General features: G+C 59.9%; 53 protein-coding genes (1 of these 53 running past the window's edge). 37 read left to right on the top strand and 16 right to left on the bottom strand.

Annotation, left to right across the window (positions count from 1 at the left end; genetic code table 11):
• A protein-coding gene (gene hflX / locus VMN77_02715; GenBank protein ID HTN42689.1) for a GTPase HflX crosses the window boundary here: on the bottom strand, window positions 1-150 show its beginning. It extends 1,518 nt beyond the left edge of the window; only the first 150 of its 1,668 coding nucleotides appear in the window; it begins with the start codon at window positions 148-150; its stop codon lies off the left edge, out of view.
• A gap of 169 nt (window positions 151-319) precedes the next feature.
• Here hflX and VMN77_02710 point away from each other — a divergent pair, with 169 nt between their 5' ends.
• The 32 genes from VMN77_02710 to VMN77_02555 all read left to right on the top strand — a co-directional run bounded on the left by VMN77_02710 (window position 320) and on the right by VMN77_02555 (window position 35,373).
• Complete coding sequence (locus tag VMN77_02710) at window positions 320-688, top strand: response regulator (protein HTN42688.1); 369 nt, start codon at window positions 320-322, stop codon at window positions 686-688.
• A gap of 92 nt (window positions 689-780) precedes the next feature.
• Window positions 781-2,385 (top strand): PAS domain S-box protein, encoded by a 1,605-nt coding sequence (locus VMN77_02705; protein HTN42687.1) that lies wholly within the window; start codon window positions 781-783, stop codon window positions 2,383-2,385.
• Window positions 2,382-3,758 (top strand): sigma-54 dependent transcriptional regulator, encoded by a 1,377-nt coding sequence (locus VMN77_02700; GenBank protein ID HTN42686.1) that lies wholly within the window; start codon window positions 2,382-2,384, stop codon window positions 3,756-3,758. Before VMN77_02705 ends, VMN77_02700 begins: the two co-directional genes overlap by 4 nt.
• Window positions 3,759-4,052: 294 nt before the next feature.
• Window positions 4,053-4,490 (top strand): CBS domain-containing protein, encoded by a 438-nt coding sequence (locus VMN77_02695; GenBank protein HTN42685.1) that lies wholly within the window; start codon window positions 4,053-4,055, stop codon window positions 4,488-4,490.
• A gap of 47 nt (window positions 4,491-4,537) precedes the next feature.
• Window positions 4,538-5,122, top strand: coding sequence for a YbaK/EbsC family protein (locus VMN77_02690; GenBank protein ID HTN42684.1), 585 nt, complete (start codon window positions 4,538-4,540; stop codon window positions 5,120-5,122).
• Between the two features lie 15 nt (window positions 5,123-5,137).
• Window positions 5,138-5,626: a BCAM0308 family protein gene (locus VMN77_02685; protein ID HTN42683.1), complete on the top strand. Its 489-nt coding sequence runs from the start codon at window positions 5,138-5,140 to the stop codon at window positions 5,624-5,626.
• Between the two features lie 49 nt (window positions 5,627-5,675).
• Entirely contained in the window at window positions 5,676-6,164 is a 489-nt protein-coding gene (locus VMN77_02680) for an Hsp20/alpha crystallin family protein (GenBank protein ID HTN42682.1), read from the top strand.
• A 119-nt stretch (window positions 6,165-6,283) separates the two neighbouring features.
• Window positions 6,284-6,481 carry a hypothetical protein gene (locus VMN77_02675; GenBank protein ID HTN42681.1) on the top strand — a complete coding sequence of 66 codons (198 nt, stop codon included), beginning with the start codon at window positions 6,284-6,286 and terminating at the stop codon, window positions 6,479-6,481.
• Between the two features lie 3 nt (window positions 6,482-6,484).
• Window positions 6,485-9,193, top strand: coding sequence for a cation-translocating P-type ATPase (locus VMN77_02670; protein HTN42680.1), 2,709 nt, complete (start codon window positions 6,485-6,487; stop codon window positions 9,191-9,193).
• A 35-nt stretch (window positions 9,194-9,228) separates the two neighbouring features.
• A complete protein-coding gene (locus VMN77_02665) occupies window positions 9,229-9,711 on the top strand; it encodes a universal stress protein (protein ID HTN42679.1) in 483 nt (160 codons plus the stop codon).
• Window positions 9,712-9,741: 30 nt separating this feature from the next.
• Window positions 9,742-10,188 carry an OsmC family protein gene (locus tag VMN77_02660; GenBank protein HTN42678.1) on the top strand — a complete coding sequence of 149 codons (447 nt, stop codon included), beginning with the start codon at window positions 9,742-9,744 and terminating at the stop codon, window positions 10,186-10,188.
• Between the two features lie 11 nt (window positions 10,189-10,199).
• Entirely contained in the window at window positions 10,200-10,760 is a 561-nt protein-coding gene (locus VMN77_02655) for an HPF/RaiA family ribosome-associated protein (protein ID HTN42677.1), read from the top strand.
• A gap of 76 nt (window positions 10,761-10,836) precedes the next feature.
• On the top strand, window positions 10,837-11,211 hold the full coding sequence (locus tag VMN77_02650) for a cytochrome c (GenBank protein ID HTN42676.1): 375 nt from the start codon (window positions 10,837-10,839) through the stop codon (window positions 11,209-11,211).
• Window positions 11,212-11,849: 638 nt separating this feature from the next.
• On the top strand, window positions 11,850-14,303 hold the full coding sequence (locus VMN77_02645; GenBank protein HTN42675.1) for an ATP-binding protein: 2,454 nt from the start codon (window positions 11,850-11,852) through the stop codon (window positions 14,301-14,303).
• 103 nt (window positions 14,304-14,406) lie between these two features.
• Window positions 14,407-15,759 (top strand): nicotinate phosphoribosyltransferase, encoded by a 1,353-nt coding sequence (locus VMN77_02640; protein HTN42674.1) that lies wholly within the window; start codon window positions 14,407-14,409, stop codon window positions 15,757-15,759.
• The gene (locus VMN77_02635) at window positions 15,756-16,259 is read left to right on the top strand and encodes a HyaD/HybD family hydrogenase maturation endopeptidase (protein ID HTN42673.1); all 504 of its coding nucleotides are present in this window, start codon (window positions 15,756-15,758) and stop codon (window positions 16,257-16,259) included. The genes VMN77_02640 and VMN77_02635 overlap by 4 nt, the downstream gene beginning before the upstream one ends.
• Entirely contained in the window at window positions 16,252-16,605 is a 354-nt protein-coding gene (locus VMN77_02630; GenBank protein ID HTN42672.1) for a hydrogenase maturation nickel metallochaperone HypA, read from the top strand. Before VMN77_02635 ends, VMN77_02630 begins: the two co-directional genes overlap by 8 nt.
• The gene (hypF, locus tag VMN77_02625; protein ID HTN42671.1) at window positions 16,602-18,935 is read left to right on the top strand and encodes a carbamoyltransferase HypF; all 2,334 of its coding nucleotides are present in this window, start codon (window positions 16,602-16,604) and stop codon (window positions 18,933-18,935) included. Before VMN77_02630 ends, hypF begins: the two co-directional genes overlap by 4 nt.
• A gap of 38 nt (window positions 18,936-18,973) precedes the next feature.
• Window positions 18,974-19,285 carry a HypC/HybG/HupF family hydrogenase formation chaperone gene (locus VMN77_02620; GenBank protein HTN42670.1) on the top strand — a complete coding sequence of 104 codons (312 nt, stop codon included), beginning with the start codon at window positions 18,974-18,976 and terminating at the stop codon, window positions 19,283-19,285.
• Window positions 19,269-20,366 (top strand): hydrogenase formation protein HypD, encoded by a 1,098-nt coding sequence (gene hypD / locus VMN77_02615; GenBank protein HTN42669.1) that lies wholly within the window; start codon window positions 19,269-19,271, stop codon window positions 20,364-20,366. The genes VMN77_02620 and hypD overlap by 17 nt, the downstream gene beginning before the upstream one ends.
• A gap of 41 nt (window positions 20,367-20,407) precedes the next feature.
• Window positions 20,408-21,475 carry a hydrogenase expression/formation protein HypE gene (hypE, locus tag VMN77_02610; GenBank protein ID HTN42668.1) on the top strand — a complete coding sequence of 356 codons (1,068 nt, stop codon included), beginning with the start codon at window positions 20,408-20,410 and terminating at the stop codon, window positions 21,473-21,475.
• Between the two features lie 176 nt (window positions 21,476-21,651).
• Window positions 21,652-23,010, top strand: coding sequence for an MBL fold metallo-hydrolase (locus VMN77_02605; protein ID HTN42667.1), 1,359 nt, complete (start codon window positions 21,652-21,654; stop codon window positions 23,008-23,010).
• Between the two features lie 25 nt (window positions 23,011-23,035).
• Entirely contained in the window at window positions 23,036-24,565 is a 1,530-nt protein-coding gene (locus tag VMN77_02600) for a thymidine phosphorylase family protein (GenBank protein ID HTN42666.1), read from the top strand.
• Window positions 24,562-25,467 carry a ribose-phosphate pyrophosphokinase gene (locus VMN77_02595; GenBank protein ID HTN42665.1) on the top strand — a complete coding sequence of 302 codons (906 nt, stop codon included), beginning with the start codon at window positions 24,562-24,564 and terminating at the stop codon, window positions 25,465-25,467. Before VMN77_02600 ends, VMN77_02595 begins: the two co-directional genes overlap by 4 nt.
• Window positions 25,457-27,172: an AarF/ABC1/UbiB kinase family protein gene (locus VMN77_02590; protein HTN42664.1), complete on the top strand. Its 1,716-nt coding sequence runs from the start codon at window positions 25,457-25,459 to the stop codon at window positions 27,170-27,172. The genes VMN77_02595 and VMN77_02590 overlap by 11 nt, the downstream gene beginning before the upstream one ends.
• Before the next feature lie 36 nt (window positions 27,173-27,208).
• Window positions 27,209-27,832, top strand: coding sequence for a Spy/CpxP family protein refolding chaperone (locus VMN77_02585; GenBank protein HTN42663.1), 624 nt, complete (start codon window positions 27,209-27,211; stop codon window positions 27,830-27,832).
• A 3-nt stretch (window positions 27,833-27,835) separates the two neighbouring features.
• Window positions 27,836-28,960, top strand: a complete 1,125-nt coding sequence (locus VMN77_02580; GenBank protein HTN42662.1) for a 4Fe-4S dicluster domain-containing protein — start codon at window positions 27,836-27,838, stop codon at window positions 28,958-28,960.
• Window positions 28,957-29,793 (top strand): FAD/NAD(P)-binding protein, encoded by an 837-nt coding sequence (locus VMN77_02575; protein ID HTN42661.1) that lies wholly within the window; start codon window positions 28,957-28,959, stop codon window positions 29,791-29,793. Before VMN77_02580 ends, VMN77_02575 begins: the two co-directional genes overlap by 4 nt.
• Before the next feature lies 1 nt (window position 29,794).
• Complete coding sequence (locus tag VMN77_02570) at window positions 29,795-30,583, top strand: oxidoreductase (protein HTN42660.1); 789 nt, start codon at window positions 29,795-29,797, stop codon at window positions 30,581-30,583.
• The gene (locus VMN77_02565) at window positions 30,564-31,853 is read left to right on the top strand and encodes a Ni/Fe hydrogenase subunit alpha (protein ID HTN42659.1); all 1,290 of its coding nucleotides are present in this window, start codon (window positions 30,564-30,566) and stop codon (window positions 31,851-31,853) included. The genes VMN77_02570 and VMN77_02565 overlap by 20 nt, the downstream gene beginning before the upstream one ends.
• A gap of 197 nt (window positions 31,854-32,050) precedes the next feature.
• Entirely contained in the window at window positions 32,051-34,750 is a 2,700-nt protein-coding gene (locus VMN77_02560; protein HTN42658.1) for a cation-transporting P-type ATPase, read from the top strand.
• 74 nt (window positions 34,751-34,824) lie between these two features.
• Window positions 34,825-35,373 carry a universal stress protein gene (locus VMN77_02555; protein ID HTN42657.1) on the top strand — a complete coding sequence of 183 codons (549 nt, stop codon included), beginning with the start codon at window positions 34,825-34,827 and terminating at the stop codon, window positions 35,371-35,373.
• A 24-nt stretch (window positions 35,374-35,397) separates the two neighbouring features.
• On the opposite strand, the gene VMN77_02550 is transcribed toward VMN77_02555, so the two are convergent.
• The 10 genes from VMN77_02550 to VMN77_02505 form a co-directional block, all read right to left on the bottom strand.
• Window positions 35,398-36,864, bottom strand: coding sequence for a DUF4139 domain-containing protein (locus VMN77_02550; GenBank protein HTN42656.1), 1,467 nt, complete (start codon window positions 36,862-36,864; stop codon window positions 35,398-35,400).
• Window positions 36,865-36,988: 124 nt separating this feature from the next.
• Entirely contained in the window at window positions 36,989-37,924 is a 936-nt protein-coding gene (locus tag VMN77_02545) for a zf-HC2 domain-containing protein (GenBank protein ID HTN42655.1), read from the bottom strand.
• Window positions 37,921-38,526 (bottom strand): sigma-70 family RNA polymerase sigma factor, encoded by a 606-nt coding sequence (locus VMN77_02540; protein HTN42654.1) that lies wholly within the window; start codon window positions 38,524-38,526, stop codon window positions 37,921-37,923. Before VMN77_02540 ends, VMN77_02545 begins: the two co-directional genes overlap by 4 nt.
• A gap of 27 nt (window positions 38,527-38,553) precedes the next feature.
• Entirely contained in the window at window positions 38,554-39,405 is an 852-nt protein-coding gene (locus VMN77_02535) for a tetratricopeptide repeat protein (protein ID HTN42653.1), read from the bottom strand.
• 56 nt (window positions 39,406-39,461) lie between these two features.
• Entirely contained in the window at window positions 39,462-41,900 is a 2,439-nt protein-coding gene (locus VMN77_02530) for a protein kinase (protein HTN42652.1), read from the bottom strand.
• Window positions 41,897-43,276 (bottom strand): FHA domain-containing protein, encoded by a 1,380-nt coding sequence (locus VMN77_02525; protein ID HTN42651.1) that lies wholly within the window; start codon window positions 43,274-43,276, stop codon window positions 41,897-41,899. Before VMN77_02525 ends, VMN77_02530 begins: the two co-directional genes overlap by 4 nt.
• 89 nt (window positions 43,277-43,365) lie before the next feature.
• Window positions 43,366-43,797, bottom strand: a complete 432-nt coding sequence (locus VMN77_02520) for a hypothetical protein (GenBank protein ID HTN42650.1) — start codon at window positions 43,795-43,797, stop codon at window positions 43,366-43,368.
• 47 nt (window positions 43,798-43,844) lie between these two features.
• Window positions 43,845-44,273, bottom strand: a complete 429-nt coding sequence (locus tag VMN77_02515) for a TraR/DksA C4-type zinc finger protein (GenBank protein ID HTN42649.1) — start codon at window positions 44,271-44,273, stop codon at window positions 43,845-43,847.
• A gap of 7 nt (window positions 44,274-44,280) precedes the next feature.
• The gene (locus VMN77_02510; protein HTN42648.1) at window positions 44,281-45,324 is read right to left on the bottom strand and encodes an OmpA family protein; all 1,044 of its coding nucleotides are present in this window, start codon (window positions 45,322-45,324) and stop codon (window positions 44,281-44,283) included.
• 261 nt (window positions 45,325-45,585) lie between these two features.
• On the bottom strand, window positions 45,586-46,032 hold the full coding sequence (locus VMN77_02505) for an NUDIX hydrolase (GenBank protein ID HTN42647.1): 447 nt from the start codon (window positions 46,030-46,032) through the stop codon (window positions 45,586-45,588).
• A gap of 195 nt (window positions 46,033-46,227) precedes the next feature.
• Here VMN77_02505 and VMN77_02500 point away from each other — a divergent pair, with 195 nt between their 5' ends.
• The 5 genes from VMN77_02500 to VMN77_02480 all read left to right on the top strand — a co-directional run bounded on the left by VMN77_02500 (window position 46,228) and on the right by VMN77_02480 (window position 53,761).
• Window positions 46,228-47,688 carry an efflux transporter outer membrane subunit gene (locus VMN77_02500; GenBank protein HTN42646.1) on the top strand — a complete coding sequence of 487 codons (1,461 nt, stop codon included), beginning with the start codon at window positions 46,228-46,230 and terminating at the stop codon, window positions 47,686-47,688.
• 16 nt (window positions 47,689-47,704) lie between these two features.
• The gene (locus VMN77_02495) at window positions 47,705-48,835 is read left to right on the top strand and encodes an efflux RND transporter periplasmic adaptor subunit (protein ID HTN42645.1); all 1,131 of its coding nucleotides are present in this window, start codon (window positions 47,705-47,707) and stop codon (window positions 48,833-48,835) included.
• A gap of 16 nt (window positions 48,836-48,851) precedes the next feature.
• Entirely contained in the window at window positions 48,852-51,914 is a 3,063-nt protein-coding gene (locus VMN77_02490; GenBank protein ID HTN42644.1) for an efflux RND transporter permease subunit, read from the top strand.
• A 126-nt stretch (window positions 51,915-52,040) separates the two neighbouring features.
• Entirely contained in the window at window positions 52,041-52,466 is a 426-nt protein-coding gene (locus VMN77_02485; GenBank protein ID HTN42643.1) for a tetratricopeptide repeat protein, read from the top strand.
• A 167-nt stretch (window positions 52,467-52,633) separates the two neighbouring features.
• A complete protein-coding gene (locus tag VMN77_02480) occupies window positions 52,634-53,761 on the top strand; it encodes an HD domain-containing phosphohydrolase (GenBank protein HTN42642.1) in 1,128 nt (375 codons plus the stop codon).
• A gap of 204 nt (window positions 53,762-53,965) precedes the next feature.
• Here VMN77_02480 and VMN77_02475 read toward each other — a convergent pair whose 3' ends face one another.
• The 5 genes from VMN77_02475 to VMN77_02455 all read right to left on the bottom strand — a co-directional run.
• Complete coding sequence (locus VMN77_02475; protein ID HTN42641.1) at window positions 53,966-55,399, bottom strand: alkaline phosphatase family protein; 1,434 nt, start codon at window positions 55,397-55,399, stop codon at window positions 53,966-53,968.
• Window positions 55,400-55,402: 3 nt separating this feature from the next.
• Window positions 55,403-56,101 (bottom strand): hypothetical protein, encoded by a 699-nt coding sequence (locus VMN77_02470; GenBank protein ID HTN42640.1) that lies wholly within the window; start codon window positions 56,099-56,101, stop codon window positions 55,403-55,405.
• Between the two features lie 104 nt (window positions 56,102-56,205).
• Window positions 56,206-56,643: a hypothetical protein gene (locus VMN77_02465; protein ID HTN42639.1), complete on the bottom strand. Its 438-nt coding sequence runs from the start codon at window positions 56,641-56,643 to the stop codon at window positions 56,206-56,208.
• A gap of 24 nt (window positions 56,644-56,667) precedes the next feature.
• Window positions 56,668-57,108, bottom strand: coding sequence for a hypothetical protein (locus tag VMN77_02460; GenBank protein HTN42638.1), 441 nt, complete (start codon window positions 57,106-57,108; stop codon window positions 56,668-56,670).
• A gap of 158 nt (window positions 57,109-57,266) precedes the next feature.
• Window positions 57,267-57,671 (bottom strand): ATP-dependent helicase C-terminal domain-containing protein (locus tag VMN77_02455; protein HTN42637.1); only part of this gene is annotated, 405 nt, incomplete at its 5' end.

Genomic DNA, 57,671 nt, shown 5'->3' with positions numbered 1-57,671 from the left:
GGTCAGCGCGCGTGCGAGCTCCTGTGTCACAACCTTGTCGGGGGGGATTCGGCGGCGGTATAGATGCTCCAGGCGTCGGGTTTGTCCGGCCTTGAGTCCGGTGAGATGTCCGTGAAGTGTGGGAATCGATTTTCTCCGTGTCGTGCCCATTATAACAGTTGAACCGCCCGAACTCCAGCCCCTGTTCCACGGTCCTTCAAATTCAGATTAATATATCTTCGTCAAAAACGGAGTCCATGGCACGTGTCTTGCTTTCTTGTAAGTTATCAAAGAAATTTTGACAACTCAAAAGAAAAGGTCTCCGGAGGTAAACGGAACCATGGGTCATCCCAGAATCCTTGTCATTGACGATGAAGAGAATTTCCTGAACCTTCTGTCCAAAATCCTTGGGAAAGAAGGATACGAAGTCAGAGCGACGTTCGACGGGAAACAGGCCCTGGGGTGGTTTGAACAGGAGCCGTTCGATCTGGTGCTGGCGGACATCCGGATGCAACCGATGGACGGATTTTCGGTCCTGGAGCGGATTAAAAGTTTACGACCCGATACCAAGGTCATAATGATGACCGCTTATCCTTCCGAGTCAACCCGTACGCTTGCTTTTCTCAAAGGCGCAGCCGACTATATGGTTAAGCCCTTTAACATCAACGAACTAACGCTGTTGATTCGAAGGCAACTCCTGCCTCCGTAAGTCCATTCCCTTCACGACCATTCTATGCCGCTTGTCTTGACAATGGAATTCCCTGGGAATAGGATAAGGTAACAGAGTTAGAGGGTTTCTTCATGCCCAGTTCGAAACCGGATCATTTCGATCAGGGACCGGTTCAATCGATTGAACCGGTCGTTCTAAAGGACAGTCTTTTCGCGTCGCTCATGGCGGCGCTCCCGTACGCCGCCGTGATTGTCACCCCGGAGGGTCGCCTGGGATTCATCAGTGATCAGACCACGAAGATCTTCGGCTACCGCAGGGATGAACTGATCGGCAGGCCCATCGAAGTTCTGATCCCCCAGCGCTTCCGAGAAGCCCATACCGTTCATCGCGCCGAATACGCCGCGAAGCCCATGACGCGGCCGATGGGCATCGGACTTGAATTGTCCGGCCGTCGCAAGAACGGGGCCGAGTTTCCCGTCGAAATCAGCATAAGCCCCGTGCGCATCCAAGGGCAAGACTTCGTGATCGCCCTCATTCAGGACATCACCCACCGTAAGCGAACGGGGGATGCGCTGCGGGCGAGCGAGGAGCTCTTTCGTGCCATGACCAAAACATCCCCTGTGGGGATATTCCGAACGGACGTCCATGGAAATGGAATCTACCTGAACGAGAGGGGGTGTAATATCGTCGGATTGACCTCCGACGAGGCGAAGGGCACAGGTTGGATGAAGAACCTGCACCCCGACGATCGGGAGCGCGTCTTCGCCGAATGGTCCCGTACCGTCCATGATGGGAAATCCTTTCGGTCGGAGCATCGCTTTTGCCATGCCGACGGCAAGACGGTCTGGGTGTTTGCTCAAGTGGAACTGGAACTCGGTCCGAAGGGAGAAATATTGGGTTATGTGGGCACACTGACCGACATCACCGAGCACAAGCAGATGGAGGAGTCCCTCCGGAAGAGAGAGCGGCGATTCCGCGATCTGTCCATCAATCAGGAACGGCAACTGATTCTCTCCGACCGGCTGATCTCCTTCGGGGAGGTGACGGCCTCCCTCGCCCATGAATTCAACAATCCGCTGGGCATCGTGATCGGGTTTGCTCAGGACCTGCTGACGGAGCTGGATCCGGAGGATTCCCGGTATCAATCCGTGAAAATCATCGAGGAAGAGGCGCGACGCTGCAAGAAAATCATGCAGGATCTCCTGGATTTCGGCCGTCAGACCCCTCCGCAGCATACCCAGACGGATTTGGCGGAGATTGTCCGGAAAAATATCGAAATGATTTCCCCCCGGCTCTTCAAGGCCGGCATTCGATCCGTGTTCGAGGATCCGGGCGGGCTTCCCAAGATCTGGGCGGACCCCCAGCAGTTTGGCCAGGTGCTGGTCAATCTTTTTTTCAACGCCGTTGAGTCGATGCCGAACGGGGGAAAGTTGACCGTCGGGATCGCGGCCCGGCCGCACTCCATGGCCGGTGATCCGGTCAACGATCCGGCCCCGCCCGACGACGTCATCATCACCGTCTCGGACACGGGGCAGGGGATTCAGCCCGCTCATCTCTCCAAGATCTTTCTTCCCTTTTTCACGACCAAGAGCAAAAAAGGAATGGGGTTGGGCCTGTCCATCTGCAAAAGCATCGTGGAGGCCCATCACGGAAAAATTTCGGTCGAGAGCACGCCGGGCCGTGGGACCACGTTTTCATTGTATTTGCCGGCGGACCCGAGGAGGCAGGCGCGATGACTCCGTTTCCTCCCGATTCCCCGACGCCCGAGCGAATTCTGGTGGTCGATGACGAGCCCAACATGCTCGACCTCTTTAAAAAAATCCTGGGCAAAGAAGGTTACGAGGTCGTGACGGCCTCTTCCGGGGAGGAGGCGGTCGAGAAGCTGGAGACGGAACGGTTTGACCTTCTCATTTCGGACCTCAAGATGACCGGATTGGGGGGCCTGGAGCTGTTAAAGAAGGCGAGGAAGATCGCACCGGCTCTGCCCGGTATCATGCTCACGGCCCATGGAACGATCGATTCGGCCGTTTCCGCCATGAAGGAGGGAGCCTTTGACTATCTGACCAAGCCGGTCAACAATGATGAAATCACCCTGACGGTGAAAAAGGCCCTGGAACTGCATCGGCTGACCCGGGAGGTGGAGCGTTTGCGGGAAAAGGTCGGTGCCGAATCCGCCTTGGGCAGCATCATCGGCCGGAGCAAGCCGATGCGGGACCTCTTCCGCCTGATCGGCCGGGTCGCCGACAGCCCGACCACGGTATTAATTTACGGCGAGTCCGGGACCGGAAAGGAGCTGATCGCCCGCGCGATCCACCAGCAAAGTCCGAGACGCGATCGTCCCTTCGTGGCCATCGACTGCGGGGCCCTTCCGGAAACCCTTTTGGAGAGCGAGTTGTTCGGTCACGTGCGGGGTTCCTTTACCGGAGCCGTCAGCAATAAAAAGGGACTTTTCGAAGAGGCCGATGGGGGGACGCTGTTGCTGGATGAGATCGGCGATACCACCCCGGCCTTCCAATCGAAGTTGTTGCGGGTCCTTCAGGAGGGCGAGATCCGGCCGGTGGGGGGAAACAAGACCATCAAAGTGGATGTCCGCGTCATCGCCGCCACGAACAAGGATCTCAAGAAAAACGTCGAGAACAAGGCCTTTCGCGAAGATCTCTATTACCGTCTGGCCGTCGTTCCGATCGTGATTCCGGCCCTGCGACACCGGAGGGAGGATATCCCCCTTCTGGCCGACCATTTCATCATGAAGTATTGCGAGCGGAATCGGGTTGAAACGAAGCAAATCTCACCGAAGACCCTGAAGCTCCTGATCGAGTCACCCTGGCCGGGCAATGTGAGGGAGCTTGAAAATGTGATCGAGCGCGCCGTGTTGATGAGCCCCGGTCCGGAAATTACCCCCGAGGCCCTTTTTATGGAGCCCCCGGACGAACAAGCGGGGGATGCATTGCCGAAGGCGATCCGGATGGCCACCGAAAGCGTCGAAAAGGAAAAAATCGTGGAGGCCGTGCGTCATGCCAAGGGCAATCGATCCCGGGCGGCCAAACTTCTGGGGATCAGCCGGGCCACGCTCTACAACAAATTGAAACGGTATTACCTCATCGAGTAACCCCTGCCGCTGCATAGACAAATGTCCATTTCTATGGACATCAGAAGCCGTTTGAAAATCCGACGGAAAAAATCTTATAATCTTTTTTCTTGTCCAGCCCATTGGACACTCCGTTCCCCCCCGGATCCAAGACGATCGATGAAGGCTTCCGACAATAGAGTCGTTTCTCTTTATTTTCAAAGCAGTCCGCGGAGGTCCCCCCGACATTTTTCCCCCGATAAATGGCACGGCCTTTGCTTAAAAATATTGACAGGGGAGGAGAAATTTGAACGCTATACAAGAGGAGGGTTCGTCATGAGACGCACAGAATATTTGACCGAAAAGCGTGATTTTCATAAACTGCCGGCTTCGTTGCTGATGGAGCAGGACGTCAAGTTTTGCAGGCCCTCCGATTCGGCCCGGCACATCGCCTCCGAGCTGACCAAACATAACTTCGGCAGCCTTCCGGTTGTGGAGAACGGAGGAATGCTGGTGGGGCTGGTAAGCGAATTCGATCTGCTCGGCATCCTCATGAAGGACCGGGATCCCAAAGACGTACGGGCGGAGGAGATCATGACGCGGGACGTCAAATTTGTCCGTGAAGACACCTCGGTGGACGAGATCATCCGGCTGCTGGAGGCGGATCACCTGATCCGGGTGCCGGTCGTCCGGGACGGTAAACTGGTGGGGATCGTCGCGCGGCGGGACATCCTCTTCGGCTTCATCAAGTCCACCGCCCAATATTGGCCTTGAAGAATTCAAGAGGCGGTGGGAGAAGGGTTCCCGTCAGGAGGTGTGTCATGCTCCCATTTGAGATGAAAAGCGCGATGAAGCTGAGGGAATGGTGGAGAGGCTACAAGGGGATTGGGAAAAAAAGGGAGCGCTCCGGGTGGCCGACGGCTCCCGAACGGCTGAAGATGCTTTTCGAGACGGAGAAGGTTCCGTACCGGGTGATCCCACACGCCGAGGTTTATACGGCGCCCGAACTGGCGGCCTCGATCCATACCTCCGGACGGAAAGTGGCCAAGGCGGTGATGGTTTTGGCCGACGGCCGGTATGTCATGGCGGTCCTTCCGGCTCACCGTCAGCTTGATCTCGACCGGTTTTCGGAAGTGATCGGGGCGGCTCAAGTGTCTCTGGCAACGGAAGCGGTTTTGGAAAAACTTTTTCCGGACTGCGAGTTGGGGGCCATCCCGCCATTCGGCACCCTCTACGAGTTCCGGGTCTTTGTGGATGAATCTCTCGCCCTCGAACCGGAGATTTTCTTTCAATCGGGAACGCATCACGAGATGATTGCGATGCGGTATTCGGATTTTGAACGGCTTGTTCACCCGTTAAGGGATCGCTTCGCCATGGATCCGGCGAAAAGAGCCGGCGGGTTTTGATAAAGGGAGGGGGCCATGCCGATTCGAAAAAATCTTCCGGTCCATCGGGATCCCTACCTGCCGCTGATGGGACCGAAGGAAGCGGCCGTTTGCCGAAGCTGCGGGGCGGTGTTTCATCACAAGCGCTGGTCCATGCAAATTCTTCCGGCCACGACCAGAAATCGTAAGACCCGTTCCATTACGTGTCCGGCCTGTCAAAAGAAGCGGGATTCTTTTCCGGGCGGGATCATCACGTTGAGCGGAGAGTTCTTGGCCCCCAACCGGGAAGAGATTCTGAACCTGGTTCGGAACGAAGAAGCCCGGGCCAAAAGGGTCAATCCCCTCGAGCGTATTATTTCGATCAAGGATAATCTGAAATCCGTGGAGATCCAGACCACCAGCGAACGCTTTGCCCAACGGGTCAGTATGGAAATCCACCGGGCTTACAAAGGCGATGTCACGTACCATTGGTCCCGGGATGATAAATTCATCCGGGTGAAGTGGCATCGGGGACGTGAACGATAAGAGACCATTCATCCCTTGGATGGTTATCACAAAGGAAGGAGGTTCGGCCATGTCGAAGGAAAAAGAGAAAGAGACGCGGGAGGTGACACCCTGGAGACCTTTTACGGAGTTGAGCCGCATGGAGCGGGAGGCCGAGCGCATGTTCGGCGATTTCTTCCGGAGACCTTTTTGGGGCTTAAACTGGCCCGACCGCTTTCGGGAGATCGGGATCCGAGAACCGGCGATCGAGATATACGAAGAGAAGGACGACGTCGTGGTCAAGGCCGAGATACCCGGGATGAAAAAGGAGGAGTTGGATATCAATATTTCCGACACCCTTCTCACCATCAAGGGTGAGAAGAAACAGGAAGAAGAGGTTAAAAAGAAAGGGTATTATTATTCCGAACGCTCATACGGGAGTTTCGTGCGGACGATTGACCTGCCCAAAGAGGTGAAGGCCGATAAGGCCTATGCCAATTTCAAGGACGGGGTATTGGAGGTGCGCTTGCCCAAGACGGAGGAGGCCAAGCGGAAAGAAGTAAAGATCAAGGTGGAGTAAACGGGGGGGATATTACCAGCGAGCAATCCGCCGGAGGCGGAGAGCACGAGGGGAAGGCCGCCCCAGGCGGACGGAGGCGGCGAGATGAGCCCCCACAAAACAGGAAGGGGATGATCAAGATGAAATGTCCGAAATGCGGCGGGCAGATGAACTTTGAGGAGTTCGTCAATGTCGAGAGCGAAGGGGGGCCGTGGTCCTATGAGGGATGGCATTGCGTCTATTGCGGGGAAATCGTCGATCCCCTGATTCTTCTGAACCGCAAGGAGGCCAGGGACCTCGAGACGGTTTCCGTCGGGAAAACGAGAGGAAAACGCTGATTGATGGCCCGGCCGTGGTTCCAGATGGAGGCGGAGGAGGTTCTCCGGGTCTTGGACAGTTCCCGGGCGGGCTTATCCGTTGCCGAAGCGAAGCGGCGGCTGGGGGAGTACGGGTCCAATCAATTAAAGGAAGAGGACCGGAAGACCGTCTGGCCCATTCTCTCCAGGCAGTTGAAGGATGTGATGATCCTCATCCTTTTCGCCGCCGCCCTGATCGCCGTTTGGATGGGAGACATCTCCGATGCGGTGATGATTCTTGTCATTGTCGGGTTGAACGCCTCCCTGGGATTCGCTCAGGAGTACCGCGCCGAGCGGGCCCTGAATGTCTTAAAGAAGCTTGAGCGTCCCCAAGTGGTGGTCCGGCGCGGGGGAACCCTTCAAGAGATTTCATCCCGGGACCTGGTTCCGGGAGATCTCATCGCCTTGAACGAAGGCCAGAGGATTCCGGCCGACGGGAGGATTATCGAGGCGGTGCAATTGAGGTTGAACGAGTCGCATTTGACCGGGGAGTCCGTCGCCGTCGCCAAGCACCCCCGGGTCCTCCACAAGAAAGATCTTTCCGTGGGGGATCGGCTCAACTTGGTATTTATGGGTACATCGGTGGTCGCGGGCCATGCCTGGGCCGTCGTGACCGAAACGGGGATGGGAACCGAACTCGGGAAGATCGCCCGCCTTCTCCAGAGGGTGGAAGACCGCAAGACGCCGCTTCAACTCCGTTTGGCCCATCTCGGAAAATGGCTGGCCGGCGCGGCTGTGGCCATGACGGCGGTCATTTTCATCGCCGGTCTCCTTCGGGGAGAACCGACGGAGACGATGCTCTTGACCGCGATCAGTCTGGCCGTGGCGGTGATCCCGGAGGGGCTCCCGGCCGTCGTGACGATCGTTCTGGCGATCGGAGCGCAGGCCATGGCCCGCCGCAATGCGCTGATCCGGAAGCTGCCCGCCGTGGAAACGCTGGGCTCCGTCACCGCGATCTGCTCCGACAAGACCGGGACCTTGACCCAGAATGTCATGTCGGTCGAGATGGTTTATTTCGAAGGGCGCCTGGTGAACATCACCGGCACGGATTATGCCCCGGAGGGTAATTTTCAGGAAAAAGGACAGAGGCTGGACCCCGTAAACGAACCGGCGCTTCTTCAGCTGCTCCGGGCCGCCGCCCTTTGCAGCAACGCCCGTCTGGAGCGGCGGGAGAATCTCTGGATCATTTTGGGAGATCCGACGGAGGGGGCCCTGTTGGCGGCGGCCGCGAAGGCCGGTTTCTGGAAGGACCGGCTTGAGGCGGAATATCCGCGCATCGCCGAAAAACCCTTTGATTCAAATCGAAAGCTCATGACGACGGTCCACCGGGATCCATCCGGCCGCCTGTTCGCCTTCAGCAAAGGAGGCATCGAAGAAATTCTCCGGCGGGCCGTCTCGGTCACGGAAGGCGGGGTCCGCAGGCCTCTGACCCGTCGTCATCATGATCGAATCGTGCAGGTCCACCGTGAGCTGGCCGCGGACGGCGTCCGGATCCTCGCGTGCGCGATGCGCGGCTTGGAAACCGAGCCCTCCGAGGAGAATTTAAAGGATGTGGAGGAAGAGATGGTCTTCCTGGGTTTGGTCGGAATGATGGATCCCCCCCGGCCGGAGGTCCTGGCCGCCGTGGCGAATTGCCGCGAGGCCGGGATCCGGCCGATCATGATTACGGGGGATCATCGTGTGACGGCCGAAAGCGTCGCGAGGCATCTGAAAATCCAGGGTCCCAACGATCGTGTCCTGACCGGAGAGGACCTGGAGTCCATGTCCCCCGAAGACTTGGCGCCGTTGGTTTCCAATGTTTCCGTATACGCCCGGGTCTCGCCCGACCAGAAGGTAAAGATCCTCCAGGCCCTCAAGAGGAGGGGGGAAGTCGTGGCGATGACCGGCGACGGCGTGAACGACGCCCCGGCCCTGCGGATGGCCGATATCGGCGTGGCGATGGGGCGGGGGGGCACGGACGCCGCCCGCGAAGCCTCCGACATGGTGCTTTTGGATGACAATTTTGCTACAATTGTCTCCGCCGTCAAGGAGGGACGGATCATCTACGACAACATCCGGAAATTCACCCGGTATATATTGTCCACCAACAGCGGCGAGATCATGACGATGTTCTTCGCGATTCTGTTCGGCCTGCCGCTCCCGTTGCTTCCGGTCCAGATTCTCTGGATCAACCTCATGACGGACGGACTTCCGGCCCTGGCGCTGGGCGTGGAGCCGGCGGAGCGGGATGTCATGAAAAGACCGCCGAGGGATCCGGAGGAGGGCCTGTTCACCGGGGGTCTGGGTCCCCAGATTGTGTGGGTGGGTTTGATCACCGGGGCGGGGACCCTCGGCATATTGGCATGGGTTCAGGCCGGGCAGGGTCTCGGGCACGGGCGTACGGCCGCTTTTTTCGTCCTCACGATTTTTCAGATGTTCAGCGTGCTGGCCATGCGCTCGGAGCGGAACGCGCTGTGGACGATCGGTTTGTTTTCGAACCCGAAACTGGTCAGCGCGGTGGTCGTGATCGTCGTTCTTCAACTGGCCATCACCTACAGCCCCGCCCTGCAGCCGTTCTTTCACACCACGGCGTTGACGATGGGAGAACTGGCCCTGTGCCTGGGCGTGGCCCTGACCGTTTATCTGGTTTTGGAGGGAGAAAAATGGTATCGTTATCGGGGGCGGATCGGGCAACCCGCCCGAATCCGTCTTTAAATCGGACTTATTGAAAAAGCCTCGGGGGGAAAACCATGATCGAACTTCATCGGATCTTGATGGCGACCGATTTTTCGGATTATTCCAATGAGGCCTTGGAGTATGCCGTGCATCTGGCGCGGGGCTTCGGCGCGGATTTATATCTGCTTCATGTGTTCGAACCGCCTTTTTTCAGCCATACGGGCGTGTCTCCCGGTGTTCGGCCGGAAATCCATGAGTGGATCCAGGAGGTCAGGGAAGCGGAGCATGAAAATCTTAACAAACTGGCGGATCGGGTCCGGCATCAGGGGCCAAAAGTTCATGCCATCTTGAAGGAGGGTACTCCGTTTCTCGAGATTCTCCATACCGCGGGTGAGATTCCGGCCGATATGATCGTGCTCGGAACGCACGGGCGCACGGGACTGGGACATGTCCTGATGGGGAGCGTGGCGGAGCGGGTTGTGCGAAAGGCCGCCTGTCCCGTGTTTACGGTAAAGCCGAAGGCGCTGGCGGGCAAAAAAGAAGGGAAAGGCTCTTAACGGAAGTCCGTTCGCCGGGGGTGGAACACCATGTCAGGACCGGTCGATTTGAAGAAAGAGTCGTTGATCGTTTCCTGGGTCGGGGGTGTTCGGCTGACCGTGCAGGTTCGGAACCATACCCTCATGCTGGATCAGCCGAGGGAGGAAGGCGGGGAGGATCGTGGGGTCACGCCGGTTGAGATGTTCGTCGCCTCCCTGGGGGGCTGCATCGGGTATTTTGCCGTGCGTTTCTGCCAGCGCCACAAAATCCCGACGGACGGACTGAGGGTGAGGACGCAATGGGACTATGCCGAGGGTCCTCACCGCGTCGGGGCCATGATCGCGTATGTCGATCTCCCGGTTCCGCTGGAGGCGGCGATGAAGCTTCGCCTTCAAAAGGTCCTGGAGAGCTGCACCATCCATCGATCTTTGGCGGATCCTCCCAAGGTTTCGGTCGTGATCAACGAATCTTCGAAAACAAGGAAATGGGAAAATTAAGGGGGAGCGTGATGAAAATTCCACTTCAGATTACGGTACGCAACGCCTCGATATCCGAGTCGGTTAATAACGAAATCCGCGAGAAAGCGTCCAAGCTGGATCAATATTCCGATCACATCATCGGCTGTCGGGTGACGGTGGACAATCCCCACCGGCATCAACACCAAGGCATGCTTTATAAAGTGCAAATCGATCTGACCGTCCACGGCTCCGAACTGGTGGTCAAACACCATCCCCACGAGGATATCTACGTGGCGGTTCGAGACGCCTTCGACGCGGCTCGCCGAAAGCTGGAGGATTATGAGCGACGGCTTCGCGGGGACGTGAAAATCCACCAGTCCGCAACGCGCGCCCGCGTGAGCAAGCTGTTTCCGCAGGAGGGGTATGGGTTCCTCGAGGCGCCGGACGGCCAGGAAATCTATTTTCATCGAAACAGCGTCCTGAAAGATGCCTTCGACCGGATGAAGATCGGAATGGAAGTGCGGTTTGTTGAAGAGTTGGGAGAAAAAGGTCCCCAGGCGAGCACCGTCGAAATGATTCGGGCTCGTCGCGGTCGAGAAGCCCAGACCTGATCCCGAACGGATGGACCCGTATCGCGGTTGGGGCCAAGCGGGAGCTCGACTTCATACGCCAGGGAGGAAATAAATCATGTTGTCCAATATTCGCGGTATCTTGTTCGCCGTTCTGATCTTGGGGCTTGGAATTTGGATCCTTCCCGCATCCGGGATTGACGGCGATGCATCGAAGGGGAGACCGATCTATGAAAAGAACTGTCTGATCTGTCACGGTCCGCAGGGCCGTGGAGACGGACCGATGGGAAAGTCGCTGAACCCGCCCGCGCCGAACTTCGCCAGTCCGGAGAGCCGACGCAAACCCGACGCCGATCTGCTGAAGGCCATTCGCGAGGGCCATCCGGATACCGCGATGACGGCATGGAAAGGAACGCTCTCGGAACAGCAATTTCTTGATGTGTTGTCCTATGTGCGGGCGCTGAGCCAAGGCGTCGAGAAGGATAAGAGCTGATACCCCAGGGTTAATAATAAAAAAATGTTCATGAAAATTATTTGAGTATATTCATGTATTATCAATAGGTTGAAATATCGTGTGAGTTGACATTTGTTCCTTCATAGGCGTATTATATAGTTGGATAAAGGAGATGCTCTTTGAAAAAAAGAATAGGACTGCGGTGTTAGTGACGATTGGTTGACCTTTGGGAACAGTTGAAGAAGGGGAGCCTTCCCCCTTTCCTGTCGGAGACGGAGGGGGGCAAAAAAGAGCACCCACTTCGTAGAAACGCCTCAGGTTCAACAATCAGAAAACGGCATCGCGGTCAATGGCACCGCCCCGAAGAAAGCCTGTCGACGTTCGACGTGTCCGCAGCACCGTTGGGTGCGTAACGGGACCGGAGAAAACCGGGATGGGAATGCAGCGACAGCCCCCAAGGATCGCAGCAAACCGGCCGGTCGGTATTCGGGCCGACGGACGAAAGGTGAGCGTTTGGGACGATGCCTTCTTTTTATTGACCGAATTCCACGAGAGCCGGTGGGTTCGGTTTTTTTATTCCCGTGCCTCCCGCGTGGGACTTTTCGGACCCGGACATTGACATTGAACCGGCAAACCGGATAAAGTTCTCTTCCAACGGCCATCACGAGAGAGAAGCCATGACCTTGAACCGCCTGGAAATATCTTCCGAAGCCCTCCGCGCCCGCATGGATCCGGATCAATTCACCTTCACGACCACGGAAGAACTGGCCCCGCAAGACGCCGTGATCGGCCAGGAAAGGGCGGTTCGAGCGATCGACTTCGGTCTGCACATTGAGGACCGGGGCTACAACATATACGTTTCCGGGGTTCCGGGGACGGGAAAGAATACGATCGTAAGGTCCATGATCAAACGGGTGGCCGAAACGCAGCCCACCCCGGACGATTGGTGCTATGTCCATAACTTTCAGGATCCGGATCGTCCGAAAGTGTTGAGCCTGCCCGCGGGGAAAGGACGGGAGTTCCAGCGGGACATGGAACGCCTCATCGGGGCCCTCCAGGTTGAGATCTCACGGGTGTTCCAGAGCAAGGAGTACGAGGATCAACGGAGGCAATTGGAAGAAACGTTTTCCAAGGCCCGTGACAGCCTCACGAATCAATTGGAGGAACAGGCCCGGGAGTACGGCTTCATCATCAAGAGCACCCCGTTTGGGATGGCGGTGGTTCCGGTCGTCCGGGGGAAGCCGATAGAGCCCGAGCAACTCGAAGCGTTGGATGCCCGGACCCGGGACGAGATTGAACGGAAGCAGAAGGATCTTCACGAGCATATTCACACCTTCGTTCAACAACTCCGCGCGCTGCGGGAAGAGATGCACCGGAAGGTCGCGGAGCTGGATCGTCAGGCGGCGCACTTCACCTCCGAGCATGCCTTCGATAGCGTGCGAAAGAATTATCGGGCCTTTCCCAAGGTAATGGACTACATCCAGGCCGTCCAACAGGATGTCCTGGAAAACTTCAAGGATTTTCTTCCCGAGCAGGAGACGCCGATTCGGATTCCCGGCCTGGAGATCGAGTCCCCGCGGAAATCGATGACCCGTTACGCGGTCAACGTGGTGGTGGACAACGCCGGAACTCGGGGCGCGCCCCTGGTGGAGGAGGGGAATCCCACGTACAACAACCTGATCGGCCGCATCGAAAAGAAAGGCCGTTTGGGAACCCTTTACACGGATTTTACCCTCATTAAAGCCGGCTCTCTCCTTCAGGCCAACGGCGGGTTCCTTGTTCTGAACGTGTTGGATGTGCTCCGGAGCCCCTTTACCTGGGACGCGCTCAAGCGGGTGATCAAGAACCGGGAGGTCAAGATCGAGGATATTGCCGAACTCTACGGCGTCATCGCCTCTGCCGGCATCAAGCCGGAGCCGATCCCGGTGCATCTGCGGGTAGTCCTGATCGGAAACCCGTTGATCTATTACCTGCTCCATGCCTATGACGAGGATTTCGGAAAACTTTATAAGGTGAGGGTCGACTTCGAACAGGATCGGCCCCGCGACGCCGACGCCCCCCTCCAGTACGCTCATTTCGTCGGACGGATTTGCCGGGAAGAGGGGCTTCTCCATTTCGATCGAACCGCGGTGGGAGCCCTCCTGGAGCAGACCTCCCGCTGGGCAAATCATCAGAAAAAACTCTCCCTCCGTTTCAGCGAGCTCACGGATTTGATCCGGGAGTCGAGCCACTGGGCCCATTCGGAGGGCGCCGCCCGTGTTTCACGGCCACACGTTCAGAAAGCCGTGGAAGAAAAAATTTATCGATCCAATCTGCTGGAACAGCAGATCCGGGAGCTGATCACGGAGGGAACCCTCATGGTGGATCTCTCCGGGACCGTCGTGGGTCAGGTCAACGGACTGTCCGTTTATGAGCTGGGCGATTTCTCGTTCGGACGTCCTTCCCGCATCACCGCACGGGTCTTTTTGGGATCCTCCGGAATCGTCAATATCGAGCGGGAGGCCAAGCTCGGAGGTAGGACGCACAACAAAGGCGTGATGATCCTTTCGGGATATCTGGGCGGCCGGTATGCCCGGGAAATTCCCCTGTCGCTTTCCGCGAGCCTCTGCTTCGAGCAGAGCTACGGCGAGGTGGAGGGCGATAGCGCCTCGGCGGCCGAAGTGATCGCCCTCCTGTCCGCCCTTTCCGATATCCCCCTCCGTCAGGGGATCGCGATCACGGGCTCGGTCAATCAGCGGGGCGAGCTTCAGGCGATCGGCGGCGTGAACGAAAAGATCGAAGGTTTCTATTCCGTCTGCAAAGCCCTGGGATTGACGGGGGACCAAGGCGTGATCATTCCCAGCCGGAACCTCAAGCACCTGATGTTGAACGACGGGGTCGTGGAGGCCGTGGCCTCGGGCCAATTCCACGTGTATGCGGCTTCGACGGTGGATGAGGCGATGGAGATCTTAACCGGTCATCCCGCCGGTGAACGGCAAGCGGACGGGAAATACCCGGACGGAACCATCAACGCGGCGGTCATGAGGCGCCTGACCGATATGAATGAAAAATTGCGGGCGATGGAGCCCGACCGGCCCCGCCCCCTCCGGGTTTCGAGCCTGGAACCGCCGGACGACAGCCTGACGGAGTAGTCCGGCCTTGAATCCGTGCAGCGGGCCAAGGACCGGTTGCAAGGCCGGGGTATTTAACGCCGCCGATCGGGTCCCTTCACACATGGCCGAGGATCAACGCCCGATGGAGTCCGAATCCAGCATCCTGCTCACCGACCTCTACCAGCTCACGATGCTCCAGGGTTACTTTGACCGGGGAATGGAAGAGACGGCCGTCTTCGAGTTCTTCGTTCGTAAGCTTCCGCCCGGCCGCGGCTTCCTGATGGCCGCCGGCCTTCAGCAGGCGCTGGATTACATCGAGGGGCTTCATTTTACCCCGCGGGAGCTGGAGTGGCTGGCCCGGAGCGGCCGCTTCAGCCGGTCCTTTGTCGACCACCTTGAACGGTTCCGGTTCACCGGCGATGTCCATGCCATGCCGGAAGGGACCCTCTTCTTTCCGCATGAGCCGATGCTTCGGGTGACCGCGCCGCTTCCGCAGGCGCAATTGGTCGAAACCCGCCTGATCAATCTTCTCCACTTCCAGACCCTGATCGCTTCCAAGGCGGCGCGCTTCGTCCTGGCGGCGCCCGGAAAACTCCTGGTCGATTTCGGGTTGCGGCGGGCCCACGGCGCGGAGGCCGGGTTGATGGCGGCGCGGGCCTCATACCTCGCCGGATTTTCCGGGTCGGCCACCGTCCTGGCGGAGTTTCTCTTCGGTATACCGGCGTACGGGACCATGGCCCATTCTTTTATCCAGGCCCATGACGATGAACAGGAGGCCTTCGTCAATTTTGCCCGCGCCCAGCCCGACAACGTGATGCTTTTGCTGGATACCTACGACACGGAGGCGGCGGCCGAGATGGCGGTGGCGCTTGCCCCTCGGCTCAAGGCGGAAGGAATCGCGATAAAGGGCGTGCGGCTCGACAGCGGGGATCTGGGCGACCATGCGCGGAAGGTACGCCGAATTCTGGACAACGGGGGTCTGACCGATGTGACGATCTTCGCCAGCGGAAACCTGAGCGAGACCCGCCTGCGGAGCCTGATCGAGAACGCGGCCCCGATCGACGGTTACGGAATCGGTTCGGACCTGGTCACGTCGGCCGACGCGCCGCACCTGGATTGTGCCTATAAGCTCGAAGAATACGCCGGGCGCGCGCGGCGCAAGCGCTCGGAGGGAAAGGCCACGTGGCCCGGGCGGAAACAGGTTTTCCGGCGCTACGGCCCGGACGGCCGGATGCGCGAGGACCTCCTCACGCTCGACGATCGCCCGGAGGAGGGGAAGCCGTTGATCCATCCGGTGATGAGCGCCGGCCGGCGTCTTGAGCCGCCCGCTCCGCTGACCGAATTGCGCGCCTACGCCGCCGACCAGCTGGCGCACCTGCCCGAGCCCTTCCGCGGGCTTCAAGAGGTTCCGCCTTATCCCGTAAAGATTGCGGAAGCCCTGACGGCCCTGGCCCACAAGGTGGACGCCGAGACGCGTCGCGAGCGGGCCCGATGACGGGCGCCCCTTTCATCGTCGTACTGGGCGTGGGCAACACGATGATGCAGGACGACGGCATCGGCGTTCGCGCCGTTCGAACGTTGGCCGAGACCTATGAACTTCCGCCCCGGGTCCGACTGGTGGAGGGAGGGGTTGCCGGTCTTCGCTGCCTGTCCGAATTCGAAGGGGCCGGAAATATCCTGATTGTGGACGCCGCGGACGGGAAAAAGCCACCGGGGGCCATCGCCCGTCTTTCTCCGGAGGAGCTGCCCGAACGCCGGGAAGGCGTCTTTTCGGCCCACGAAATGGGCGTCGCGGACCTGCTGTCGATCGCCCGGTTTCTTGGAAAACTTCCCCCGACCCGGATCGTCGCGGTTCAGCCGAAGGAGGCTCACAGCGTCGGACCGGACCTCACCCCCGAACTCCTGGACGCCCTTCCGCGCGTGGTCGAGGTCCTGGCGGAGGAACTCCGGGCGCTCGGCGTGGAACCCGTCCGGAAAGGGGCTCGCCATGCATGAGCTCTCGTTGGCGCGGAGGATCGTCGAAACGCTGCGACGGCATCTTCCCCCGGGCGGGGGGCGGGCCGTAAAATCGGTGACACTGAGACTGGGCGAGTTCAGCCGGATCGCCCCCGAATCGCTGGAGCTCTGGTTTGAAATGGCCGCCGAAGGAACGCCCGCTCAGGGGGCGAAGCTCAGGATCGAAACGGTCCCGGTTCGTGGTCGATGCGTGGAATGCGGTGCGGACTTCGAGGGCGGCCGTTTCATGGCCCATGGTCCGAACTGCGGCCGGCCCGGGGTCGAATTGATTTCCGGGATCGAGCCGTACGGGATCGAGGTCGAACTCTTCGAGTCGGAACGATGATGACACAACGCCTGCGAATTTCCATCCGGGGGGCCGTTCAGGGAATCGGGTTCCGCCCCTTCATCTACCGGCTGGCCGTGGAGTTGAAATTGGCGGGTTGGACCCGCAATGGCCTCCAAGGGGTTTTGATCGAGGCGGAAGGAAGCCCGACCCGTCTGGAGGCCTTCCTCCTCCGCCTCGAAAAAGAGAAACCGCCCGGCTCAATCATCCAGGGCCTCGAGTGGTCCTTCCATGATCCCGTCGGTTACGCCGGGTTTGAGATACGACACAGCGACGATTCCGGGGCCCCGACCGCGCCGGTGCTTCCGGACATCGCCACCTGCCCGGATTGTTTGGCCGAGCTGTTTGATCCCACGAATCGGCGCCACCTCTATCCCTTCACGAACTGCACCCGCTGCGGGCCGCGCTATTCGATCATCGAAGCCCTTCCGTACGATCGGGCCAACACGACCATGAAAAAGTTCGCGATGTGCGACGCCTGCCGCGGCGAGTATGAGAGCCCGCTCGACCGGCGCTTCCACGCCCAGCCCAATGCCTGCCCGATCTGCGGCCCCCATCCGGAGTTGTGGGATGAGAGGGCCGCGCCGCTGTCCGGAAATCACGAAGCCGTCGTCGGGGCCGCGGCGGCGATCCGCGCGGGGAAGATCGTCGCGGTCAAGGGGCTCGGCGGATTTCATCTGTTCGCCGATGCCCGAAATGAGGAGGCGGTGGGTCGTTTGCGAGGGCGAAAACGCCGGGGAGAAAAGCCCTTCGCGCTGATGTTCCCCTTCCTCGAAGGCATTCGGGAAGAATGCGACGTTTCCGATCGGGAGGCGGTCCGGCTTCGTTCCCCGGAGGCGCCCATTGTATTGCTTCGAAAACGTGAACGCTCAAATTTGAAATCCCGGATCGCCCCCTCCGTCGCCCCCGATTGTCCGGACCTCGGGGTCATGCTGCCCTACACGCCGCTGCATCACGTGTTGATGCGGGAGCTGGGTTTTCCGGTTGTGGCGACGAGCGGGAATGTCTCGGACGAGCCGATCTGCACCGAGGAGCGGGAGGCCGTCGACCGGCTGGGCGGGATCGCGGATCGCTTCCTTGTTCACGACCGTCCCATCCTCCGACCGGTGGATGACTCGGTGGTCCGGATCCTCATGGATGGCGATCAGGTTCTCCGGCGCTCCCGCGGCTACGCGCCGCTTCCCGTGGGTCTCGAGGCGCCGGGACCTTCGCTATTGGCCGTCGGAGGGCATCGGAAGAACACCGTGGCCGTGACGGCGGGAACGCAAATTTTTATCAGTCAGCATATCGGCGATCTGGAAACCCCGGAGGCTTACGAGGCCTTCCAAAAGGGGATCGCGGACCTGAAGGGGCTCTACGGGGTCCGGCCGGAACGGATTGTGTGTGATCTCCATCCGGATTATTTATCCGGCCAATTTGCCCGTAGGCAACCGGAGCCCGTCATCGCCGTTCAACATCATCGGGCCCACGTGGCGTCCTGCATGGCCGAAAATGGGCTCGAGGGTCCGGTCCTCGGCGTGTCCTGGGACGGGGCCGGCTACGGAGACGACGGAACGATCTGGGGCGGCGAATTTTTTGCGGCCGATGCGCTTCCATATCGTCGCGTCGCCTCGTTTCGGCCGTTCCGTCTTCCGGGAGGCCCGGCCGCCGTCCGGGAGCCCCGGCGCGCGGCCGCGGGCCTGTTATTCGAGATGATGGAGGAAGGGCTGTTTGATCGGAACGATCCGTCCTTTTTCCAATCATGGACCCTTCCCGAACGGAAACTGCTCCGGAGGATGCTTAGCCGTGGGATCCATTCGCCGCGGACCTCCAGCGTCGGACGTCTTTTTGACGCCGTGGCTTCGATCCTCGGGCTCCGTCAGCAGGTCGCCTACGAGGGCCAGGCGGCGATGGAACTGGAGTACGCGATGGGGACCCTGCGGACGGATGAAGGGTATCCGTTTGAGATTCGTGACGGGGCAGGGGCGGTTCATGAACCCCCCCTAAGAATCGTCGATTGGGAGCCGATGGTTCGTTCGATTCTCGAAGACCTCCAGTCGACGGTTCCGGTCCCGCGGATTTCGGCCCGATTCCACAACACGCTCGCCGAGATGATCGTCGATCTCGCCGCTCGCTTCGGAGAAGAACGGGTCGTCCTGAGCGGCGGATGCTTCCAGAACAAATATCTGACCGAGCGGGCCGTTCATCGGCTCCAAGCGGCCGGCTTCCGTCCCTACTGGAATCGGAGGGTCCCCCCCAACGACGGAGGGCTGGCCCTGGGACAGGCGTTTATCGCGCTTCGGGAAGCCCGGGCGATGAAGGATGCCGTCGCCGCGGTTGAGTTGGAATAGGCACCCTTCGGCGGGCACGGCGGGCGGGGTGAGGCTGTATGTGTTTGGCGATTCCCGGGCAAGTGTTGGAGATCGAGGATGGGATCCGGCCCCGCATGGGACGGGTTCGCTTCGGAGGGATAGAGAAGCGGGTCTGTCTGGAATGGATTCCGGACGCCACGATCGGCGATTATGTGATCGTCCATGTCGGTTTTGCGATCAGCAAGATGAACCAGGAAGAAGCCATGAAGACGCTCGAACTGTTCCGGGAGGCCGAGGGCGCCCTGGAAGAGCTCAAAATTCCGGAGCCGGGGGAGGCTCGGGGAATTCCGCGAGCGGGCGAGGGAGGTCCGGATGCGCTTCGTCGATGAATTCCGGGACGGGGCCCTGGCCCGGAAATATTCCGAACAGCTTCACGCCATCACGACCCGCCCCTGGACGATCATGGAGATCTGCGGCGGACAGACCCATGCGATCGTCAAATACGGAATCGAATCCCTGCTGCCGGATCCTATCAGCCTGGTGCACGGTCCCGGCTGTCCCGTCTGCGTGACGCCGCTGGAGATGATCGACAAGGCCGTCGCCGTCGCCTCCCGCCCGGAGGTCATTTTCACCTCGTTCGGCGACATGCTCCGCGTCCCCGGTTCGAGCCGGGATCTGCTCACGGTGAAGGCGGAGGGCGGGGACGTGCGCATGGTCTACTCGCCGCTCGACGCGCTGAAGATCGCCAGACAGAACCCCGACCGGGAGGTCGTCTTTTTCGCGGTGGGCTTCGAGACGACGGCCCCGGCCAATGCGATGGCGGTCTGGCAGGCCGGGCGGCTGGGTCTGAAGAATTTTTCGATTCTATGCTCCCATGTGCGGGTCCCGCCCGCCATGGAGGCGCTTCTCTCTTCGCCGAACCACCGGGTGCAGGGATTTCTCGCGGCCGGGCATGTCTGCACGGTGATGGGGTACGGGGAATATCTTCCGATCGCGGAACGGCATCGCGTTCCGATCGTCGTGACCGGATTCGAGCCGGTGGACATTCTGCAGGGCATCGCCATGACTGTCCGGCAGCTTGAAGCTGGTCGCGCCGAGGTCGAAAATCAGTACGCGCGGTCCGTTCGTCGCGAGGGAAATGTCCTGGCCCAAGACATCTTGACGGAGGTGTTCGAGCCGACCGACCGCCGGTGGCGCGGCATCGGCGAGATCCCGATGAGCGGGTTCCGATTGAACCGGGCCTATTCGGATTATGACGCCGAGGCGCGTTTCGATCTGAACGAGATCCAGGCCCGGGAATCCCCCCTCTGCATCGCGGGCCTCGTGCTCCAGGGCCTGAAGAAGCCGCAGGACTGTCCCGCCTTCGGCGCGCCGTGCACGCCCGAATCTCCGCTCGGCGCCCCGATGGTCTCTTCGGAAGGGGCCTGCGCGGCGTACTATCATTTCGGCCGGGTGGATTTGAAATCCTAAAACGGAATATTTCCATTTGAGATTGAAGAGAAGGAGCGACGATGGACGAAAAAACGGGCCTTGATCCGACGATCGATTTATCGTGTCCGATCCCCGTCACCGAGTACAAGAACGTGCTGTTGGCCCACGGCGGCGGGGGAAGGCTCACCCAGCAGATGATCCAGAAAATGTTTCTCCCGTCGTTCCGGAACGAATTTCTGGAATCCCTGCACGACGGCGCCGTCGTTCCGCTCGGGGATGTTCGGATGGCGTTCACCACGGATTCCTATGTTGTGAAACCGATCGTCTTTCCCGGGGGCGACATCGGCGCCCTGGCGGTCAACGGCACGGTGAATGATCTCGCGATGTGCGGAGCCCGGCCGCTCTACCTCTCGGCCGCCTTCATCATCGAGGAAGGGTTCCCGATGGAGGATTTGTGGCGGGTCGTTCTTTCGATGCAGACGGCCTCCCGGAAGGCCGGTGTCCTGCTGGTGACAGGGGATACCAAAGTCGTGGACCGGGGCAAAGGCGACAAAATCTTCATCAACACCTCGGGGGTAGGGACGATCGAATCCGGCATCGACATCCGTCCGAAGCGTGTGAAGCCCGGCGACCGGATCATCCTCAGCGGGGCGATCGCGCTGCACGGCCTCGCGGTCATGTCCGTCCGCGATGGTCTGGAGTTCGAGACGCGGATCGAAAGCGACACGGCCGCGCTCCATGATCTTGTCATGACGATGCTGAAGGCGAGCCAGGAAATCCATGGGCTTCGCGACCCCACCCGCGGGGGCCTGGCCAGCGCGTTGAACGAGATCGCCGAGGCGGCCCGGGTCGGCCTCTCGATTTTGGAAGACCGGATCTCGGTCGGCGAAGACGTGAAAGGCGCCTGCGAGATTCTGGGGCTCGATCCCCTCTACGTCGCGAACGAGGGGAAGCTCGTCGCCTTTGTCGATTCCGATTCGACCGAACGCGTGCTGGCGGCGATGCGGCGGCATCCGCTCGGAAAAGAGGCCGCCGTGATCGGAGAAGTGGTGGCCGATCACCCCGGCACGGTCGTCATGAAAAGTCGGATCGGGGGCCGACGGGTCGTTGATATGCTGTCGGGCGAAGCGCTGCCGAGGATTTGCTGACGGGCGCCGTCTCGGGCCAAGATTTCGCGGCGGACATCAGGCCCTTGAATCCGCGTAGCAAGCGTAATCCCCGTCTGTTAGGGGGGGCAGCGAGCGAATTAAACGAGGGCTTTCTCCATCCGGATCGAAGATCCCCGGCTGGAAGGCCGGGGTTCTTCAAAGGGTAAGACGACTCCATGGAGATTACATTTTTAGGCGCCACCGGAACCGTGACCGGTTCCAAATATTTGATCGTCTCGGGTTCCAGGAAGGTGCTGGTGGATTGCGGTCTGTTTCAGGGCTTCAAACAGTTGCGGCTTCGAAACTGGGAATCCCTGCCTATCAGCCCGGCCGAGATTGACGCGGTCGTCCTGACCCATGCCCATCTGGATCACAGCGGGTATCTCCCCCTTTTGGTCAAGGAGGGTTTTTCGGGCCGGATCCTCGGCACGCCGGCCACGCGCGATCTGTGCGCGATTCTGTTGCCGGACAGCGGCTTCCTCCAGGAGGAGGACGCCGAGCATGCCAACAAACATCGATATTCGAAGCACTCCCCGGCCCTTCCCCTTTACACGCGGCAAGACGCCTTGCAATCGCTTCGTCAGTTCTCGATCCTCGATTATGAACGGGACCTCGACCTCGGCGGGGGACTGACCGTGAGACTCTTGCCCGCCGGACATATATTGGGATCGGCCTTTGTTCTCCTGAGGAACAACATCACCTCCATCCTGTTTTCCGGCGATTTGGGTCGTCCGCACGATTTGATTATGAAACCTCCGGCCGCGGTCCGTAAAACGGATTATCTGGTGATCGAGTCGACCTACGGGAATCGCCTTCACGACCCGACCGATCCGAAGGCGGCGCTGGCCGCGGTGATCCATCGCACGGTCGAGCGCGGGGGCGTGCTATTGATTCCATCGTTCGCGGTCGGCCGCACGCAGTCGGTGCTCTATTACATCCACCTTCTCAAATCCGAGGGGGCGATCCCGGACATCCCGGTCTACCTCAACAGTCCCATGGCGATCGAGGCGACGGACCTCTACCTCCGCGACGCCGTTGGGCATCAATTGACCCCTTCCCAATGCCGGGCGATGTGCGGCGCCGCTCATTTCGTCAACAGCGTGGAGGAATCCAAGCGGCTGAACGGATTCCCCCCGCCGATGATCGTGATCTCGGCCAGCGGCATGGCGACCGGGGGCCGCGTGCTGCACCATATCAAGGCCTTCGCGCCGGACCCGCGCAACACGATTCTGTTTGTCGGGTATCAGGCCGGCGGAACGCGGGGGGAGGCGATGACCCACGGGGCTCCGTCGGTCAAGATTCACGGCGAATATATCCCCGTGCGGGCCGAGGTGGTGGCGTTGGAAGGTCTGTCCGCCCACGCGGACTATGCCGAGATCATGGATTGGCTGGGTCATTTCGATGAGCCGCCGGCCAAAACCTTTATTACGCACGGCGAACCGCCCGCGGCCGACGCGCTCCGTCACCGGATCGAGGAGCAGCGGGGTTGGCGTTGCCGTGTTCCGGACTATCTTGAACGGGCCGAGCTTAAATGAATTTTTCAACGGTCAGGGGGGTGTCATGACCCACGCCGGGGGGGCGGGGACCTTTCATTCACTGCGGCTCCGCCGCTTGGGGATCGATACCTATCAGGAATCGATTATCTATATGCGCAGCGATTGTCATGTCTGCCGCTCCGAAGGGTTTGAAGCCCAGTCGCGCATCCGAATCGAGCACGGCGGGCGTTCGATCATCGCCACGCTCAACATTGTGACGACCGATCTCCTGGCGCCGGAGGAGGCCGGCCTGTCCGAGGCGGCCTGGAGACTTCTGGGCGCGAAGGAGGGGGATCGGATCCTCCTCTCGCACGCGGCCCCCCTGGAATCCCTCGGCCATGTGCGCGCGAAGGTGTATGGGAAGCGACTCGGCGACGACGCGATGAACGCGATCGTGCGGGACATCGCGGCGGGACGATATTCCGATGTGCATCTCGCCTCGTTCATCACGGCCTGCGCGGCCAGGGATCGTCTCGACCTGGAGGAGACGGCGTCGCTCACGCGCGCGATGATCCGGGTGGGTCAGCGCATCGAGTGGAGCCAAACGCCGATCATGGACAAACATTCGATCGGCGGCCTCCCCGGAAACCGCACCACGCTTGTCGTGGTCCCGATCGTGGCGTCGTTCGGCTTGATCATTCCGAAGACTTCCTCCCGGGCGATCACCTCCCCCGCCGGGACGGCCGACACGATGGAGATCCTGGCGCCGGTCGCGCTCGATATCGCCCCCATGCGTCGTGTGGTGGAGCGGGAGGGGGGCTGCATCGTCTGGGGCGGCGCCGTCCGTTTGAGCCCGGCGGACGATGTGTTGATCCGGGTGGAGCGGCCGCTGGACCTGGACAGCGAAGGACAGCTCGTGGCCTCGATCCTGTCCAAGAAAGTCGCGGCCGGGTCGAGCCACGTCGTGATCGATCTTCCGGTGGGCCCGACCGCCAAGGTCCGTAGTCTCGACGCGGCCCGGGCGCTGGCCAAGCGCCTGGAGGACGTGGGCCTGGCGGTCGGCCTGGAGGTGCGGGTGGCGATCACCGACGGTTCTCAGCCCGTCGGCCGGGGCCTCGGCCCGGCGTTGGAGGCACGGGATGTGCTCTCCGTGTTGCGGTGCGATGGCAACGCGCCGCAGGATTTGCGCGAGCGGTCCTTGCTCCTTGCGGGCCGAGTGTTGGAGCTCTCCTCCCGTGTTCCGGAGGGCCGGGGTCGCCCGGAGGCCGAGGCGATTCTCAATGACGGGCGCGCCTGGCGGAAGTTCCAGGCCATCTGCGAGGCCCAGGGGGGGATGCGTGAGCCGCCCCGCGCCCCGCACACCCATGTCGTCGCTGCGGATCGTGCCGGCCGCGTGGCCAGTATCGACAACCGCCGCCTGGCGCGGATCGCGAAGTTGTCCGGCGCTCCGAAGGACTTGGCCTCGGGACTTGAGTTGCACACGCCGATCGGCACACGGGTTGATAAAGGCCAGCCGCTGTTCACGGTGCATGCCGAGGCGCAAGGCGAGCTCGACTATGCCCTGGCCTATGTGGAAGGCCAATCCGATATTGTGAGTATTGAAGAGTCCGGATGAAACCGCTGATCCTGCCGTTGCCAGGCCATATCGATCGGGCGGGATCCCTCGCGGGCCGGCTCGATGCGGAATTGGGGAAAATGACGGTACGCCGCTTTCCCGACGGGGAAACCTATCTGCGAATCGACACGCCGGTCGAAAGACGCGCCGTGGCCTTATTCGGCACCCTCGACCGGCCCGATGAAAAAATTTGGCCCTTGATTTTTATGGCGGCGGCCGCAAAGGACCTGGGCGCGGCCCGGGTCGGTCTGATCGCTCCGTATCTGGCCTACATGCGGCAGGACCGCCGCTTTCAAGCGGGGGAGGGGATCAGCTCGGTTTACTTTGCCCGGCTGCTCTCCGGATTCGTCGATTGGCTGGTGACGGTCGACCCGCATCTTCACCGCCGCGGGTCGCTGAACGAGATCTATTCGATTCCGACCGGCGTCGTTCATGCCGCCCCGTTGATTTCGGATTGGATTCGTGCGAACATTCAAGCACCGGTGTTGATCGGACCCGATACGGAAAGCGCCCAATGGCTGTCCGAGGCGGCGAAAGGCGCCGGGGCGCCTTACCTCGTGTTGGATAAGATTCGCCGCGGCGACCGCGAGGTGGAGGTGTCGGTTTCCGAAGTCCAACGTTGGCGAAAGCACACGCCGGTGCTGGTGGACGATATCATCGCCACGGGCCGGACCCTGATCGAGACGATCGGACAGCTCCGGAAGGCGGGACTGCCGCCCCCGGTCTGCATCGGGATCCACGCGATATTTGCCGGCCCGGCGTACGAGGATCTCCGGAAGGCTGGGGCCGCGCGGGTGGTGACCTGCGACACCGTTCCGCATGTCACCAACGGCATCGACCTGACCGCCATATTGGCCGACGGTGTGCGTAAAATGTTGGAGTCCGAATCAAATGATTCGTGACGCCCGGTCGTTCAGAGTGGGACTTTCGGACCTGAACCGCCTGCGGAAGATCCTGACGGTGGTGAGCGAATCGGGCGGGGGGCTGCTGATCGAACAGCTCCGGCTGAAGTATCTCATCCCCTTTTGGTCCCGGCTCTCGGGTTTCCTTAGGCGGCGGCCGCCGGGAGAGCGCCTGATCCGGACGGAAACGGGACGGGCGGTTTTGTCTCCGGAGGTTCTCCGGTCCGTTCTGGAACGCCTGGGCCCGACGTTTATCAAGCTGGGGCAGGTCTTAAGCCTGAGGGCGGACGTGGTCGGGGAAGCGTTGGCCGAGAAGCTTTCCAAATTTCAAAGCGACGCGGCGACCTTTCCCGGCGAGGAAGCCCGGCTCATTTTTAAGGAGGAGGCGGGCCGCTTCCCCGACGAGGTTTTCAAAGCATTCGAGGAGAAGCCCGTGGCGGCGGCCTCGCTGGCTCAAGTCCACCGGGCGGTGCTGTGGGACGGGACCGAGGTGGCCGTCAAGATCCAGAGGCCGGGCATCCGGAAGGTGATCGAACAGGATGTCCACATCTTTTACTACCTGGCCGGCCTGGCGGAGCGTTTTATCCCCGAGCTGCGGGTCTATCAGCCGGTGAGGGTGGTCCGGGAGTTTGCCGACTGGACATACCGGGAACTCGATTTCGGACTCGAGGGCCACAATGCGGAACGGTTTTCCTTTATCTTCAAGGAAAACCCGCAGATTTACATTCCGAAGATCTTCTGGGATTTTACGACGCACCGGGTCCTTACCATGGAGTTCTCGCACGGCGTGAAGGCCAATGACCTGGACAAAATCAAGGCCCTCGGACTGGACCGCAGGCAATTGGCCTCGATCGGCGTGGACGCCCTCTTTCATCAATTTTTTATATCGGGATTTTTCCATGCCGACCCGCATCCCGGAAATTTTTTCGCCATGCCGGACGGCCGGCTCTGCCTTCACGATTTCGGGATGGTCGGATACCTCGATCAAAGGACCCGCAAGGAACTCCTGAGTTGTCTCGTCTCGTTCGTGAACAAAGACGTCGACGGATTCACCAAGCATATCCTCCATATGGCCTTGATCGATGAGAAGAGCGAGGTCGGAAGTTTCGAAAAAGACGTGGCCGGAATCCTGAGCGAATTTTTCTTCTCTGAGCGCCGGCCGAGCGTGGCCTGGGCCTTTTTCCGTGTGATCAACCGGGGGGCGCGGAACGGCATCCGGTTTCCGGGAGACCTGGCGTTGTTCGGCAAGGCCCTGGTGACGACCGAATCCATGGGGTTGACCCTCTACCCGGAATTTGATTTTAACCGGGAATTGGAGCCGTTTGTGAGAAAGGCGATGTGGAAACAGTTCAGTCCCGCAAAAACGCTTGAGACGCTCGAAGCGGACGTCCTGGACTATGTCGGGTTCCTGCAGGATCTTCCCGAGCGGGTTCAGAATGTTCTCACCAAGCTGGAAAGGGGGGAGATCGGAATTAAATTCGATGCGGCCGACCTGAAGGAGATCGAGCGGGAATTCGACCGGCAGAACGATCTGAGAATTCTGGGAATCGTCCTGACGGCCGTCTTCTTCGGAATGATCGGCCTTTTATATCTGGAGGGCACGAGGAAGGTCCTCGGTTTTTCGCTCAGCGCCCTGGTGGTGTCGTTGTTTGTCGTCCTGCTGGCCTGGTTTCTTCTCCGGTTGAGAAAGGGACCCGGCCGGTAGGCTCGCATAAAAGGTATATCCCAAAGGAGAAAAAAAATGAATCGGAAATTGTTGTTGTTCGTGTTCGGATTGGCATTGACCCTGGTCCCGTCGGTCGTCCCGGCCCAGATGCACGGGATGTCGGGGGAGGAAAAGCACGGCGATGAAATGGGCATGCATGAGGAAAGAGGCATGCACGAGGGAATGGGGGATCATGAAGGGATGGGTATGGACGGCGGAATGAGGGACTTCCGGCAGATGATGATGGCGATCAACCATCTGGACCTGGCCCCGGACCAGCGGAAGAAGATCCAGACCCTCCGGCTTCAGCATCAAAAGGAGGCGATCCCCATTTTTGGAAAGGTCCGGATGGCCGGGGTGGAAATCGAAGAGCTCCTGATGGCCGATCCGGTCAATATGGAAAAGGTGAAGGCCAAAACGAAGGAAAAATATGACGCGATGGCTGAGCTGGAGATCAGCCATCTGGCGCTCGGGGAGAAGATCAAGGCGCTTCTGACGCCGGATCAGCGCCAACAACTCGAAGAGATGGAAATGAGAAAACCGGGGCACGGCATGGACCACTCGACGGGATCGCCGGGAGAAAAGTTGATGAATCCGAAAATGCAAATGCCGGGGGGGGGCTCGCCGGCTCCGGGGACGGACAATCCCCGGGTCCACTGAGCCATGCCGACCCTGGATCGAAATGTTCTGGATCTCCTTTTTGACGCCTTGAAGCGCCGGGGCTTCAACCTGGTCGGGCCCACCCTTCGCGACGGCGCGATCGTCTATGACGCCGTGGCCTCGACGGCCGATCTTCCGGTCGGGTTGACCGATGAGCAGGAGGGGGGCCGATATCGGCTGAAGAAACGCAGCGACGGGGCCCTTTTCGGATACGCCGTCGGTCCGCAGTCCTGGAAGAAATTTTTGTTTCCGCCGGTCGCCCGTCTCTGGCAGGCCCGTCGCGAGGGGGACGGGTTTCGGATCACTCCGGAGGATGAGAAACCGCCCAAGTGGGCGTTCATCGGGGTCCGCTCGTGCGAGCTGCACGCAATCGCAATTCAGGACAAGGTCTTCATCGGCGGGGCCGCCCCGGATTCCGCTTACCAGATCCAGCGACAGGATCTTTTTATCGTCGCGGTGAACTGCGGACAGGCCGGCGGGACCTGTTTCTGCGTCTCGATGAACACGGGGCCCAAGGCCACGGGCGGGTTCGATCTGGTCCTGACCGAGGTGTTGGAGCCCGCGCGGCCCCCCGACCGGGCCGGTCGCCACTTTTTCGTGGCGGAGGCCGGCACCGAGCGCGGCGCCGAAGTTCTTCGCGAGATCCCGTGCACGGAGGCGACCGGACAGGAGAGCGCGGCGGCGGAGCGCATCGTGGAGCGAACGGCGTCTCAAATGGGTCGGACGATGGATACGGCCGGCATCAAGGAGCTGCTCTATCGGAATTATGAGCACCCAAGATGGAACGACGTCGCGACGCGCTGCCTGACCTGCGCCAACTGCACCCTGGCCTGCCCGACCTGTTTTTGTTCCACGGTGGAGGATGTCACGGACCTGACGGGCGAACACGCCGAACGATGGCGGAAGTGGGATTCCTGTTTTACGATGGACTTCTCCTACGTTCACGGCGGGACGGTCCGCTCATCCGTGAAGTCCCGATACCGCCAATGGATGACGCACAAGCTGGCCACGTGGATCGATCAATTCGGCACCTCAGGCTGCGTGGGCTGCGGGCGCTGCATCACGTGGTGCCCCGTCGGAATCGACATCACCGAGGAGGTCCGCGCCATCCGGGAGACGGAAAAGTGAATTCGAATCCGTGGATTCCCTATCCGGCCGAGGTGATCGGGAAACGGCGGGAGGCCCTTCGGGTCCATACCGTGCGGCTCAAAATTCGGGATGAGGCGATCCGGCGGGCCTACCGGTTTCGCCCCGGTCAGTTCAACATGCTCTATGTCTTCGGGGTGGGCGAGGTTCCGATCTCGATCGTGTCGGACCCGGACCAGCCCGGGGTTCTGGATCACACGATCCGCGATGTCGGAAAGGTGACGGACGCCCTCGTCGGGTTGAAGGAGGGGGATACGGTGGGCATTCGGGGTCCCTACGGTAGCTGGTGGCCCCTGGAAGAGGCGCGGGACATGGATGTGGTGATCGTGACGGGCGGACTGGGATGCGCCCCCGTCGTCTCGGTGATCAACTACGTCGCCCATCGGCGCGACCGCTACGGCGGCCTCAAGATCTTCCACGGGGTCAAGACGCCGAAGGACCTGCTCTACCGCGCCCGGTTTCGGGCCTGGCGGAAGCTTCCGGATACGGAGGTCTACCTCACGGCGGACCATCCGGACCGGGAATGGAAATACAAGGTCGGCATCGTCACGAATCTCTTCCGTCAGGTCCGGATCGACGCCGGCAAGAGCCTTGTCATGATGTGCGGTCCCGAGCGGATGATGCAAAGCGCCGCGCGGGACCTCCTGGCCCAAGGGCTGCCGGCGGAGCGGATCTATCTCTCGCTGGAGCGGAACATGAAATGCGCCATCGGATTTTGCGGCCGCTGCCAATTCGGCCCGTCGTTCATCTGCAAGGACGGGCCCGTGTATCGCTATGACCGGATCCGGACCTGGTTCGAGATGGATGAAATTTAAAATGGCGAGCCGCCGCAAACCGAAAATGGCCGTCTGGAAATTCGCCTCCTGCGACGGGTGTCAGTTGAGTCTTCTGGATTGCGAGGACGAGTTGCTGACGATCGCCGGACGGGTCACGATCGCCCATTTTCTGGAAGCGTCGCGGGCGGTCGCGAAGGGGCCCTATGACCTGTCGCTGGTGGAGGGCTCGATTACGACACCGGGAGACGTCGAACGGATCCGGGAGGTCCGGCGGGTCTCGAAATTTCTGATTACGATCGGCGCCTGCGCGACGGCCGGCGGCATTCAGGCCCTCCGTAATTTTCAGGATGTCCGGGAATTTACCTCGATCGTGTATGCCCGTCCGGAGTATATCCGGACGCTCGCCACCTCGACGCCGATCTCGGATCACGTGGCCGTCGATTTCGAGCTCCGGGGTTGTCCCATCGACAAGGGCCAGCTGGTGGAGGTGATCAGCGCCTTCCTGCACGGCCGCAGGCCGAACACGCCCTCCCACAGCGTCTGCGTCGAGTGCAAGCTCCGCGGGAACGTCTGCGTGATGGTGGCGCACGGCACGCCCTGTCTCGGTCCCGTGACCCATGCGGGATGCGGCGCGATCTGCCCGTCCTACGACCGCGGTTGTTACGGCTGCTTCGGCCCGAAAGAAACTCCCAACACGGCGTCCCTGAGCCGTTGGTGGAGCCGCCTCGGGGTGGGGGAGCCGGATCTCGTGCGGCTCTTCCGCGGCTTCAACGCCAATGCCGAGGCCTTCCGCAAAGAGAGTGAAGCGCATGAAGGAAAAAACGATTAAGGTGAAGAATCTCGCCCGGGTCGAGGGCGAGGGCGCACTCTATGTAAAGATCAAGGGCGATGCGGTCAAGGAGGTCCGATTGGAGATCTTCGAGCCGCCGCGCTTTTTCGAGGCGCTGCTGCGGGGTCGGACCTTCGGGGAGGCCCCGGACATCACCGCGCGGATCTGCGGCATCTGTCCCGTCGCCTACCAGATGAGCGCGGTGCATGCGATGGAGAACGCCTTCGGCGTCGAGGTGGACGGTCCGCTTCGCGCGCTCCGCCGTCTGATCTATTGCGGCGAGTGGATCGAGAGCCACGCCCTTCATGTCTATCTGCTTCACGCGCCGGACTTCCTCGGCTATCCCGACGCACTCCGGATGGGAAGGGATCATCCGGAGATCCTCGAGCGGGGTCTTCGGCTGAAGCAGACGGGAAACGAGATCCTCCGTCTCCTGGGCGGAAGGGAGGTGCATCCCGTCAATGTCTGCGTCGGAGGTTTCTATAAGGTTCCCACCCGGCGCGAACTCGCCCCGCTGGCCGAGCGGCTCCGCTGGTCGCGGGAGGCGGCGCTGGAGACCGTTCGGTGGACGGCGGCATTGCCGTGTCCGGAGTTTGAACAGGACTACGAGTTCGTCGGGCTTCGCCATCCGCTTGAGTATCCGTTCAACGAAGGCCGTCTGGTCTCGAACCGGGGCCTGGATATCGCGGTACACGAGTACGAGGACCGCTTCGTCGAGGAACAGGTGCCGCACAGCCACGCCCTGCATTCGCGATTGAAGAACCGGGGTGCTTACCTTGTCGGCCCGATCGCCCGCTACAGCCTGAACTTCGACCGGCTCTCGCCGGTCGCCCGGGAAGCGGCCCGCGCCGCCGGCCTCTCCGCCGTCTGCCGAAATCCGTTCCGGAGCATCGTCGTCCGGAGCATCGAGATCCTCCAGGCCTGCGACGAGGCGCTCCGGATCATCGAAGGCTACGAGCGGCCGGACCGGCCCGCCGTTCCGATCCGGCCCCGTGCGGGAACCGGTTACGGCTGCACCGAAGCCCCGCGGGGCGCCCTCTATCATCGATACCGCGTGGATGACGCGGGCGTGATTGAGGAGGCCAAGATCGTCCCGCCGACGTCCCAGAACCAGACGATGATCGAGGACGATCTCCGACGGTTTATCCAGGCCCACGTGAACCTTCCGAAGGAGGAGCTCGGCCTGCGGTGCGAGCAAACCATACGCAATTACGATCCGTGCATCTCGTGCGCCACCCATTTTCTGCGCATGACGTATGAACGCGATTGACTTCTATAATAGGGGCTCGCGCCGCCCCGTCCATTCAGTCTTTCGAGGGTTCTGTTTTCCCTATTTTCGATTTACCATTCTCGATTTACTAAAATTCCCCGGCGAGGGGAGTAAATCGTAAACGGCAAATAGGGGAGAATCCCCCTGACGGGGAATTTTCGACCTCCCCCTCTCGCTCGCTTGGCTCGCTGGTATCAATGAAGATTCATCACCTTACAGTGGATGAAGCGCTCCAGAGCCTCCACAGCGGTACGGAAGGGATTTCCGTCGCGGAGGCCGGGCGAAGACGGTCGGAGTTCGGCCCGAATCGCGTCGAGAAAGTCTGGGCCGAGCCGCTTGTCTTTCGATTCTTGAAAGGGTTTACCCATTTCTTTGCGCTGATTCTCTGGGTGGCCGCGGGACTGGCTTTTTTAGCCGAGTGGTATGATCCGGGGAAAGGGATGGTCACGTTGGGATTTGCGATCCTGGGCGTGATCCTGATCAACGGTCTTTTCTCGTTCTGGCAGGAATACCGCGCCGAGCAGGCGATCGCGGCTCTCCAGAATCTCCTTCCGCGTCAAGTCAAGGTGCTTCACGACGGCAAAGTGGCACCGACGCACTTGGAGGAACTGGTTCCCGGGGATGTGATCGATCTGGAGGAAGGGGATCTCATCCCCGCCGACTGCCGGTTGATCCAGGGCTTTGGCGTGCGGGTGAATACGGCCACCATCACCGGGGAGTCGGTTCCAAAGGCGCGGGATGCGCATCCGAGCGAGCGGGAGGAATTGATTCAGAGCAAAAACATCCTTCTGGCCGGAACCTCGATGGTCTCGGGTCAAGCCCGGGCCCTGGTGTTTGCCACGGGGATGCAGACTGAGTTCGGCAAGATCGCCCATCTGACCCAAACCGTCGGTGAAATGGTTTCTCCTCTGCAAAAGGAAATCGCGCGCTTGAGCCGCGTGATTGCAATCCAGGCGATGGGCATCGGGGCGGTTTTCTTTCTGATCGGACATTATCTGGGTATGGTGTTCTGGCAAAATTTTATTTTTGCGATCGGCATCATCGTGGCGCTCGTTCCTGAAGGACTCCTGCCCACCGTCACCCTGGCCCTGGCGATGGGTTCTCAACGGATGGCCAAAAGAAACGCACTGATCCGCCACCTTCCCTCGGTCGAAACGCTGGGCTCGGCCACCGTGATCTGCACCGACAAGACGGGCACGTTGACCTTGAATCGCATGGATGTGAAAAAGATTTATCTGGATGATCGGTTTTATGATCCGACGGACGCAAGGGCGTACGGCCCCACGCCCCTGCAAGACAGCCACCGCGCCTTTTTCGAAACGGCGATGTTCTGCCACAACCTCAGGAAGGTCGAAAAGAACGGTCGGGAGGAACTGCTCGGGGATCCCATGGAGACGGCGCTGGTCGGATTGGCCCAAAAGGCGATTTCCGCCGAAAAAGAATATCCCCGTCTGGATGAGATTCCGTTTGATTCGGATCGAAAAAGGCTGTCCACGCTCCATCGAAATCCGGAGGGCCCCGTTCTCTATACCAAAGGGGCGCTTGAAGCGCTTCTCCCGCTATGCCTTCAGGTCCAACAGGATGGGAATGTTCAACCCCTCACGGCGGTATTAAAAGAAAAGTTCCTTCGAGCCGAAGAGGCGATGGCGGCGGAGGGATTGAGGGTGTTGGCCTTCGCTTACCGTTTCGTTTCGGAAGGGTTGGATCGTCTGCATCTGGAGGAAGACATGATCCTGACCGGACTGGTGGGACTGGAAGACCCTCCACGGCCGGAGGTGCCCGGAGCGATTCGAAAATGCGAAGAGGCCGGTATCAAGGTGATCATGGTGACCGGAGACCATCCCCATACCGCCCGGGCGGTCGCTCGCGAGATCGGGCTGATGAAATCTCCGACGCCCGTGATCATCACGGGCGATCAACTTCGACGGTTTTCCGATACCGAGCTCCAGCTCGCGATGGATGCTCCGGAAATCCTCTTCGCACGGGTCGGGGCGGATCAGAAGATGCGCATCGTCAACGCGTTGAAGCGCAAAAAAGAGATCGTGGCCGTGACGGGGGACGGCGTGAACGACGCGCCGGCGCTCAAAATGGCCGATATTGGCATCGCGATGGGAATCACGGGCACGGACGTGGCCCGGGAAGCCTCCGACATGGTCCTGATGGACGACAACTTTGCGAGCATCGTCTCTGCCGTTGAAGAGGGACGGGCGGTCTATGACAACGTCAAGAAGTTCCTGACCTACATTCTGACTCATAACATTGCCGAGCTGGTTCCCTATTTAGCATTTGTCCTTCTTCGTATTCCCCTGCCCCTCACAGTGATCCAAATTCTGGCGATCGATCTTGGCACCGACACGGTGCCGGCACTGGCTTTGGGAGCCGAGAGACCGGACATGCAGGCCATGCGAAAGCCGCCCCGCTCTCGAACGGAGCGGTTGTTAAACTGGCCCATGATTTTACGCGCCTATCTGTTTCTGGGGTTGATCGAGGCCGCGGCCTGCTTGGCGGCTTTTTTCTTCGTCCTTTACGGCGGCGGATGGCGATACGGAGAAGACCTTGCCTGGAATGATCCGCTTTATTTACAGGCCACCACGGCCTGTTTGGGTGCGATCATCGTCATGCAGGTCGCGAATGTCTTCATCTGCCGGAGCGACCGCGAGTCGGTTTTTTCCTTCGGCTTGTTCAGCAACCCCTTCATCCTGTGGGGCATCGCGTCCGAGATCGGTTTGATCCTGCTGATCGATTATACCCCGTGGGGGAACCTGATTTTCGGAACCTCCCCGATTCCGGCGGGCGTCTGGCTCTTTGTGGTCCCCTTCGCCGTGGCGATGTTGGTCCTGGATGAGTTGCGAAAGTCCCGGGCGCGACGATGGGGGAGCGGTCAAAAGGTTGACTGAGTTTCAAATATTTGTCACAATGGCTTCCGGGAGAAGGATCGTCGAAGTCAATGATCGCGAGAGGGAGGACCCGCATGGCCCAACGGAAGAAAGGTTCGGTGAAACGCGGAAGCGGATCGGCGTCGGTCAAAAAAATCCTGGTGCCCACGGATTTTTCCGAAGGATCGGAGCCCGCGGTGCAATACGCGGCCATGATGGCCCGGGTGCTCAAGGCCCACCTGTGCTTGGTCCACGTGATCCAACCCTACGCCTATGCCATGACCGAGACCTTCAACGTGGTGGATCACTACTCGGCGTTGAAGGCCATCGCCGAGCCCTTGCTGGATCAGGCCCGCAAGGGTTTACAGAAAGCGGGCGTTTCGGTTGAGACGGACCTGTTGAGCGGGGTGGCCCATCGCGAAATCCTAAAGGCGGCCCGTCGAATAAAGGCGGACCTGATCGTGATGGGGACCCACGGCCGGTCGGGCGTGGACCATCTGCTTCTGGGCAGCGTGGCCGAGAAGGTGGTCCGGCTGTCGCCCTGTCCGGTCCTGACGGTCCGGACCGCGGCGAAGGCGGCCGGCGCCAAGAAGAAAAGCGCCTCCTCGACCGGAAAGGGATCGTCGGTCACGCTGTATTCATAGAGAGGGCGCGCCGCCCCACGCGTTCTAAAACCTCATCCGCACGCGATACTGAAGCTTGGTCTCGCCGTTTTTATTGACCGGGATGTCGAACTGTGCCGTGTGGGCCTCGACCTTCCGGTAGTCATGGGAGGATTGTAGAATTTCCCAATCACCCGGGATAGGTTCGATGACGCTCACCGTGACCGGGGCATCCTTGTGGTTGCGAAGGCTCACCTCAAACGCGACTTCATAGAGGTCGTCGGCCAGTTTTTTCCACTCGGTCTGTTTTCGCTCGGCCACGACGTCAAAAGCCTCTCCCATCTTGATCTTGATCGTCTCGTCCTTGGGCGTATGATCGATTCGATCCTCCCCCACGAATTGGAGACTCCCGTCGCCGTCCGCCTTGTAGACCCGGACCGTTCCCTTGGGAAGGGGCATCCCCAAATGGTTTTCCGTTTTGTTGGCGAGCTCGACATAGACGCCGACTTTCTGGTTTGAGACCGGGACCCCGTACGGGGTCCGATAGTAGTTCTGGGCGCCGTAGTAGAGAAAACGCTTTGTCACCGGAATCCGGTTTGAGGCCAGGAGGGTGACCTGCTTGGTCTCGTTGTCCTTGATCGTGGTCGGTCGCTGGAGCGTGTAGAGATGATATTCAAAAAAGGCCTGCTCCGAGAACGGGGGCGCGGCGGCCTTGTTGGCGACCTCCTCAAGCGCTCGACCGGCGGCCATGTATCCGACCTGATCGAGCACACGATTCACATCGCCGGCCACCAGCTTCAATTTTGCGTTGCGGTATCCGGCTCCGCTTTTGTTGTCGAGCGTGACCCATCCCGTCAGATCCGCGCGGCGATCCTCCGGGTCGAGGACCATCACGTAGTCGGCCTTCCAGTTGATCCCCTGGGTCAGGTAGGTGGCTTCCACTTTTTGGGGACGGTCCAGCCGATTATCCAGGCGCCATACCAAGGTCGGTTTGGGGATCAGGTTTTCCGGAATTTCGGGAAAGATCAGTTGTCCCGGATAGCCGCCCCGATCGGTGAAGATGCGATCTCCCATCCGATACACGAGGCCGTTGTTCGTGCTGAGGATCGTGACGGGGATCTCGATCCCGTCCTTGAGAACCTTGATCTGCCGGCCGACAAATTTATCGAGCAGTTTTTCGGGGGTCAGAAGGTCGTATTGGTAATTCTGCTCGAGGACCTCCAATCCGCCGGGGTCGGTCAGGGATTGAACGTGGACCGTCTGGGGCATGATCTGCGCGGCGACCCCGGTAAATTTGAGATCGGTCAAACCAGTAGACAGACGGATCCGACGGGTCTCTTTGACCAGTCCGAGATTGCTGTTGTAAACGGTGACCGAAACCTCTTCCTGATCGTCTAGACTGCTGGCGAGGGCATGAGGTTTTTCAGGACGGTCTGACGCTTGAATAGTTCCAGACCGCTCTGTGAACATAAATAGAATTGCCGCGACCGAGACGGCTGCTGCCGAAACTTTAAAGGTGGTTTTGTTATCCATTGTCTTCCTCCGTGGTTGGTTGTGAGCAAAATCCGCATTCTTAAATGATTAGACAGAGGAAGCCGGAAAAATGTTCCGGGAACAAATGTGAAGGAATTTCCGTATGTTTGTGGAGAGAAGGGGGCTAGGGATTTTCAGCCGGACGGAGGGACAATTGAATTCTTAGGAATGGAGAGATATCGGCGGGGGACAGGGGCACCGAGGGAGGGGCCGATTCCGGCGAAGATGGAGCCATTCGGGTTTCTTCCTCAATTTTCCCGAGCGAGGACAGTTCGGATTTGAATCGGTCGTAGCGCTTCGCGGGAATGACCAGCAACACGGTCTCGGTATGAGGGAGGGCGTCGCGTTCCTGGCTCCCGCCGGTTTCGCTGGGGCCGATATATTTTCCCCCCATCTGTTTGGTCAATTCTTCGAGTTTGAAATAAATCAATTTTTGGTCATTATATTTTCTCAGGGTCGTGACACTCAGTTTATAGTCGGGTGAGGCCTTGGCCGGAGGCGGCGCAGCCGCAATCCCGCCCGCGGCCCCTCCGATTTTTCCAGACTTTGCAGTTGCCCGAGCGACTTCGTCTGTTGCATTTCCTTTCAATTCCTGTTCCGTCGGGGCAGGGGCGTGGGATTCCGTTGATCCCGGTGGCGAAGAAGACGGTGCGTTTTTTCCATTTTCGAGCATCGGTTCCGGCACCGAAGGAAGCGATTTCACTGCGACCGGCTGAACCGGCCGGTAGGTTTGATAAAGATAGACCGCAATCCCGCCGACCAGGAGCCACGCCAACGCGTGAATCGGAATCATGATCCGAATCGGAAGGAAGAGCCGCTTCCAGACACTCGGCCTTTCCGCCTCTTCTCGGATCCGGACCATCACCATTCGGGAAAACCCGGGAGGGGGCTCGATCAGCGGGAGGCCGGCCACGGCCCGCTTGGCCTCGGCCAGTTCCCGGAACTCCGCCCGGCAATCGGGACAGGAAGCCAGATGGGTCTGTACGAGACCGGAGGTCTCTGGATCGAGGGAACCCTCCAAATAATCGGACAGTATTTCCTGAACCTGCTCGCACGTCATTTTTGCGTCTCCCTTGCGTTGAAATAGGGAGTCAGCCTGGCCTTGAGGGCCTGACGGGCCCTGTGCAACCGTGACTTGACCGTTCCCATGGGGACGTCCAGAATCCGGGCCATTTCTTCATAACCGACCTCCTGAAGGTCGTGGAGAAGAATGAGGAGGGCGCCGTCCGCGTCCAGGTCCCTGAGCCCATGCTGAACACGCTCATGGGTTTCCATCCGCTCGGCGTCCTGACTTGGATCCGGACCGGGATCGGGGAGATCGGCGACCGCCCCATCCTTTCCGTCCGAATCGCCGGAGTCCAGCGGCGTCGTGCGGCGACGCGACGCGCCCAGGCTCTTTTGACGGTTCTTGGCGTGATTGATGGCGATCCGGTATAGCCATGTCGAAAATTTCGAGTCGCCTCGAAATCTCCGGATGGAGCGGTAGGCCGAGAGAAAGACCTCCTGGGCCGTTTCGGCGGCTTCGTCATAGTCCCCCAGCCAACGATAAAGCAGGTTGAAGATCCGTTTTTCATGGCGACGGACTAAAACCTCAAAGGCCTCCGTCTCCCCCTGTTGGACCCTTCGAACCCACTCCCCGTCGTTTTTCTCTTCATGATCCATTGGACAGGACGATCCGGAAAAAGGTTCCTAAAAAAACGTTCCAAGAAGCGCCTTGAGGCGCTGGGCGGCCTGTTCGGTTTCCGGAGAAGGGTGATCGCCGGCCAGCTTCAGATATTCACGATAGTGCTTGATCGCCTCCGCCTTCCGGCCGGCCTCTTCATTGACGACGGCCAGACCGTAGTGGGCCGCGGCCAGTTTCGGATTGGCTTCGATGGTCTTGGAGAAGGCGGCGATGCTTTTATCCAATTCCCCCCGATTATAATAAATCTTGCCGATGTTAAAATATCCGATGGCCAGATCCGGCTTGAGGCTCACCGCCTTCTCGAAGGCCTCCAGCGCCGGGTCCTCCTGTCCTTCATGGGCGTAGGCGACGCCGAGATTGTAATGCGCCATCGCAAACCGGGGCCGCAGCGCGATCGCCTTCTGGTATTCACGGACGGCCTCTTCGAACCGGTTCTGCTGGTCGAGAATGACCCCGACGGCGTCGTGGGCCTCGGCCAAGCGAGGGTTCAGGTCGATGGCCCGCAACAGATCGTCTCCGGCTTCCTGAACATGACCTTGATTGAACAGGACGATCCCGCGCGCACAATAAGCCTCCGCGAAGGTGGGTTTGAGTTTGATTGCGGCCGTGTATTCCCCGATGGCGGTCTTCGGTTCATTGCGATTTTCGGCCAGCCAGGCCTTGGCGAAGTGGCCGTAGATGGATTTCGGTTCCTGGGCGGCGATCTTCTGGAAGAGATCGGTCTTCTCGGCGGGATCCTCCGAGGCGAAGGCCTGACGAAACGAGGGTTCGACCGCTCCGGCGGCAAACGATACTGTTGAGATCGAGCCGAACCAGACGCACAGACTGAGGATGACGAAGGCGCGTTTGCCACGCATGCCGGCACTTTATCAAAGGGGTCGGGGCATGTCAATTCAGGATCGAGTGCTGACCGCTATTGCACCTTGGCTTCGAGGTCGGCCGCGATCTCTTTGGCCCGTTGATACCGCTGGTCGGCATCCTTGGCCATGCATTTGAGGATGATCTGGTTGAGGGCCTCGGGGATCTTCGGGTTCAAGGTGCGCGGAGGAACCGGGGGCGTATGAAGGTGATGGTAGTAGACGTCGCCGTCGATGAAGGGAGGACGGGCGGCGGCCATGCGGTAGAGGGTGCAGCCGAAGGAGTAAATATCCGTCCGGTGATCCACCCGTTTTCCCTGGATCTGTTCCGGCGACATGTACAGCGGCGTACCCTTCACGCTGGTCCCTTCCATCTCGGAATCGGAGAGGATCTTGGCCAGGCCGAAATCCATGATCTTCACCGTGTTCTCTTTGTTGATCATGATGTTGGCGGGTTTGATGTCCCGATGGATCACATTTTTGTTATGCGCGTATTCCAGGCCCTGACAGAGCTGAACCGCGATGGAAACGAGTTCTTTGAGCGGAAGCGACGGATTTTTCTCCATCAACTCCTTGAGACTGATGCCGTCCACGAACTCCATCACAATGTAGGGCTCGACGCCTTCGGAGCCGGTGTCGTAAACGGTCACGATGTTCGGATGGTTAATGGCGGCCGCGACGCGGGCCTCCTGGAGGAAATTGTCAAGGACCTTCGGATTGTCCCTCACGCTGGGGGGAAGGACTTTGTAGGCGACGATCCGGTTTAAGACCGTGTCCTCGGCCAGGTAAACGACGCCCATGCCGCCCTGTCCGATCTTTTTGACCAGTTTGTACCTCCCCTTCGGCCCGCTGCCGCTGATCTCGGAATTTTTTCGGGTTTCGGTCAAGACCCGTTCCCGCCGAAGGGCTTCTTTCACCAGATCGATGTGGCTCCGGACGTCCTTGTAGTTGTAATTCTCGGCCAGCACTTTCTCGTACAAGAGCAGCGCATTTTGATATTCCCGGTTCTTTTCGTAAAGAAGGGCGAGGTTGTAATAGGGGTCGAGATTGTCGGGCCCGATCTCCTTTTTGCCGATCAGTTTCTTGTATCGTTCACGGGCCGCGTCCAGCATTCCGCGGTCCATGAATATCTGACCCAGCACCAAGGAAGCGGCGTAGTAATGTTCCGACTGGGTATCCACCTTTTGCAAAAAGGCGACGGTGTTTTCCATGCGCCCCAGTTTATGGAAGATCATCCCGGCTTCGTAATAGTCGCCGCTTTCGTCCAAGAGGCGGGCGGCCACTTCATATGCGCCGGCCCGCAGGTAAAGTTTCGCGGCTTCTTTGAATCGCTTCGACTTCTCGAGGGCCTGGGCGGCCAGGAGCGTGTCGCCGCTCGATTGGAAGATTTCATTGGCCCGGCCGAAATCGCCCCCCTTCATCAGCATCTCGCCGGCCTTCTTCATCTGGCCGGCTTTCTCATACAGGTCGCCGGCCTGGAGAAAGTCTTCCGCCTTTTCATACAGGCGGGCCGCTTCCAGGTAGTTCCGTTCATCGAGGTACATCTCGGCGGTGATCAGATAGGCCTTCTTGGTATTTCCGATCTGTTTGTACAGTTCGGCCGCCTTCAGATACTGCTTCCCCTGGTAGTAGAGGTCCGCCGCTTTCTGAAAATCCTTGGCCGAGAGATAGGCCTCCGCTGCCTCGGCGGGATAGCCTCCAAGGGAAAAGATCTGGGCCGCCCGCACCGCATCGCCGGCCTTGACGTACAGGCGACCGCTCTGCTGGGCATAGGAATTGACGAGTTGCCTCTGATCGGCGGTGGGCATGGACGCCTTGATTCGGACATTCTCTTGAAGAAAGAATTTTTCAAGGAGATCGGCGGCCTTTCCGTGAGCCCGACTGCGTTCGTAACAACTCGCCGCTTTCTGAAAATAGCCGGTCTTTTCATACAGACGGGCCGCTTCGCTGAAGTTCCTGGCCTTTTCAAAAATCTCGGCCGCCATGAGTTCTTTATTTCCGGACAGCAGGACCTCGGCGGCTTTGGCGTAATTTCCGGCCCGTTGGTACATCGCCCCGGCCCGTTCATAGTCGCGGGCCATCTCATAGGCCCCGGCCGCGGGGGCCCAGCTTTTCTGACGCTCGTACAGTCGGGCAAGGGGCCCGAAGACCTGTCCTTCCCGATACATATTGATCGCCTCGTCCGGATCGCCGGCCATCTCGAAGAGCTCACCGGCCCGGATGAAATTCTTTTCCCGCTTGGCTCGTTTCGCGTCCCTCAGGATCGCACCGCTTTCGGATGAACCGGAGCCCTCCTCACCCGAGGATCCGCTGAAAAGCTTTTGAAGCATTCGAGCGACCACGATCATGACCAGCATCGCGACGCACAGTCCTACGACGGTTGTGGTATCGAAGTTGTGAATCGTCTCCTGGGCGACGTCGAACATGTCTTTGAGGCGGTCGAGGTAGGGCTTGATCTGCGCCTGGTCCATCGTCTGGATGTAGGGTTGTGTCACGGGTCGACCTCGATCACCTTGAACGCCGAATCACCGATCCGGATGACGTCCCCCGCGGCGAGACGTTTGGTCCGGACTTCCAGGCCGTTGATGAAACTGCCGTTGGTGCTTTTCAGGTCGATGAAATGGTAGCCGTCTTCCCTCCGCTCGATCGCGGCATGGTGACGCGAGGCCTTTGGATCATGGGTGTTGATGTCCGTCTTATTACGGCCGATGACGGTTTTGTCCCGGAGGGAATAGCGGGAACCGGGGGCTTTGCCTTCCGTCATTTCCAGACCCAAGACCGGCGTTTTTGCGTTTTCCCCGGCTGGGGGGGCGAATGACGCGGCGGCTTGCTGAAGCAGCGCCTCATCCAGTTTCATGGTGGTGGTATCCAGACGGGACAGGTCGGCCTTTTCCTTCTTCAGCGGCTCCTGAGACTTCACGACGAACATGATCCGGCAATCGCCGATTCGGATTTCGTCGCCGTCCGCGAGGGTGACGCTGGATATCCTTTTGCCGTTGACTAGCGTGCCGTTCCGGCTCTTGAGATCCTCCAGGATGAAACTCCCTTGGCCTTCACGGATGACCGCGTGTTCCCGGGAGGCGATCGTGTCGGGGATCGCAAGATCGCAATCCTGATGACGGCCCAGGATGAACCGGCTCTTAACGATGGTCTTTCTGTCCACCGAACCTCCGCCGGCCAGAAACACCAGTTCCGGCCGGGGCCTTAGAAAATAGGCGACGATCCCGTCGGGCCATTCCGACCATGGGAGGTCCGCGTCATCGGCCATTTTCACCTGGACGTCGTAATAGGCCTGGAGCGTTACGGGCGCGGCGCTTTTTCCGGTGTAGGCGTATTCGAGGAACTGATCTTCGCCGGTACTGTCTTTGGAAACCGAGTCGGGATCGGCGAAAAAGGCTTCCTGAAGGTTTCCTTTCAGAAAATAAAAGAGGTTTATTTCATCCATTCGCTTTTCGCTGACGACCACTTCACGTTCGGAGGACTTGATCTGGTGAAGGAGCGATTCCACGTTGACGAGGTCGGTTGTCCCGGTGGTGGTCGGGAGTTTCTGCGTCGTAACCAACAAACATTTAAATAGCACGGGGTTGGCCAGTTGCAGCGTGAGATGGGGCTGTTCCATCGAGGCCAGCGTGTGAAAATAGTCACGAAGATTCAATGCGTTGAATCGATCCCCCGAGAGGCGTGCGGCGGCGTAGGGGCTGTTCTGCAAGATGAAGAGAATTAAGAAGACCTTCGAATCCTCGGCGAGGAGAATCCAGCCGGAAGGTCCGGTCTGGCCCTTCACCAATTCGAAGAGTGAATCGATGACGCCGGGGGAGTAGGGACGATGAGAAAAAACAGTTTTCGTTTGTGGAAGCCGAACTCGGGACATTTCAGAGCAACCATCCCATTTTTATTTTATTGTAATGAAAGGCCTAAATATTGTCAACGGTCTGATTTTCCGGGATTTTTGGCGAAGTCTTAGTTTTCAGGAGTTTCGCTCTGTACGGAGGGGGGCGGTGTTGGAGGGGAGGCCTCGGCTGCAAATATCCGTTCCCGATACAGCGTGTACGGTCGGGTGCTGCCCAAAAAGGGCTGCCCATACTGGATCTGCAGTGTGAGACGACGTACTTCTACATTGAACCCCTTATTTTTCATGAGCTTGGATGTTGGCGTTTCTTGGTCGGAGGGCCCGATTCGAATCTGAATATCCTCCGGGCGAAGTTCCATCCCAAACTGTTGCGCCTTGTTCAGGATCAGCGGCACCAGGCTCGCTTCGGTCAGATCACGGGGAGATTCAAGCAGGGATTCGACCTCCCTGGTGAATTCTCCACGCGTCCAAGCGGCCGAGACATAGGAAAATACAAGCCAGCCCAAGACGATGAACAGGCCGATAAAAATGATTTTTTTCATAAAATCTGGGCATCCGGTGGCCGGGTAGGGGCTAGGCAGCTCCCCCTTTACTTGAATCGATCTTCTTCTTTCTCGATCTTCTCAAGAATTTCCTGTTTTTGCTGGCATTCGACACAGAAAAGGGTGAACGGCATGACCATTAACCGTTTTTCTGGAATCTCGCTGGCGCAACCATCACAAATCCCGTATGTTCCTTCTCTGAGGCGCTGCAGCGCGTCGTTGATCGCCCTTAGATTCTTGTTCCTCATCTCAAGAAGGGACAGATCCAGCTCTTCGGCCATATCCAGCATGGCCTGATCGCCAGTGTCCAGGACATGATCGATCCGTTTCTGCAGATCATCGTTGAATTGATGCCCTATCTGTTCTTCCAGGATGCGGGTCGCCTCTCCTTTTTTCTGTAACAGGATTTTCCGAAGGGTTTCCTGTCGGTTGCTCGTCGGTCTGTCGGTTTTTATGTTTCGGCGTTTGTTTGGCATCGTGTCCTCATGGAGAAGGGGGTTGCGATTTGGGTTCCAGAAGCCCTTGAGCCGCGTCCGTGGGCAGCACAACAATTTCGATTCGACTGTTCCGGGCCCGACCCTCCTTTGTCTGGTTGGAGGCGACGGGATGATTGTCCGCAAAAGCCGAGGCGGACAGGCGCGCAGGCGGAATTCCGACCGGTCCGGACAGATACCGCACCACGTTGACGGCCCGGGCGGCGGATAGCTCCCAGTTGTTCCGGAATTTATCCGAGCGCCGCGATCCGATCGGGACGTTATCGGTGTAGCCTTCGATTCGGATCGGCTGGTCGGGTTCCAATTTTAAAATCTGGCCGACCCGGTCCAGGAGCTTGAGGCCCATGGGTTTAATTTCGGCGCTCCCGGGTTTGAACAAGGACGTCTCGACCATGTTGACGGAGAGTTTGTCCCCCTCCTGTGTGACGCCGATCGCTCCTGTCTTGATCTCGTTTTGAAACCCGCCGACCAGCTTATCGTACATGGACTTGAAGCGGGTGGTCTTCTCTTCCTCGGCGTTTTCCAGCCCGGCGATTCGGTTTCGGACCTGTTCCAATTCCTGGTCTCGGGCCTCGAGGGTTTGGGAAAGGTCCCGGTTCTGGCTTGAGAGGTTGGCGACTTCTCCGACCAGATCCAAGTTGCGTTTGGCGAGTCGGTCCACATCCTGGGACTGCATCTGCCCCTTGCTCTCGCCTTCCTTAAGCTGCTGACGAAGATCTTGAATAACGGCCTGCCGGGCCGCCACCTCCGATTTCAATGTCGTGTTTTCGTCGCGGAGCCGGTCCAGATCACTTCGCGCGGCGGCAAGGTCTTTTACGGTTTCCTGATGAATTGAAGACGAAACACACCCTGATAGGAGGATCGCCAGGCCCATTCCGATTTGAAGAACCCCGGCTTTCCATCCGGGGAGGGCTTCGCCACCCAGATAGCGGCCTTCGCCACGATCATCATCCTTCGCCCAAGGTGAAGTGCGGGTTCTTCGATCCGGGCAGAGAAAACCAAATTTTGTTTCGCTCGCTAACCCCGGCTTCATAACCGGGGATGGCGCTCGCCGTTCGGATTCGATCACGGGTCGCCGCATCCGGGTCCTAATTCTAGGGGCTCACGTCGCCCCCTCCACCGGCGGAGCCGGATGGAGCCTCCCCCTCCCGCGCGCGTTGCGCGCTGGGGTCAATCACCCCGAACTATGAATCAGGGCTCACGTCGCCCCCTCCACCGGCGGAGCCGGATGGAGCCTCCCCCTCTCGCGCGCGTTGCGCGCTGGGCAGACACCCTTGAGTAGGGCCGGGAACATCTACACCGTTTTGAGAAGGTCGCGGGCTTTTTGTACGATTTCTTTTTCGGTCGGGTAGGCCGTCAACGTTTCGGCCTCCTCCAACGGAAACCACGCGGCGGCCTCGACTTCTTCGTCGTGATCCGCCGTGTCTCCGCCGCGGCAATCCATTAAATAAAAATGAACGGTCTTGTCGATCGTCGCGCGATCCTCTTTGGAGTAAAACTGGTACGAAGTTTCGCCGATCTTCCGCCGGATTTCGCCCTCCAGACCGGTTTCTTCGCGAACCTCTCGGACGGCCGCCCCTTCCAGGCTTTCCTCCGGCTCGACCCAGCCTTTTGGCAGACACCAGATCCGTTTTCCGTTTTTCAGCGTTTTCCGGATCAGGGCGATCTCGATCCCGGCGGTTCCTCGGCGGAAGATCACGCCACCGGATGAAATTTGATGTCTGGCGCCTCTGGATGTCATCGGCTCAGGAATTCGGTAGGACACTATAGCACGCCGGACGACGTTTGACAAGACACGGGGAATGGTTTTGGAGTCTTCCTCCGACCGCCGAAAAATAATCCTTGACGGGGAATGAACGGATGCCGTATGGATATAAGGATTAGCTTTCGCTTTAATTCGGTGAAGGTTTTGGATCGCGAGGGGATGAATCGTCCAATGCGAATAAAGATTGTGGCCATTTCGGTTGTCGCCGGCGCGGTGTTGACCGGCTGCGCGGTCGGCCCGGATTTCCATCGGCCGGAGCCCCCCGCCACGAAGGACTATACCCCCGCGGCGATGCCGGAGAAGACGTCGGCCACTTCGGGGATTGCCGGCGAGGCCCAGCGCTTCCTCGCGGGCCGGGATATTCCGGACCTGTGGTGGACCCTCTTTCACTCCAAGGCGCTCGATCAGATGATCCGCCAGGCGCTTGCGGGCAGCCCGACGCTGATCGCCGCGCAGGCCACGCTGCGGGAGGCGCAGGAGAACGAACGCGCCCTGGTCGGAGAGGCCCTGGTCCCGGCCGTGGACGGCAATGTTTCGGCCCAGCGGCAGAAAATTTCGGGGGCCGCGTTCGGCCAGCCCAATTTACCCGGCAGCCTCTTCAATCTTTACAATGCATCCGTGAGCGTTTCCTATGCCCTCGATCTGTTCGGCGGGGCGCGGCGAGAGTTGGAGGCCTTGCGGTCCCAGGTTGATTTTCAGGGCTATCAGCTGGAGGGCGCCCATATCGCTTTGACGTCCAACATCATCACCACCGCGATTCAAGAAGCCTCGTTGCGGGACCAGATCCGGACGACACAGGAGATGGTCGCCTTGATGGAGAAAGAGGTCGGTCTGGTCGAACGCCAGTTCCTGCTGGGCGGGGCCTCGCGTTCCGATGTGCTCGCACAGCAGGCACAACTTGCACAGACGCGGGCCACCCTGCCGCCGCTTGAATTGAATCTCGCGCAGACGCGCCACCGATTGGCGGTGCTGGTCGGACAACTTCCCAGCGAGGCGGTCCTTCCCGAATTTGAACTCCAGGGGCTGCAACTCCCTCAAGACCTTCCGGTCAGCCTGCCGTCCTCGCTGGTCCGTCAACGGCCCGATGTCCTCGCCTCGGAGGCCCTTCTGCACCAGGCGAGCGCCCAGATCGGGGTCGCCACCGCGGCGATGTTTCCCCAGATCACATTGAGCGGAAATTACGGTTCGGAGACGAGCGCGGGCCACGATCTTTTCACCGCCGGCACGAGTGTGTGGAGGCTGGGGGCCGGATTGCTCCAGCCGCTCTTTCACGGCGGGCAGTTGTCCGCCCAGCGGCGCGCCGCCATCGCGGCATACGATCAGGCGGCGGCGCAGTACCGTGAAACGGTTTTGGAGGCCTTTCAGAACGTCGCCGATGTCCTGCGCGCGCTGGAGCTGGACGCGGACCTGCTGAAGGCTCAGTCGGAGGCGGAGGCCAGTGCGCGCGAATCGCTCGATATGACCCAGAAACAGTTCGATTTAGGGGCCGTGAATTTTCTCTCGTTGCTGGATGCCCAGCGTCAGCACCGGCTGGCACAGGTCATTCTGATTCAAGCTGAAGCCAGGCGATATTCCGATACCGTGGCCCTGTTTCAGGCCCTGGGCGGCGGGTGGTGGAACCGGACACAGTGAAGACGGAGACATTTTGATGACCAAGCGTATGGTGGTGATGTTGTTGGTGGTCGGTTTGTTATTTGCCGCCATTTTCGGGTTTCAGGCCTTCAAGGCGAAAATGATCAAACAGTTCATGGCGACCATGAAAATGCCGCCGGCCACGGTGACGGCGATGAAGGCCGAGCTCCAACCCTGGCAGCCCCAGTTAAACGCGGTGGGGAGCCTGCGAGCCGTGCACGGGGTGGACGTCACAACCGAAATCGGCGGTTTGGTGCGGGAGGTGCGTTTCAAGTCGGGCGATGAGGTGAAGGCCGGCCAGGTGCTGGTCCAGCTCAATGCCGACGCGGATGTCGGGCTGTTGCGGTCCCTCGAGGCGGCGGCCGAACTGGCCCGGATCGTTTACGAGCGTGACAAGGAACAATTTGCCATTCAGGCGGTCAGTAAGGCGGTGCTGGATGGCGATGCGGCCGATCTCAAGAGCAAAGAAGCCCAGGTGGCCCAGCAGGCGGCCGTGGTCGAAAAAAAAACGATCCGTGCGATGTTTGAAGGGCGGCTCGGCATCAACGCCGTGAATCTCGGACAGTACGTGAACCCGGGAGACAAGATCGTCACACTTCAATCGTTGGATCCGATCTTTGTCGATTTTTTCCTTCCCCAGCAGAACCTCTCGCGATTGAAGATCGGACTGACCGTGACGGTGACGACCGATGCGATTCCCGGCCGAACGTTTGAAGGACGGATTAATGCGATCAACCCCAAGGTCGATCCGGATACCCGTAACCTCCAGATCGAGGCCACGATCGCCAATGCCAAGCACGAACTGTTGCCGGGCATGTACGCGACGGTGACGGTCCAGTCCGGCGGGGTCCAGCAGTACCTGACCCTGCCCCAGACCTCCGTAACCTTCAATCCCTACGGGGAAAGCGTTTACGTCATTGAGGAGGGCGGAAAGGGGGCGGATGGAAAACCGGTCCTGACCGCCCGGCAGACCTTCGTGACCGTCGGCGAGACCCGGGGCGACCAGGTCGCGATCCTAAAGGGGATCAAGCCGGGCGACCTGGTGGCCACGAGCGGACAGCTCAAATTGAAGAACGGAAGCGCGGTGGTCATCAACAACACGGTCCAGCCCAGCAACGACCCCGCGCCCAAGCCGGTGGATCAATGACCCGGGAGCCCCTCTGATGCGCTTTACCGATTTATTCATTCATCGGCCCGTTCTGGCCACCGTCGTCAGCCTCATGATCTTAGTTTTGGGGCTGCGCTCCGTGGGGTTGCTTCCCGTGCGAGAGTTTCCGGAGACCCAGAACGCGGTGGTGACGGTGGCGACCACGTACACGGGGGCCGACCCGGCGTTGGTGGCCGGGTTCATCACCACTCCGCTGGAAAACTCGATCGCGCAGGCCAACGGCATCGACTACCTCACCTCCTCCAGCGCGCAGAGCGTCAGCACGATCCAGGCCAACCTGCGCCTGAACTACGATCCGAACAAGGCGCTGACCGAGATCAACACCAAGGTCAACGCGGTGCTCAACCAGCTGCCGAAGGAGACGCAGCAGCCGGTTCTGACGATCGCCATCGGCGAGACGATCGATTCGATGTACATCGGGTTCTACAGCACGGTGCTTTCGACCAATCAGATCACCGATTATCTCATCCGGGTGGTGCAGCCCAAGCTTCAGACGGTGGATGGCGTGCAGACGGCCGAGATCCTCGGAAAACACCAGTTCGCGCTGCGGGCGTGGCTCGATCCCGATAAATTGGCGGCCTACCATTTGACCGCGGCCGATGTGAGCAACGCGCTCGCGGCCAACGACTTCATCTCCGCGGTCGGACGGACCAAAGGGCAGATGGTGACCGTGGACCTGACCGCCGACACCGGACTCCACTCGGTCGACGAATTCCGCAACCTCGCCATCAAATCGCAGGGCGGTGCCATTGTGCGCCTCGGGGATGTCGCGAACGTCACGCTCGGGTCGGATGATTACGATACCGCGGTGGGTTTCGACGGCCAGACGGCCGTCTATATCGGCATCAAGGTGGCGCCGACCGCCAATCTCCTGACCGTGATCAACAGCGTTCGCACGGCCTTTCCTCCGATCCAGGCGCAGTTGCCCGAGGGCCTGGGCGGCAAGATCGTCTACGATGCGACGAAATACGTGAACAGTTCAATTCACGAGGTGATCAGCACCCTGATCAAATCCCTGCTGATCGTCACGGTGGTCATTTTCCTTTTCCTCGGGTCCCTGCGGTCGGTGATCATTCCGACGATCGCGATGCCGCTGTCGTTGATCGGGACGTTTTTCGTCATGCTGGTGCTCGGATACTCGATCAATCTGCTGACACTGCTCTCGCTGGTCCTGGCCATCGGGCTGGTCGTGGACGACGCGATCATCGTGGTGGAAAACGTGCACCGTCATATCGAGGGGGGCATGCCCCCCATGGGGGCGGCCCTCGCCGGGGCGTACGAGCTGGCGGGGCCGATCATCGCCATCACCGTGGTCTTGATCGCGGTCTACGTGCCGATCGGGTTCATGGGCGGCCTCACCGGGGCGCTTTTCACGGAGTTCGCCTTCACGCTGGTCGGCGCCGTGACCGTTTCGGCGGTCATCGCCCTGACCCTCTCTCCCATGATGTGCTCGCGTCTCCTCAAGGGGCACGACGGCGGCGGCCAGGCCCGATTCGTCAAATTTATCGATACCCAGTTTGAGCGGTTGCGGAAGGGCTACGCCCGCCGGCTCCACGGGGCTCTCGATTCCCTGCCGGTCGTCGGAGTGTTTGCCGCGATCATCCTGGTCAGCATTTATTTCCTTTATGCCAACGCCAAGCGCGAACTCGCCCCGCAGGAGGATATGGGGGTCATCATCTCCCTGGTCTCGGCCGCGCCCAACGCGACGCTTGAGCAGACCCAGCTCTACACGCGCGAGGTTTATAAAACCTTCGCCTCTTATCCCGAGACCGACCACGTCTTCCAGCTCGACGGGATCAGCGGGGTCAATTCCGGGATCGCCGGCATGGTGATGAAGCCGTGGGACGAGCGCAAACGCACCACGATGGAAATGCAGCCGGTGGTCCAGAATCAGCTCGGCGACATCGCCGGCGTTCGCGCGGTGGCGTTTCAGCGGCCGCCGCTGCCCGGGGGAGGCCGGGGCCTTCCGGTCCAGTTCGTGATCGGCACGACCGATTCGTACGAACGGTTGAACGAAGTGTCGGAGGCGCTGATGGACAAAGCCCGGGCCAGCGGCATGTTTATGTTTGTCGACAACGACCTGAAAATAGACAAGCCCCAGACCACGGTGGAAATCGACCGCGATAAAGCGGCCCAGCTGGGGCTGACGATGCAGAACATCGGCGACGCGCTCGGGTGGATGCTGGGAGGGGGCTATGTCAATTACTTCAGCCTCGCCGGGCGGTCCTACAAGGTGATTCCGCAGGTGATGCAGCGCGACCGGCTCAATGCCGGGCACCTCCGGGACTATTACATCACGACTCCGAGCGGCGCGTCGGTCCCGGTCTCGACCGTCGTGAGTCTCAAGACCGTCGTCGTGCCGGAGACTCTGAATCACTTCCAGCAGCTCAACTCGGCCATGCTCTCGGCGGTTCCCGCCATCGGCATCACGCTGGGGCAGGCGCTGGATACCCTGGAGGCCGAGGCCAAGGAAATCCTTCCTCAGGGGTACGCGATCGACTACGGGGGTCCGTCCCGGCAGTTCAAACAGGAGAGCACCGCGCTGGTCGTGACGTTTTTCTTCGCCCTGATCATCATTTTCCTCGCGCTCGCCGCGCTGTTCGAGAGCTTTCGTGATCCGCTCATCGTGCTGGTGAGCGTGCCGATGTCGATCTGCGGGGCGATGATCTTCATCAGCCTCGGGATCGGGGGGGCGACGCTCAACATCTACACCGAGGTCGGCCTGGTGACGCTGATCGCGCTCATCAGCAAGCACGGCATCCTGATCGTGCAGTTCGCCAACGATCTTCAGCAAGAGGGAAAGGGCAAGCGCGAGGCCGTGGAGACGGCGGCCGGCATCCGTCTCCGGCCGATCCTGATGACGACCGCGGCCATGGTCCTCGGGGTGCTGCCGTTGATCACCGCATCCGGCGCCGGCGCCGTGGGTCGCTTCAACATGGGCCTCGTGATCGCGACCGGCATCGCGATCGGTACTCTCTTCACGCTCTTCGTGGTTCCCGCGATGTACATGTTCCTTGCCACGGACCGGGCCAAGGCCAGAACCTCCGCGGGAACCTGAAGTCGCGCGAGACCCCGGCTACATTTTCCTTGACATCGCATGGCCGCTTGGGCTTTCCTATTCATTGAGAGAACCTCCGGGCGACCGGAGGGGCCGTTCATTGGCACAACCGAAAGGAGGATTCCGATGCGTACGTTCGCATATTATGGCATGGCCGTGTTCCTGATGGCGGCATTCCTGTTCGTTCCGTTCCGGGGAATTCAGGCCGCCGAGAAGAAAGCGGAGCCGGCCCTAGAGGTTCCCGCCTCTTCACCGGCTGCCGGGCATAATTCGGAAGGAATCAAGCATTACAACATGGGCGTGTGGAAGGACGCCGAGATGCATTTCGGCGAGGCGGTCAAGGCCGACGAAAAATCGGCCGAGGCCCACTACAACCACGCACTCGCCTTGGACAAACTCGGCATGCACAAAGAGGCGACGGCGGAGTTCGATGAGGCGCTCAAGCTGGCCCCCGACAACAAAGCCATCGCCGACTCTCCGATCCTGAAGGCCCATCTGCAGAAAATGAAAAAGATGGAGAAGCCGATGGAGAAATCGAACGGAGGGTATTAGGTCTTTAAACGGCCGATGACCCAAAGGGCCCGGTGGAAAATCTTCCCCGGGCCCTTTTTTTTGCGCAAAACCGGCTCCGATCCGTCTTCCGCGGCCGTTGACCTCGGCCGGATCGTTGACAGCTTGGAGGATGGCCGTTATGATAAAAGTTGGCGGTCGAGCATTCCATGGATTTCCATCAGGACGTCTTAAAGGAACTCAATAAAAACATCACGCTCTCGGAGAAGCTGGAGTCGATTCATCGGGTTTTGAAGTCCAGGTTCCCGATGATCGACCGCATCGCCGTGGCCGTTTACGATGCCAAGACCGATCTGTTGAAAACCTTCAGCCACAGCAGCGGTCCGCAAGCCCCGCTGGTCCGTTACGAGGCCAAAATGGGCGAGTCGCGTTCCCTCCTGGAGATCCTGGAAACCGGGATGCCGCGCGTGATCAACGACCTGACGGTCTTCGGCCCCTCGGAACGGATGCACACCCAGCGGATCGCGGCCGAGGGGTACGTCTCCAGCTACACAATGCCGATGTACATCAACGGCACCTTCTTCGGTTTTGTCTTCTTCAACGCCCGCGAGAAAAACACCCTCGATCCCGAGGTGCTCCATTACCTGGACGTTTTCGGCCATCTCGTTTCCCTAACGATCATCAACGACCTCATGACGATTCGGACCATGCTGGCGACCGTCAAGGCCGCGCGTGACATCAGCGCCCACCGGGACATGGAAACGGGGGCCCACCTCGACCGGATGTCCCATTACGCCCGGCTGATCGCCAAGGAACTCGCCGAGCGCTACGGTTTCGACGATGAATTCATCGAGCACATTTTCTTGTTCGCCCCGCTGCACGACATCGGCAAAATCGGCGTGCCGGACGCCATCCTCCGGAAACCGGCCCGACTGACCGAGGATGAATTTGAAACGATGAAGACGCATACCCAGAAGGGCCGGCAAATGATCGACGCCATGTTGAAGGACTTCGGGCTTGATTCCTTTCAGCATATCGACGTGATGCGAAACATCGCCGAATACCACCATGAGACGATCGACGGACGGGGTTACCCGCACGGGATGAAGGGCGATGCGATCCCGATCGAGTCCAAGATCATCGCCGTGTCGGACATCTTCGACGCCCTCACCAGCCGCCGCCCTTACAAAACGGCCTGGACCAACGAGGAGGCCTTCGCGATGCTGCGCCAGCTCGCGGGGAGGCAGCTCGACAGGGACTGCGTGGACGCGCTGATCAAGAACGCCGGCCGGGTCGAAGAAATTCAAAAACGCTTCCGGGAAAACCCCTTCGCCTGAGCCCCCCTCACGCGAGCTTTGCTCGCTGGGTAGACTTCCTATTTTATCCTGTTGATTCGACGGGTCCTGTCCTTCGGCAGCCCCATCCGTCCTCACTCAGCGTTTTTCAAAGGGCTGCAGGGGAACCACACGAAGATTCCTTGGCCTTTCCGTTGCGGGCGGATGGGGCGCCCCGCCCGTGGCCACCCGTCGAATGGTTTTGGTTTACGGTTTTAGGGAGAAGTCGAACGCGTTGAGCAGGTCGTTGGCTTCCGCATCGCGCGGGCCGAGCGGCTTGAGGTCCCAGCGGGATTCGATGAACTTCAAGATCGAGGTCGTGTCGTAGGGCGTGTGATCCACGAAGCCCCGCCTGGCGTACGGGGAGACGATGATCGCCGGGACGCGCGTTCCGGGGCCCCACCGATCGACGACGGGCGGCGCGACGTGATCCCAGCGCCCGCCGTTTTCATCGTACGTGATGACGACGGCGGTCTCCTTCCAGTAGGGGCTGCCCCGGATGGAATCCACAAGGTGCTTCACGTAGGCCTGGCCCTGCAGAAGGTCGGCGTAGCCGGGGTGCTCGTTCTCCGGGCCGAGTGGCTTGACGAACGATACCGCGGGCAAGGTCCCGTTCTTCAAGGCGGCGAGGAAGTCCGAGACGTCGCGCAGATGTTCGGCCTTGGCCGGCGTGCCGTCCGCGTAGGCCGCGAAATAATTGAACGGCTGATGATGGTACTGGAATAATTTATCGGGTTTCCCGGCCATCGCGTCGTTCCAGCCGCCGGAATACCAGGTCCAGGAAATTCCCTTCTCGCTCAAGCGATCCCCGATGGTCGGCATCGTCTGGCGCGGCAACAGCTTCTTCGGATCGGCAAGGCCGGCGGGATGGGGGCGGTTGAGCGGAAAGACGGTATTGACGGCGTATCCGTCGGGCGTAACGGCGCCGTCCTTTTTGAGAACGCCGTGTTCGTCCAATTGAACGATCTCGGCGGCCGGGGCATCGGGCCATCGGGGGGTGCAGGCGCAGACCAGCCAGATGTGGTTCAGGAAAGACCCGCCGAACGCGGCATGAAAGAACCGGTCCGCGATTGTGAACCGCTTGGCCAGCTGGCCTTCCGGGCCGTCGCTGAGATCGTAAACGCTCATGACGAGCCCCCCCGCATTGCTCCAGGCGACGAACTTGTTCATCCGTCCGCCGTTGATCTGGTACTGTTCCTGATAGAAGCGGTGGACCAGGTCGCCGGTCTTCTCGTCGGGCCGGACGAACAGGCCCGCGTCGAACGGCGCCACCGGAAGATCCTTTGGGAAGCGGGGGTCGGGGGCCGGAGGATTCCGGTTCGTGTCGATCGGCGGCGGCAGCGTTCGATAAGGCCGGCCGTTTTTCATCACCTGCTTCGCCGCGTCGCCCGCGCGGGCGATGCCGTCCGCGCCGGGGAACTTTCCGTACAGCCCGTCGAAGCTCCAGTTCTCCTGGTAAATCACGACGACATGGTTGATCTTTTTCAGGCCGGAGGCCGCGGGGTCGCCCCCGGAAGGGGAGGCGGCCGCATCCGTACCGGGACGGGCCTGAAGCGCGAGAACCATTCCGGCGATCAGGAGGAAACGCAGGCTCCGTCGCGCGGAGGCGCGGACCAGGGGTCCGGACTCGGCGACGATCATGGGTTACGGAATGTCATGAGGTTGGCTGTCCTTCTTGGAGATGAGATCGAGTTGATAGGCGACGATTTTGGCGTTAAAGCTTAACTGAAATACCGGCATTTTGCTCATTTCAAGGAATCGCGCCTTGGCCTCATCGAAGCGTCCGAGTCGGCGCTCCGCTTCACCGGCGAGCATTTGGGCTGTCACCCATTCCGGGCCCTCTTTCGTCTTGCTTGTGGAAAGAAACTTCTTTAGGTGCTGGAGGGTTAAATCGATGTATTGCTTTTCTTTGTCGGGACGGTCGTCCACCTGCCACGAGGCTTGTAGATACGCGTTGGCGACGATAAAGTCCGTGTCACCCATGTACTCCAAGATTTTTGCCAGCAAAAAATAGGACGGGTTGTCCTTGGCCATTTCTTGATACTCCGGGGAGAGGACGAATTTCTTCAAGCGCACTTTTTCATCATCGGTAAAATCCTTTTTATAAACCACAAAGTGATTGCTCGGACATACGGGAATCCGAGGCGGAACATCCATATATCCGAGGGGTTTCAAATCCAGTTGGGCGCCCATACGGGGGCCGGCCATATTGGCGGGGGTTTTGAACTTCGTTCCGTCCAGGGGACAGGTGACCTCGATTTCCTTGACCGGTGCGGCCGCGGTCAATCCCCCCACGAAAAATATTAATACAAAAACCCCGACACCCAAACGTTTCTTAATCATCCTCGTTCCTCCTCTTCCCAATGCGCCGGGCCGCGGCGCGGGTTGGTTTTAATGACGCCGATCTGTTCAGGATGGCATTCCGGGATCCCCTCCGGACCCCGGCTCTATCTTTTTGAAACCCGGCCAAGTTCGGATTTCAGTTTCTTGATCTGTCCCTCGATCTGTTTGGCCTCCAGAACGAGTTTCCGCGCCTTCTCATTCAGCCGGAGATCCTTCGGGTTTTTCACGGCCGAGTCATAGACCTGCCCTCCGATCTCGGTAAATTTGTCCTGGGCTTTCTGGTTCAGACCGATGAGCCGAACCCGGAGCTTGGCCACCTTGGTCATCCGCTGCGCCTCGGCCGTCACGGAGGCGGCCCCTTTTTTGGCCGTCGCAACCCCTTCCTTCATCATCTTTTGCGCTTCGGCCGTCATCGTCGCCGCGCCCTTTTGGGCCATCCGGCGGGCCTCGGTCGACAGCACGGAGGTGCCTTCCTTGAAGAGTTCCGTGCTTTCCTTCACGGCCGACTGAAGATCCTTTTTAACGCGGTCCCAGAATTTCATGAAATCACCTCCCGTCCTTTCTTTCTACCCGCCGGGCGGCGGGGATTCCAAGAGTTCGGCCTGGGTGCGCTTAACCCATTCCCGAACCTCCAGTTCGTTTACGCCAAGCCATACACAGGCGGTATTGATCGTGATGAACACGATCACATTAATCTTCTCCCGCCCGGCCAAGCGCCCGTACAGACTGGCTTTCTCGAATTCTTTTCCCGCCACAATCGCCACCCGGGCCCCGGCGATTTTGTTGCGGAAATGAAGATAAATATCGACGAGCTGTCCGAGCTCCCTTTCCTGGATCGAAGGATCGAAAGAGGCGCGGGTGATATCGACCAGGACCCGGGGGGCGGACGGAAGATTCGGATCCTCCAATTCCCGGCGTTCGCCCTCCAGGAGATCCTCCTGCGTAATCCTTCCGGCCCACACCTCGAGAATATGGCCGGAATCCAGGATCCGGTAGACTCTGCCCATGTCGGCGCCCTCCTTCGAACCCCCTTTGTATAGCACGAGCCTGCGGGTAAATGCAAAAAAAAGCGGATTCCAGGGATGTCGGCCTCGGTAAGTCGGGCCTTTAAAGCGGGGAGGCCCGGGAAAGGGAATCGGCCCGTCCCTTTCCGCGACGGATGTGATCACCTTGAACGCGGCTTGGCGCGGGCGGTGGGCGGCGCGTTCCACGGGTCATCGGGCCAGGGATGCTTGGGATAGCGGCCTTTCAATTCCTTCTTCACCTCGGCGTACGTCCGCTCCCAGAATCCGCGGAGATCCTGCGTGACTTGAATCGGCCGCCGCGCGGGCGAGAGGAGATGAAGCGTCACGGGAATCTTCCCGAAGGCCACGCGGGGCGTGTCGGCCAGTCCGAACATCTCCTGCAGCTTCACGGACAGCACGGGCGATTCCCCCGGCCGGTATTCAAGGCGCAGCCGCGATCCGCTCGGAACGGTCAGATGCGTCGGCGCGCCCTCTTCCAGGCGCCGTTGCTGTTTTCCGTCCAGGCGGGTCCGTAGAATGGCAAGGAGATCGAGCCCGGCCAGATC

The sequence above is a fragment of the Nitrospiria bacterium genome (assembly GCA_035498035.1).
GTDB lineage: Bacteria > Nitrospirota > Nitrospiria > JACQBZ01 > JACQBZ01 > JACQBZ01.
The sequence above is the reverse complement of the archived record's forward strand: the minus strand, read 5'-3'. Positions and strand labels throughout refer to the sequence as shown.

Bases quoted from the DNA above. Each gene is read 5' to 3' on its own strand.
- VMN77_02620 (HTN42670.1), top strand. From the start codon at position 18,974: ATGTGTTTGGCGATTCCCGGGCAAGTGTTGGAGATCGAGGATGGGATC.
- VMN77_02495 (HTN42645.1), top strand. From the start codon at position 47,705: ATGACCAAGCGTATGGTGGTGATGTTGTTGGTGGTCGGTTTGTTATTT.
- hypE (HTN42668.1), top strand. From the start codon at position 20,408: ATGGACGAAAAAACGGGCCTTGATCCGACGATCGATTTATCGTGTCCG.
- VMN77_02685 (HTN42683.1), top strand. From the start codon at position 5,138: ATGCCGATTCGAAAAAATCTTCCGGTCCATCGGGATCCCTACCTGCCG.
- VMN77_02675 (HTN42681.1), top strand. From the start codon at position 6,284: ATGAAATGTCCGAAATGCGGCGGGCAGATGAACTTTGAGGAGTTCGTC.
- VMN77_02670 (HTN42680.1), top strand. From the start codon at position 6,485: ATGGCCCGGCCGTGGTTCCAGATGGAGGCGGAGGAGGTTCTCCGGGTC.
- VMN77_02585 (HTN42663.1), top strand. From the start codon at position 27,209: ATGAATCGGAAATTGTTGTTGTTCGTGTTCGGATTGGCATTGACCCTG.
- VMN77_02510 (HTN42648.1), bottom strand. From the start codon at position 45,324: ATGAAGCCGGGGTTAGCGAGCGAAACAAAATTTGGTTTTCTCTGCCCG.
- VMN77_02595 (HTN42665.1), top strand. From the start codon at position 24,562: ATGAAACCGCTGATCCTGCCGTTGCCAGGCCATATCGATCGGGCGGGA.
- VMN77_02630 (HTN42672.1), top strand. From the start codon at position 16,252: ATGCATGAGCTCTCGTTGGCGCGGAGGATCGTCGAAACGCTGCGACGG.
- VMN77_02660 (HTN42678.1), top strand. From the start codon at position 9,742: ATGTCAGGACCGGTCGATTTGAAGAAAGAGTCGTTGATCGTTTCCTGG.
- VMN77_02590 (HTN42664.1), top strand. From the start codon at position 25,457: ATGATTCGTGACGCCCGGTCGTTCAGAGTGGGACTTTCGGACCTGAAC.
- hypD (HTN42669.1), top strand. From the start codon at position 19,269: ATGCGCTTCGTCGATGAATTCCGGGACGGGGCCCTGGCCCGGAAATAT.
- VMN77_02475 (HTN42641.1), bottom strand. From the start codon at position 55,399: ATGATCGTCGCCGAGTCCGGACCCCTGGTCCGCGCCTCCGCGCGACGG.
- VMN77_02605 (HTN42667.1), top strand. From the start codon at position 21,652: ATGGAGATTACATTTTTAGGCGCCACCGGAACCGTGACCGGTTCCAAA.
- VMN77_02570 (HTN42660.1), top strand. From the start codon at position 29,795: ATGGCGAGCCGCCGCAAACCGAAAATGGCCGTCTGGAAATTCGCCTCC.
- VMN77_02655 (HTN42677.1), top strand. From the start codon at position 10,200: ATGAAAATTCCACTTCAGATTACGGTACGCAACGCCTCGATATCCGAG.
- VMN77_02480 (HTN42642.1), top strand. From the start codon at position 52,634: ATGGATTTCCATCAGGACGTCTTAAAGGAACTCAATAAAAACATCACG.
- VMN77_02485 (HTN42643.1), top strand. From the start codon at position 52,041: ATGCGTACGTTCGCATATTATGGCATGGCCGTGTTCCTGATGGCGGCA.
- VMN77_02540 (HTN42654.1), bottom strand. From the start codon at position 38,526: ATGGATCATGAAGAGAAAAACGACGGGGAGTGGGTTCGAAGGGTCCAA.
- VMN77_02695 (HTN42685.1), top strand. From the start codon at position 4,053: ATGAGACGCACAGAATATTTGACCGAAAAGCGTGATTTTCATAAACTG.
- VMN77_02700 (HTN42686.1), top strand. From the start codon at position 2,382: ATGACTCCGTTTCCTCCCGATTCCCCGACGCCCGAGCGAATTCTGGTG.
- VMN77_02690 (HTN42684.1), top strand. From the start codon at position 4,538: ATGCTCCCATTTGAGATGAAAAGCGCGATGAAGCTGAGGGAATGGTGG.
- VMN77_02465 (HTN42639.1), bottom strand. From the start codon at position 56,643: ATGAAATTCTGGGACCGCGTTAAAAAGGATCTTCAGTCGGCCGTGAAG.
- VMN77_02550 (HTN42656.1), bottom strand. From the start codon at position 36,864: ATGGATAACAAAACCACCTTTAAAGTTTCGGCAGCAGCCGTCTCGGTC.
- VMN77_02665 (HTN42679.1), top strand. From the start codon at position 9,229: ATGATCGAACTTCATCGGATCTTGATGGCGACCGATTTTTCGGATTAT.
- VMN77_02645 (HTN42675.1), top strand. From the start codon at position 11,850: ATGACCTTGAACCGCCTGGAAATATCTTCCGAAGCCCTCCGCGCCCGC.
- VMN77_02705 (HTN42687.1), top strand. From the start codon at position 781: ATGCCCAGTTCGAAACCGGATCATTTCGATCAGGGACCGGTTCAATCG.
- VMN77_02515 (HTN42649.1), bottom strand. From the start codon at position 44,273: ATGCCAAACAAACGCCGAAACATAAAAACCGACAGACCGACGAGCAAC.
- VMN77_02640 (HTN42674.1), top strand. From the start codon at position 14,407: ATGGAGTCCGAATCCAGCATCCTGCTCACCGACCTCTACCAGCTCACG.
- VMN77_02535 (HTN42653.1), bottom strand. From the start codon at position 39,405: ATGCGTGGCAAACGCGCCTTCGTCATCCTCAGTCTGTGCGTCTGGTTC.
- VMN77_02560 (HTN42658.1), top strand. From the start codon at position 32,051: ATGAAGATTCATCACCTTACAGTGGATGAAGCGCTCCAGAGCCTCCAC.
- VMN77_02565 (HTN42659.1), top strand. From the start codon at position 30,564: ATGAAGGAAAAAACGATTAAGGTGAAGAATCTCGCCCGGGTCGAGGGC.
- VMN77_02520 (HTN42650.1), bottom strand. From the start codon at position 43,797: ATGAAAAAAATCATTTTTATCGGCCTGTTCATCGTCTTGGGCTGGCTT.
- VMN77_02505 (HTN42647.1), bottom strand. From the start codon at position 46,032: ATGACATCCAGAGGCGCCAGACATCAAATTTCATCCGGTGGCGTGATC.
- VMN77_02470 (HTN42640.1), bottom strand. From the start codon at position 56,101: ATGATTAAGAAACGTTTGGGTGTCGGGGTTTTTGTATTAATATTTTTC.
- VMN77_02525 (HTN42651.1), bottom strand. From the start codon at position 43,276: ATGTCCCGAGTTCGGCTTCCACAAACGAAAACTGTTTTTTCTCATCGT.
- VMN77_02555 (HTN42657.1), top strand. From the start codon at position 34,825: ATGGCCCAACGGAAGAAAGGTTCGGTGAAACGCGGAAGCGGATCGGCG.
- VMN77_02680 (HTN42682.1), top strand. From the start codon at position 5,676: ATGTCGAAGGAAAAAGAGAAAGAGACGCGGGAGGTGACACCCTGGAGA.
- VMN77_02650 (HTN42676.1), top strand. From the start codon at position 10,837: ATGTTGTCCAATATTCGCGGTATCTTGTTCGCCGTTCTGATCTTGGGG.
- VMN77_02545 (HTN42655.1), bottom strand. From the start codon at position 37,924: ATGACGTGCGAGCAGGTTCAGGAAATACTGTCCGATTATTTGGAGGGT.
- VMN77_02710 (HTN42688.1), top strand. From the start codon at position 320: ATGGGTCATCCCAGAATCCTTGTCATTGACGATGAAGAGAATTTCCTG.
- VMN77_02460 (HTN42638.1), bottom strand. From the start codon at position 57,108: ATGGGCAGAGTCTACCGGATCCTGGATTCCGGCCATATTCTCGAGGTG.
- VMN77_02500 (HTN42646.1), top strand. From the start codon at position 46,228: ATGCGAATAAAGATTGTGGCCATTTCGGTTGTCGCCGGCGCGGTGTTG.
- VMN77_02580 (HTN42662.1), top strand. From the start codon at position 27,836: ATGCCGACCCTGGATCGAAATGTTCTGGATCTCCTTTTTGACGCCTTG.
- VMN77_02490 (HTN42644.1), top strand. From the start codon at position 48,852: ATGCGCTTTACCGATTTATTCATTCATCGGCCCGTTCTGGCCACCGTC.
- VMN77_02600 (HTN42666.1), top strand. From the start codon at position 23,036: ATGACCCACGCCGGGGGGGCGGGGACCTTTCATTCACTGCGGCTCCGC.
- VMN77_02635 (HTN42673.1), top strand. From the start codon at position 15,756: ATGACGGGCGCCCCTTTCATCGTCGTACTGGGCGTGGGCAACACGATG.
- hypF (HTN42671.1), top strand. From the start codon at position 16,602: ATGATGACACAACGCCTGCGAATTTCCATCCGGGGGGCCGTTCAGGGA.